Below are 47,995 nucleotides of genomic sequence, written 5' to 3' on the forward strand. Positions count from 1 at the left end.
GGTGCGAGGGGGTAGATGTCGGCGATGTTCGCCGCGCCACCGGGGAAGACGGCCGTGATCTGGTCGATCTGCTCGGGTGTGAGCTCGACCAGGGGCAGCATGTCCGGGGTGATCTCGCGCGCGTCGGACGGGATCCGGTTGGGCGGAACGACGACCTCGCCGCGTCCGGCGCCCTCGGCCAGACCCGCCACGGTGGGGGCGGCGAACAGGGCGCGGACGTTGACCTGGACGCCGCGCCCGCGCAGCCGCTCCACCAGCGTCACCGCGAGCAGCGAGTGCCCGCCCAGCTCGAAGAAGTTGTCATCCACGCCGACCCGGGCCACGCCCAGGACCTCGGCGAAGACCTCACACAGGACCTCCTCACGCGCCGTCGCGGGCGCCCGATACGTAGCAGCGGCCGTGAAGTCCGGCGCGGGCAGAGCCCGCCGGTCCAGCTTCCCGTTGACGGTCAACGGCAACGCGTCGAGAACCACCACCGCGGCCGGCACCATGTACTCCGGCAACGAGGCCGCCACGTGCGCCCGCACCTCGCTCGGATCGGCCGCCGAGACCACATAGCCCACCAGACGCTTGTCGCCCGCTACGTCCTCGCGGACGATCGCCACGGCCTGCGCGACATCCGGGTGCGAGGCCAGTGCGGCTTCGATCTCGCCGAGTTCGATCCGGAAGCCACGGATCTTCACCTGGTCATCGGCACGGCCCAGGTACTCCAGGTTCCCGTCCGCCCGCCACCGCGCCACATCACCGGTCCGGTACATCCGGCTGCCTGCGGCGGTCGCGAACGGGTCCGCGACGAACCGCTCCGATGTCAGGGCCGAACGGCCCAGGTAGCCGCGCGCCAACTGCACACCAGTGATGTACAGCTCACCCGCCACCCCCGCAGGCACCGGACGCAGGCCCGCGTCCAGCACGTACGCCCGCGTGTTCCACATCGGACGCCCGATCGGCACGATCGCACCCGGCTCCTCGTCCGCGTCGAGCAGGTAGTCCGTGCAGCCGACGGTCGCCTCGGTCGGACCGTAGTGGTTCACCACCGCCACACCCGGATGACGCCCACGCCAGGACTCGATCAACGCACCCGGCACCGCCTCACCACCGACCATCATCCGACCCGACGGCACACACACCGCCGCATCAGCCAACGCCTCCAGATACGACACATGACTCGGCGTCGCCTTCAGGAACGACAACCGCTCCCCCGCCAGCACCGACGGCAGACCCTCATCCACCGCCGCCACCCGCACCCGACCACCACACGTCAACGCGCCATACAACGCCGTCACACCCGCATCGAACGAAATCGACGCATGCAACAACGTCCCGCCACCAAGCTCCGGATACACCACCCAGCAACGCGCCAGATAATTCACCAGACCCTCGTGTGCGACCACCACACCCTTCGGCCGACCCGTCGAACCCGACGTGTAGATCACATACGCAGGATGCTGCGGCCGCAGCGGCACGACACGATCAGCGTCCGTGAGATCAGCAGCGTCGTAGCCCGAGAGCTCCGTCTCGTCGAGCAGCAGCAACTCCACGCCCGGGACCTGTCCCGCGCTCTCCACGCACTGCCGCGAGGTCAGCAGCACCGAGGGCTGAGCATCGCCGAGCATGTAGGCGATCCGGTCGGCCGGATACTCCGGGTCGATCGGCACATACGCACCGCCCGACTTCAACACCGCCAGCAGCGCGACGACCAGATCCGCCGAACGCTCCAAGAGCACCGCAACCAGCGACTCCGGCCCCACACCCCGCCCGGCCAGCAGACGAGCAAGACGGTTCGCCCGAGCGTTCAACTCGGCGTAGTCCAACTCGGTGCTCTCATGTGCAAGCGCGACCGCATCGGGAGTCCGAGCGACCTGCGCCTCGAACAGCCCCGGCAACGTGGCGGCCGGCACCTCGCGCGCGGTGTCGTTCCACTCCACGAGCAGCTGCCGACGTTCCGCCTGATCCAGCACCTCGACCCGGTCAACCGACTGCCCAGGCTCAGCCACCACAGCCGCCAGCACCCGCACGAAACGCTCGACGATCCGCTCCGCGTCCGCAGCATCGAACAGGTCACGCGCGAACGCGAGCGTCCCGGTCAGGCCCGCCGGTTCACCGGCGACGCCGAAGGCCTCGCCCAGGGTGAAAGCCAGGTCGAACCTCGCGGCCGGCTCTCGCGCCGGGAGGAAGGCGGTCTGCAGGCCGGGCAGGTCGAGCACCGCCTGCGCGTTGTTCTGCAAGGTCAGCATCACCTGGAAGAGCGGGTGACGCGCCATCGAGCGCACCGGCGCCAGCTCCTCGACCAGCCGCTCGAACGGCACATCCTGATGCGCGAACGCACCCAGACCCACCTCACGCACCCGACCCAACAGCTCCGCGAACGTCGGATCCCCGGACAGATCAGTCCGCATCACCAGCGTGTTCACGAAGAACCCGACCAGATCATCAAGCGCCTCATCCGTGCGACCCGCCACCGGCGTCCCGATCGGAATATCCGTCCCCGCACCCAGGCGCGACAACAGCACGGCCAACGCCGCCTGAAGCACCATGAACACCGTCACACCCTCAGCCCGCGCCAACTCCGCGACACGAGCGTGCAGATCAGCACCCACGAACAGCTCAGCAGTACCGCCCTCGTGACTCGCCACCGCCGGACGGGCCCGAACCACCGGCAACGCCAACTCCTCCGGCAGACCAGCCAGAGCAGCCCGCCAGTACCCCAGCTGCTGCGCCAGCACACTCCCAGCGTCCTCCGGCGAACCCAGCAACTCCCGCTGCCACACCGCATAATCCGCATACTGCACCGGCAACGGCTCCCAGCTCGGAGCCTCGCTCGTCAGCCGCGCCTGATACGCCACCGACACATCCCGCGCCAGCGGACCCATCGACCAACCATCACCGGCGATGTGATGCACCACCAACAGCAGCACATGCTCCTTCGGCTCCGCCGCGAACAACCAAGCCCGCAACGGAACATCCGATGCCAGGTCGAACGCGTGCCCGGCCGCGCCGGCCACTGCCGCAGCGAGCGCCGGCTCGTCCAGGCCATCGGCATCCACGACCGTCAGCAGCGAGCCGAGGGCATCGGGCGCCAGGATCTGCTGGCTCGGCTGGCCGTCCACGGTCCGGAACACCGTCCGCAGTACCTCGTGCCGACCGGCGACATCCCGCAGCGCGGCCTCCAGCGCCTCGGCATCCAGCAGGCCCGAAAGCCGAAGCGCCATCGGGATGTTGTAGGTCGCACTCGGCCCCTCCAACTCCCCCAGGAACCAGAGCCGCTGCTGCGCGAACGACACCGGCACCACCTCCGGACGCGCACCCGCGACAAGGGCGGGACGCGCCGCGGCCGCCTGGGTCAGGCGGGCCGCGAGTCCGGCGACCGTCGGCGTCTCGAAGAGCGCCCGGATCGGCAGCTCCACCGCGAACACCGAGCGGATTCGGCTGACCAGGCGGGTCGCCAGCAGCGAATGCCCGCCCAGCTCGAAGAAGTCGGAGTCAACGCCGACCTGCGGCAGCTCCAGCCCCAGCACCTGAGCGAACAGCTCGCACAGCAGCTCCTCGCGGGGCGTCGACGGAGCCAGGTACGGCGTCGTGGCGGCGAAGTCGGGTGCCGGCAGCGCGCGCCGGTCCGGCTTGCCGTTGACGGTCAGCGGCAGCGCGTCCAGCACGACGAGCGCGGCCGGGACCATGTACTCCGGCAGCGAGGCCGCGAGCCGCGCCCGCACGGCGGCCAGGTCGAGCCCGGCGGCGTCGCCGTCTGCCGGGACGACGTAGCCGATCAGCCTCTTGTCACCCGGTGCGTCCTCCCGCACGGACGCCATCGCGTACGCGACGCCATCGTGGCCGGTCAGCGCTGCCTCGATCTCGCCCAACTCGATCCGGAACCCGCGCAGTTTGACCTGCTGGTCGGCCCGGCCGGCGAACTCCAGCTCGCCGTGCCGGTTCCACCGGGCCAGGTCACCGGTGCGGTACATCCGGGTTCCCGCAGGCCCGAAGGGATCCGCGACGAACCGTTCCACCGTCAGGCCCGGCCGACCCAGGTAGCCGCGAGCGACGCCCGTCCCTCCGATGTAGAGCTCGCCCACACTGCCGACCGGCACCGGACGCAACCCGCGATCCAGCACGTACGCCCGGGTGTTGTCGAGCGGACGGCCGATCGGCAGCAGACCGCGCACGTCGGTCACGGTGTGGCTGACGGCGAACGTGGTCGTCTCGGTGGGGCCGTAGACGTTGATCACCGCCGTGCCGGGGCATGCCTCCAGCACCCGGGCCACCAGCGCCGGGGAGACCACGTCACCGCCCGTCCAGACCTCGCGGACTCCCGCAAAGCAGCCGGGATCCTCCTCCGCCACCAGCCCGAAGAGGCCGATGGTGATGAACAGGCCCGTGACGCCGTGACCGCTGACCAGACGGCCCAGTGCGGCCGCCGTGAGGTCTCCCGCAGGCGCCACCACGACTCGGCCGCCCCTCAGCAGCGGCGTCCACAGCTCGAAGGTCGAGGCGTCGAAGGAGTGCGGCGAGTGCAGCAGCACCCGGTCGAAAGCGCCGCCCGCGAATCGGCGGTCCATCGCGAGCGCGATCACGTCCCGCTGGGTGGCCGCCACGCCCTTCGGCTGGCCCGTCGAACCGGAGGTGTACATCACATACGCCAACTGGTCTGCGCTGCACGGAACATCGACCGCCACCGGCGACTCGCCGGCATCCTCGCCGACAACCAGCACGGTGATGCCCAGCTCGCCGGCCTGCGCAACGGATGCGGCGTCGGTGAGGACCACGCTCGCACCGGTCTCGCCCACGATCAGCATGCGGTGCGCCTGCGGGTAGCGCGCGTCCAGCGGAACGTAGAACCCGCCCGCCTTCACCACCGCCAGCAGCGCCACCACCAGATCGGCGGAACGCTCCATCAACACTGCCACGCCGCGCTCGGCACCCACACCGCAGGCGACCAGCCGAGCCGCCAGACGGCCGGCCCGCGCATCCAACTCCGCGTAGCTGAGCTCCACGCCCTCGTGCACCAACGCCACCGCACCAGGAGTCCGCGCCACCTGCGCCGCGAACAGCTCCGCCAGCGACCCGCCCGGGAACTCCGCCGCCGTGTCGTTCCACTCGGTCAGCAGCGACCGGCGCTCTGCCTCGTCCAGCACCTCGACGGACTCGACCGGCCGCTGCGGCTCGGCCACCAAGCCCGCCAGCACCCGCACGAAACGCTCGGCGATCCGCTGCGCGGCCTCGGTGTCGAACAGGTCGAGCGCGAAGGTGAGACCGCCACGCAGCCCGGCCGGTCCGCCGTCGGGCTCGAAGGCCTCGCCCAGCGCGAACTCCAGGTCGAACTTGGCCGGGGCCTGAGCCGGCGGCAGCGCAGCCGCCGTGAGGCCGGGGACGTCCAGCACGGCGCGCGCGTTGTTCTGCAGCGAGAGCATCACCTGAAAGAGCGGGTGGCGGGCCATCGACCGCGCCGGCGCCAGGTCCTCGACCAGCCGCTCGAAGGGTATGTCCTGGTGCGCGAACGCCCCCAGGCCCGTCTCGCGCACCCGGCCCAGCAGCTGGGCGAACGTCGGGTCACCGGAGAGATCGGTGCGCATCACCAGCGTGTTCACGAAGAACCCGACCAGATCATCGAGCGCGTCATCGGTGCGGCCCGCCACCGGCGTACCGATCGGGATATCCGTACCCGCCCCCAGGCGCGACAGCAGTACGGCCAGCGCCGCCTGGAGCACCATGAAGACGGTCACGCCTTCGGACCGCGCCAACTGGACCAGCTGCTCGTGCAGTTCGGCTGATATCGCGAGCTCGACGGTCTCGCCCCGGTGGCTCGCCACCGCCGGGCGCGGCCGCACGGCCGGCAGGGCCGACTCCTCCGGCAGGTCAGCCAGAGCAGTTCGCCAGTAGGCCAGTTGCTCGGAGAGCACGCTACCCGGGGCGTCCTCCTCGCCCAGCAGCTCGCGCTGCCAGAGGGCGTAGTCCGCGTACTGCACGGCCGGCGGCTCCCAGCTCGGAGCGTCGCCCGTCAGTCGCGCCTGGTAGGCGGCCGAGACGTCGCGCGCGAGCGGGCCCATCGACCAGCCGTCACCCGCGATGTGGTGCACCACCAGCAGCAGCACGTGCTCGTCCGGCGCGAGCGTGAACAGCCAAGCCCGCAGGGGTACTTCGGCCGACAGGTCGAAGGCGTGGCCCGATGCCTCGGCCACCGCCGCAGCCAGCGCCTGCTCATCGAGCGCAGCGGCGTCCACGGCCGTCAGCAACGAACCGAGTGCCTCGGGCGCCAGAATCTGCTGGTGCGGCTGCCCGTCGATGGCGGGGAAGACGGTGCGCAGCACTTCGTGCCGACCCGCGACATCGCACAGCGCGGCCGCCAGGGCGTCGGCATCCAGCCGGCCCGTGAGTCGCAGGCCCAGCGGGATGTTGTAGGTCGCGCTCGGCCCGTCCAACTCGCCCAGGAACCAGAGCCGCTGCTGCGCGAACGACACCGGCACCACCTCCGGGCGCAGCCCGGCCGTCAGCGCCGGACGGCCCTGGGCGGCAGCACCGAGGCGCTCGGCGAGCGCGGCGACCGTCGGCGCCTCGAACAACGCGCGGATCGACAGCTCGACGCCGAGGACGGAACGGATCCGGCTCACCAGGCGGGTGGCCAGCAGCGAGTGGCCGCCGAGCTCGAAGAAGCTGTCATCGATGCCGACGGCCCGGTCCACCCCGAGGATCTCGCCGAACAGCGCGGCCAGCACCTCCTCCTGCGGCGTGCGCGGAGCTCGCTCCGAACCTGGCGACAGGCCGGGGGCGGGAAGGGCGCGGCGGTCGAGCTTGCCGTTGACGGTCAGCGGCAGCGCGTCGAGGACGACGAGCGCGGCGGGGACCATGTACTCCGGCAGCTGGGCGGCCAGGTGGGCACGGACGGCAGCGAGGTCAACGTCCTCGGCCGGGACGAGGTAGCCGACCAGGCGCTTGTCACCGGGAACGTCCTCGCGGACGAGCACGGTCGCCTGAACGACGCCCGGATGGGCGGCCAGCGCGGCCTCGATCTCACCAAGCTCGATACGGAAGCCGCGAAGCTTCACCTGGTCGTCGGTCCGACCCAGGTACTCGAGCAGCCCGTCGGAGCCCCAGCGGGCGAGGTCACCGGTGCGGTACATCCGGCTCCCGGCAACGCTGAACGGGTTCGCGACGAAGCGCTCGGCGGTGAGCGCCGCACGGTTGACGTAGCCGCGCGCCAGCTGGATGCCCGCAAGGTACAGCTCGCCCTCGCAACCCACCGGCACAGGCTGAAGGTTGGCGTCCAGGACGTAGACCTGGGTGTTCCACACCGGCCGCCCGATCGGCATGGTGCTGGTGTCGGCTTCGCAGGTCCAGGCGGTGACATCGACCGATGCCTCCGTCGGGCCGTAGAGGTTGTGCAGCGGCAGGCCGAGTACCTCGTCGAACCTGTCACGCAGCTCGGCGGGCAACGCCTCGCCACTGCACATCACAGCGCGCAGCCCGGTACACGCGGCAGCAGCCGGCTCCTGAAGGAACACCTGAAGCATCGACGGCACAAAGTGCGTGACCGTGACCCCCTGCTCCTGAATCAGCTCCGCCAGGTACGCCGGATCACGGTGACCTCCGGGACGCGCGACAACCAGCGCAGCGCCTTCCAGCAGCGGCCAGAAGAACTCCCACACGGAAACGTCGAACCCGAACGGCGTCTTCTGCAAGACGCGATCCGCAGTCGAGAGCCCGTACTCATGCTGCATCCAGGCCAGGCGGTTGGCGATGCCCTCATGCGGCACCGCAACGCCCTTGGGACGGCCCGTCGAGCCCGACGTGTAAATCACGTACGCCGGGTGGGCCGCAGCGACCGCCACGCCCAGGTTCTCGCTGGACTCGTCGGCGATGACAGCCTCATCCAAGACCAGGTGTGGCACGCCCTCGCCCACGGCCACACCGGGCGTCGTCAGCACCAGAACCGGCGCCGCGTCTGCCAGCACATACGCGATCCGGTCAGCCGGATACTCCGGATCCACCGGTACGTACGCGCCGCCCGCCTTCAGCACCGCGAGCAGCGCGACCACCAGGTCGGCGGAGCGCTCCATCGCCACCGCGACGAGCGACTCCGGCCCCACACCCCGCCCGACCAGCACCCGGGCAAGACGATTCGCCCGAGCATTCAACTCGCCATAGCTGAGCTGAACGCCCTCGAACACCAACGCCGTCGCATCCGGGGTCCGCGCCACCTGCGCCTCGAACAACCCCGGCAACGCCCCCACCGGCACACCAGCAGCAGTGTCGTTCCACTCCACCAGCACACGCTGACGCTCAGCCTCGCCCAACACCTCCACCCGACCAACCGACAGCTGCGGCTCGGCAACGACCGCACGCAGCACCCGGACCAACCGCTCGGCAATCCGCTCAGCAGCCGCCACATCGAACAGGTCGAGCGCGAACGTCAGGTTCCCGCTCAGCCCAGCCGGGGAGCCATCAGCAGCGAAGGACTCGCCGAGGGTGAAGGCCAGGTCGAACTTGGCCGGGGCCTGTCCGGCCGGCAGCAGACTCGCGTCGAGTCCGGGCAGGTCGAGCACCGCCTCGGTGGTGTTCTGCAAAGTCAGCATCACCTGGAAGAGCGGGTGACGCGCCATCGACCGCACCGGCGCCAGCTCCTCGACCAGCCGCTCGAACGGCACATCCTGATGCGCGAACGCACCCAGACCCACCTCACGCACCCGACCCAGCACCTGCGCGAACGTCGGGTCACCGGACAGGTCGGTCCGCATCACCAGCGTGTTCACGAAGAACCCGACCAGATCATCGAGCGCCTCATCCGTCCGACCCGCCACCGGCGTACCGATCGGGATATCCGTACCCGCACCCAGGCGCGACAGCAGCACGGCCAACGCCGCCTGAAGCACCATGAACACGGTCACACCCTCGGCCCGCGCCAACTCGGCCACAGCACGGTGCAGATCAGCGTCGATCGACAGCTCAGCGGTCCCACCCTCATGACTCGCCACCGCCGGACGGGCCCGGAGCACCGGCAACGCCAGCTCCTCCGGCAGGTCGGCCAACGCGCCATGCCAGTAGGCCAACTGCTGCGCCAGCACACTCCCAGCGTCCTCCGGCGCACCGAGCAACTCCCGCTGCCACACCGCATAGTCCGCGTACTGCACCGGCAGCGGCTCCCAGCTCGGAGCGTCGCCCGTCAGCCGCGCCTGGTAGGCGGCCGACACATCCCTCGCCAGCGGACCCATCGACCAGCCATCACCGGCGATGTGATGCACCACCAGCAGCAGCACATGCTCATCCGGCGCCACAGTGAAGAGCGTTGCGCGCAGCGGCAGTTCGGCCGAAAGGTCGAAGCCGTACTCAGCTGCCGCAGCGAACTGCTTCGCATCGAGCCCGGCGGCCTCCACGACCGTCAGCAACGATCCGACCGAGTCCGGGTGCTGAATGTGCTGGTGCGGCTGGCCATCGACGGCCGGGAAGACCGTGCGCAGCACCTCGTGCCGAGCAACGACATCTCGCAGCGCGGCCTCCAGGGCCGCCACGTCCAGGGCACCGGTCAGGCGCAGAGCCAACGGAATGTTGTAGGTCGCGCTCGGTCCCTCCAGCTCGCCCAGGAACCAGAGCCGCTGCTGCGCGAACGACACCGGCACGACCTCCGGACGCGCACCGGCGACAAGCGCCGGACGCGCCTGAGCCGCACCACCGAGACGCCCGGCGAGCGCGGCGACCGTCGGTGCCTCGAACAGCGCCCGGATCGACAGCTCGACGCCCAACACCGAACGGATCCGGCTCACCAGGCGGGTGGCCAGCAGCGAATGCCCGCCCAGATCAAAGAAGTTGTCGTCCACCCCGACCTGCGCCAGACCCAGCACCTGCGCGAAGACCTCGCACAGGATCTCCTCCTGCGGCGTCGAGGGAAGTCGATGCGCCACTGCCACCGTGAAGTCCGGAGCCGGCAGGGCGCGGCGGTCGAGCTTGCCGTTGACGGTCAGCGGCAGCGCGTCAAGGACGACGAGCGCGGCCGGGACCATGTACTCCGGCAGCTGAGCTGCCAGGTGGGCACGGACGGCAGCGAGGTCAACATCCTCGGCCGGGACGAGGTAGCCGACCAGGCGCGTGTCGCCGGGAACGTCCTCGCGGACCAGCACCGTCGCCTGAACGACGCCCGGGTGCCCGGCCAGTGCGGCCTCGATCTCACCGAGCTCGATGCGGAAGCCGCGAAGCTTCACCTGGTCATCGGTACGCCCCAGGTACTCGAGCAGCCCGTCAGCACTCCACCTGGCAAGGTCACCGGTGCGGTACATCCGGGCACCCGGAGCACCGAACGGGTTCGCGACGAACCGCTCGGCAGTCAGCGCGGCGCGATTCACGTAGCCGCGCGCCAGTTGGACGCCCGCCAGGTAAAGCTCACCCTCGGAACCGATCGGGACAGGCTGAAGGTTGGCGTCCAGGACGTAGACCTGGGTGTTCCACACCGGCCGCCCGATCGGCACGACACCACGATCGGCCTCGCAGGTCCAGGCGGTGACATCGACCGATGCCTCCGTCGGACCGTACAGGTTGTGCAGCGGCAGGCCGAGCACCTCATCGAACCTGTCACGCAACTCGGCGGGCAGCGCCTCGCCACTGCACATGACGGCCCGCAGCGCGGTGCACGCGGCAGCGGCCGGCTCCTGAAGGAAGACCTGAAGCATCGACGGCACGAAGTGCGTGACCGTGATCCCCTGCTCCTGAATCAGCTCCGCCAGGTACGCCGGATCACGGTGACCACCCGGACGCGCGACAACCAGAGTCGCGCCCTCCAGCAACGGCCAGAAGAACTCCCACACCGAGACATCGAACCCGAACGGCGTCTTCTGCAAGACGCGATCCGCAGCCGAGAGCCCATACTCGTGCTGCATCCAGGCCAGGCGGTTGACGATGCCCTCATGCGGCACCGCAACACCCTTGGGACGACCCGTCGAGCCCGACGTGTAAATCACGTACGCCGGATGCTCGGCACCCACCGCCACATGCAGGTTCTCACCAGACTGGCCAGCGAAAACGGCCTCGTCGAACACCAGGTGCGGCACGCCCTCGCCCACGGCCACACCGGCCGTCGTCAGCACCAGAACCGGCGCCGCATCCTGCAGCACGTAGGCGATGCGGTCAGCCGGGTACTCCGGGTCGATCGGCACATACGCGCCACCCGCCTTCAGCACCGCCAGCAGCGCCACCACCAGCTCAACCGAACGCTCCATCGCCACCGCAACCAGCGACTCCGGCCCCACACCCCGCCCCACCAACACCCGGGCAAGACGATTCGCCCGAGCGTTCAACTCGGCGTAGTCCAACTCGGTGCTCTCATAGGCAAGCGCGACCGCATCGGGAGTCCGAGCGACCTGCGCCTCGAACAACCCCGGCAACGTCCCCACCGGCACACCAGCAGCAGTGTCATTCCACTCCACCAGCACACGCTGACGCTCAGCCTCGCCCAACACCTCCACCCGACCAACCGACACCTGCGGCTCAGCCACAACCGCGCGCAGCACCCGAACCAACCGCTCGGCAATCCGCTCAGCAGCCGCCACATCGAACAGGTCGCATGCAAACGTCAGGCTGCCACGCAGTCCGTCCGGCGCCCCACTGTCCGCAGCAAGGACCTCGTCCAGCGTGAAGGCCAGGTCGAACCTCGCCGCCGACTCCCCCGTCGGCAGCAGCCGGACGTCCAGCTCGGGCAGGTCGAGCACCGCCTGGCGGTTGTTCTGGAGCGTCAGCATCACCTGGAAGAGCGGGTGACGCGCCATCGACCGCACCGGCGCCAGCTCCTCGACCAGCCGCTCGAACGGCACATCCTGATGCGCGAACGCACCCAGACCCACCTCACGCACCCGGCCCAGCACCTGCGCGAACGTCGGGTCACCGGAGAGATCCGTGCGCATCACCAGCGTGTTCACGAAGAACCCGACCAGATCATCGAGCGCCTCATCGGTGCGGCCCGCCACCGGCGTCCCGATCGGGATGTCCGTCCCGGCGCCCAGGCGCGACAGCAGCACGGCCAGCGCCGCCTGAAGCACCATGAACACCGTCACACCCTCGGCGCGCGCCAAATCAACCAGACCACGGTGCAGTTCGGCCGGAACGGCGAACTCGACGGTCCCACCCTCGTGGCTCGCCACCGCCGGACGGGCCCGCAGCACCGGCAGCGCCAGCTCCTCCGGCAGGTCGGCCAACGCGCCACGCCAGTAGGCCAGCTGCTGCGCCAGCACGCTGTCCGGATCGTTCTCATCGCCCAACAGCTCGCGCTGCCAGGCCGCATAGTCCGCGTACTGGACCGGCAACGCCGTCCAGTACGCGCTCTGCCCGGATCGCCGAGCCTCATAGGCGACCGACACGTCCCTCGCCAGCGGGCCCATCGACCAGCCGTCACCGGCGATGTGATGCACCACCAGAAGCAGCACATGCTCGTCCGGCGCCACCGCGAACAGCCAAGCCCGCAGCGGAAGATCAGCTGACAGGTCGAACAGGTGACCCGATGCCCCGGCCACCGCCTCCGCCAGCGCCTGCTCACCGAGGCCGGCGGCATCCACGACCGTCAGCAGCGAACCCAGCGCCTCGCAGTCCAGCACCTGCTGGCGCGGCAGCCCGTCCACGGCCGGGAAGACGGTGCGCAGCACCTCGTGCCGACCTGCGACATCGCGCAGCGCGGCCTCCAGCGCGTCGACATCGAGCCGACCGGAGAGACGCAGCGCCATCGGCATGTTGTAGGTCGCGCTCGGTCCCTCCAACTCGCCCAGGAACCAAAGCCGCTGCTGCGCGAACGACACCGGCACGACCTCCGGACGCGCACCCGCGACAAGCGCCGGACGCGCCGCCCGCGCACCATCCAGGCGCCCGGCGAGCGCGGCGACCGTCGGCGCCTCGAACAGCACGCGAATCGACAGCTCCACACCCAGCACCGAACGGATCCGGCTCAGCAGACGCGTCGCCAGCAGCGAATGCCCGCCCAGATCAAAGAAGTTGTCGTCCACCCCGACCTGCGCCAGGCCCAGCACCTCGGCGACCAGGCCACACAGGATCTCCTCCTGCACCGTGGCCGGTGCGCGACCGGTCGTCACGGACGCAGCGAAGTCCGGGGCGGGCAGGGCGCGGCGGTCGAGCTTGCCGTTGACGGTCAACGGCAGCGCGTCCAGGACCACGAGCGCGGCGGGGACCATGTACTCCGGCAGCAGCGCCGAGACGTGCGCACGCACCGCGGCGAGATCGACGTCGCCCACCGGAACGAGGTACCCGACCAGGCGCTTGTCACCCGGAACGTCCTCGCGAACCAGCACCGTCGCCTGCACGACGCCCGGGTGCCCGGCCAGCGCGGCCTCGATCTCACCGAGCTCGATGCGGAAGCCACGAAGCTTCACCTGGTCATCGGTACGCCCCAGGTACTCAAGCAGCCCGTCAGCACTCCACCGGGCAAGGTCACCGGTGCGGTACATCCGGCTCCCGCCGGTACCGAACGGGTTCGCAACGAACCGCTCAGCAGTCAGCCCCGCACGATTCACATAGCCGCGCGCCAGCTGGATGCCCGCAAGGTACAGCTCGCCCTCGCAACCCACCGGAACAGGCCGGAGGTTGGCGTCCAAGACGTAGACCTGGGTGTTCCACACCGGCCGCCCGATCGGCACGACACCACGGCCGGCCTCGCAGGTCCAAGCGGTGACATCGACCGAAGCCTCCGTCGGACCGTACAGGTTGTGCAACGGGACATCCATCAACTGCCGGAACCGGTCCGCCAGTTCAACGGGCAGCGCCTCGCCACTGCACATCACAGCGCGCAGCCCGGTGCACGCGCCAGCAGCCGGCTCCTGAAGGAACACCTGCAGCATCGACGGCACAAAGTGCGTGACCGTGACCCCTTGCTCCTGAATCAGCTCCGCCAAGTACGCCGGATCACGGTGACCACCGGGACGCGCCACAACCAACGCAGCACCCTCCAGCAACGGCCAGAAGAACTCCCACACCGACACGTCGAACCCGAACGGCGTCTTCTGCAAGACGCGATCCGCAGTCGAAAGCCCGTACTCATGCTGCATCCAGGCCAAGCGGTTCACGATGCCCTCATGCGGCACCGCCACACCCTTGGGACGCCCCGTCGACCCCGACGTGTAGATCACGTACGCCGGGTGGCCCGTAGCGACCGCCACACCCAAGTTCTCACCAGACTGACCAGCGACAACAGCCTCATCGACAACCAGGCACGGCACCCCGTCCCCCACCGCCACGCCGGCCGTCGTCAGCACCAGAACCGGCGCCGCATCCGCCAGCACATACGCAATCCGGTCAGCCGGATACTCCGGATCCACCGGCACATACGCGCCGCCCGCCTTCAGCACCGCCAGCAGCGCCACCACCAGCTCAACCGAACGCTCCATCGCCACCGCGACCAGCGACTCCGGCCCCACACCCCGCCCGACCAACACCCGAGCAAGACGATTCGCCCGAGCATTCAACTCCCCATAGCTGAGCTCAACGCCCTCGAACACCAACGCCAGCGCATCCGGCGTCCGCGCCACCCGCTCCTCGAACAACCCCGGCAACGTCCCCACCGGCACACCAGCAGCAGTGTCGTTCCACTCCACCAGCAGAGTGCGGCGCCGCTCGTCGGAGAGGACCTCGATGCCGGCCAGGGGCGCACCGGGTGCGGTCTCCAGCGCGGCGACCACGTTCGCGGCGGTCGTGTGCACCAGCTCGCACACCAGCTCCGGATCGACCGGCGCGGCCGACTGGACGGTCAGCACGAAGCCCGCGCCGGTGTCGTCCACCGAGACCGTGAGGGGGTAGTACGTGCGCTCCTCGGCGTGCAGCACCTCGGCGCCCTCGATGCCGACGTCCGGGGTCACGCCGCCGCCGGGCGTGTGGCGGTAGTTGAGCAGCGAGGTGAACAGCGGCGTCTGCGCTGCCACGCCGCTCGCCCGCTGGGCCAGCGCGAGCGGTGCGTGCTCGTGCCTCAGCAGGTCGACGAGCTGGCCCTGCATCGCGCGGACGGCGTCCAGCACGCCCACGTCCGTGCCGGCGACGCGCACCGGGAGGGTGTTGATGAAGAGGCCGAGGGCCCGGGCGGCCTGGGCGCCGGCCTGCATCCGGCCGAACAGGACGGTGCCGAAGACCACGTCGTCGCGGCCCGAGGCCGAGGCGACGATCCGCGCCCAGGCGGTGTGGAAGAGGGTGGCCGCGCTGACGCCGTGCCGCCGGGCCTGCGCCCGCAGCCGCTCCGCGAGCTCGGCGGCGACCGGCAGCTTGCGCTCGGTGACCCGGGCGCCCTCGCCGTGGATGTCGAGCAGGCCGAACGGGGCGGTCGGCTCGCTGACGTCGGCCAGCAGCCCGGCGAAGAAGCGCTCGTGCTCCTCGCGCGAGACCTGTCCCCGGGCCTGCGCGACGAAGGTGCGGAACGGCAGCGGGGCGGGCAGCTCGGCGCCGCGCCCGGCCATCAGTGCGCGGATCTCGTCGAGCACGACCTCCATCGTCGTGTGGTCGCGGACCAGGTCGTGCAGCTGGAGCAGCAGCAGGCCACGGCCGGTGCCCGGCTCGGTGGCGGTGAAGGCGCGCACCAGCGGCGCGCGCCCGATGTCCAACGGCACGGCGCCGCGCGCCAGCAGCGCGGTGACCGCGGCCGGGCCGGTCGCCCCGGCGTCGAGCACGACCTCCTCGACGGCTATCGCGGCCTCGCGCAGCACCACCTGGACGGGCTCGCGCAGCCCCTCCCACATGACGGCGGTGCGCAGCACGTCGTGGCGGTCCACCACCTGCTGGAGGGCGGCCAGGAAGCCGTGCAGGCGGTCACGGCCGTCGAAGCCGATCACCGCCGGGACCACGTACGCGTCGCCGCCGCCCGCGAGGCGCATCAGGTGGTGGAAGAAGATGCCCTCCTGGAGCGGCGCCAGGGGGTAGATGTCGGCGACGTTGGCCGCGCCGCCGGGGACGGCCGCGACGATCCGGTCGATCTCCTCGCTGGACAGCCGCACCAGCGGCAGCAGCTCGGGGGTGATCGCCTGCGCGCCGGCCGGGATCAGGTTCGGCGGTACGACGACGCCACCGCCGATCCGAGTGCCCTCATCGACGCCCACAACACCCACGACACCCGCGACACCCGCGAGCCCGCCGGCCGTCGGCGTCGCGAACAGCGTCCGCACGTCGATCGCCACGCCCCGCTCGCGCAGCCGCTCCACCAGCGTCATCGCCAGCAGCGAGTGCCCGCCCAGCTCGAAGAACGAGTCGTCGACGCCGACCCGCGACACGCCGAGCACCTGCGCGAACACCTCGCACAGCAGCTCCTCGCACGGCGTCGAGGGGGCCCGGTACGTCGTCGCGGCGGCGAAGTCGGGCGCGGGCAGGGCGCGGCGGTCGAGCTTGCCGTTGACGGTCAGCGGCAGCGCATCCAGCACCACCACCGCCGCCGGGACCATGTACTCCGGCAGCGACGCAGCGAGCTGGGCGCGGACGGCGGAGGGGTCCAGGGCAGCTGCGTCAGCGGGGACCACGTACCCCACCAACCGCTGGTCACCCGGCTGGTCCTCCCGGACGACCACGACCGCGTGCGCGACGTCCGGGTGCGAGGCCAGCGCCGCCTCCACCTCGCCGAGCTCGATCCGGAAGCCACGGATCTTCACCTGGTCGTCGGCACGACCCAGGTACTCCAGGTTCCCGTCCGCCCGCCACCGCGCCACATCACCCGTGCGGTACATCCGCGCACCAGCGACAACAGCGAACGGGTCCGCGACGAAGCGCTCCGCCGTCAGACCGGCACGGCCCAGGTAGCCGCGCGCCAACTGCACGCCAGCGATGTACAGTTCGCCGGCCACACCCGCAGGCACCGGACGCAGACCGGCGTCCAGCACATACGCCCGCGTGTTCCACATCGGGCGCCCGATCGGCACCACCGCGCCCGGCTCCTCAGCCGCGTCGAGCACGTAGTCCGTGCAGCCGACCGTCGCCTCGGTCGGACCGTAGTGGTTCACCACCGCCACACCCGGGTGCCGCTCACGCCACTGCACCATCAGCGGGCCGGGCATCGCCTCGCCGCCGAGCATGAGCCGCCCGTTCGGGGCGTAGCCGTCGGCGTCGGAGTGCCCCTCCAGGTACGCCAGGTGGCTCGACGTCGCCTTCAGGAACGACAGCCGCTCACCGCCCAGTTCCGCGGGCAACTGCCCGTCCAGCGCCGCCAGTCGCACCCGGCCGCCGGAGGTCAGCGCGCCGTACAGCGCCGTGACACCGGCGTCGAACGAGATCGAGGCGTGCGCCAGCGTGTCGCCGCTGACCTCGGGGTAGGCCACGGCGGCCCGGGTCAGGTAGTTCACCAGCCCCTCGTGCGCGACCACCACGCCCTTCGGCCGGCCCGTCGAGCCCGACGTGTAGATCACGTACGCAGGATGCTGCGGCCGCAGCGGCGCGAGGCGATCAGCATCGGTCAAGTCCACCGCGTCGTAACCGGAGAGGACCGTCTCGTCGAGCAGCAGCCGCTGCACGCCCGGGAGTTCACCGGCCTGGCCGGCGCACTGCCGCTCGGTCAGCAGCACCGAGGGCCGCGCGTCGGCGAGCATGTAGGCGAGCCGCTCGGCCGGGTACGCGGGGTCCAGCGGCACGTACCCACCGCCCGCCTTCAGCACCGCGAGCAGTGCGACCAGCAGATCGGGCGAGCGCTCCAGCAGCACGCCGACCAGCGACTCCGGCCCCACCCCGCGCTCGACCAGCAGCCGGGCAAGACGGTTGGCCCGCGCGTTCAACTCGGCGTAGTCCAACTCGGTGCTCTGCTCGGCGCTGCCCTGCACGAGCGCGATCGCGTCCGGCGTCCGGGCGACCTGCGCCTCGAACAGCCCCGGCAGCGTGCCGGTCGGCACCTCGACCGCCGTGTCGTTCCACTCGGTCAGGATCCGGTGCCGCTCCTGCTCGGTGAGCAGCTCGACGGCCGCGAGCGGGCGCTGCGGGTCCTCGACGGCCGCGAGCAGCTCCAGCAGCCGGGCGAACCGCTCGGCGTGCCCGGCCGCGTCAACGGCCTGGTACAGCGCCGGGTTCGCGTCGACGACCAGCCGCAGGCCCGCGCCGGCCTGCCGGTCGTACAGCACGAACGACAGGTCCTCGACCGAACCGTTGGAGAAGTTGTGCGGGGTGCTGGGCAGGCCGGCGAAGCGCAGGTCGTAGTCGAAGGCCATCACGTTGACGGTCGTGCCGAACAGCCGGGCGCCGCTGCCGACCAGGCCCAGCTCGCGCAGCAGCTCCTCGGAGCGGTAGCGCTGGTGGCGCAGCCCCTCGCGGATGGCGGTGACGGCCTGCCGGGTCAGCTCGGCGAGGCCGGTCTGCGGGCGCAGCGTCAGCCGGATCGGCAGCACGTTGGCGAGCATGCCGGGGGTGGTGCGCTGGAGCCGGTTGGTCCGGCCGGTCACCGGCAGGCCCAGGACGACGTCCTCGGCGCCGGTCAGGCGGTGGTCGTAGAGCGCGGCTGCCGCCGTGACGAGGACGGGCAGGCTGGTGCGCAGGGCGCGGGCGGCGGCGCGCAGCCGGTCCGCCGTCTCGGGGTCGAGGTCCACGTGGTGCCGGACGGCGTCGTGCAAGGCGGGCGCGAAGCGGCCGGCCAGGCCGACCGGCTCGGGGCGGTCGGCGAAGCGGTCCGTCCAGTAGCGGCGGTCCTCGGCGAGCTGCTCGCCGGCGCGGTACGCGGCGTCCTGCGCCAGCAGCTCGCGGAACGGCGCGAACGGGGTGCCGGTGGGCCGTCCCTCGACCAGGGCGGTGTAGATCTCGGCGACCCGGTTGGCGACGAGCGCGCCGCTGTAGCCGTCGGCGACGATGTGGTGGGCGCGCTGGTACCAGAAGAACCGGTCCGGGCCCGCCGGGAACATCACCATCGCGAAGGCCGGGCCGTTCTCCAGGTCGACCGGACGCGCCAGGTCGGCCCGGATCCACTCCTGCACGGCGCCCCACGGGTCGGCCTCGGCGCTCACGTCGTACCGCTGGACGGGCGCCTGCGCCGCCGGCGAGACGCTCTGGCGCACCTGGTCGCCGACCCGGGTGAAGCGCAGCCGGAGCATCTCGGCCTCGCCGACCATCTGCCGCAGCGCGGTCTCGAACAGCTCCGCGTCCACCGAGCCGTGGATCTCCAGGCATTCGGCGATCTGATAGGCCGGATTCGACGGGTCCAAATGCTGCGCGAACCACATTCCGGACTGTCCGGCCGTGAGCGGCAAGGTGGCAGCCTGAGTGTCCGACATCTTCGTGCTCCGGTTCGTCTACCAGCGGCCCGCTGCGAAATGGCGTCTGCTGCCGATGCCGGTGGTGCCGACCCGGCCTCGCCCGCTCACGATCCGTGGGTGTCCTGGGGGGGGATATTGCCGTACTGATGGGTAGGACAGTGCGCCGGCGAATGGTCCGGCAAACTGTTTGATCATGCTTGGCGTCACGCTGCCTGAAGCAGTGTCACTTCCCCTGCCAGCAGGATGAACGCAGGTCAAACTCTGGAACAACTCGGTGACATGGGACGGGCGGGGCGCCGGCGACCACCGCCCGCACCCCGCCCGCTACATATCCCTATCCCGCTGCGTGCCTCTCCCGCCGGCAGGCCGGTGTCAGCGGCCCTTCCACTGCGGGGTCCGCTTCTCGACGAACGCGAGCGGACCCTCCTCGGCGTCCTCGCTGTACATCCGGCGCTCCTCCCACGGGTAGCGGGTGCGGAACGCCTGTTGCAGCGGCATGGTCGCCGCGGTCGCCGCCGCCTCCTTGATCGCCCGGACGGCGAGCGGCGCGCAGCGCAGGATGTCCGCCACCCAGCCCGCCACGCAGTCGTCCAGCTCGGCGGCGGTGACGACCTCGTTGACCAGGCCGAGCTCGTACGCGCGGGCCGCCGTCAGCGGGCGGCCGGTGATCAGGTGGCCGAGCGCGATCCGGTGCGGGGCCTGCCGGGTCAGCCGGAAGACCCCGCCCGCGCCGGCGATCAGTCCCAGCTTCGCCTCGGGCAGCGCGAAGGTGGCCGTGTCGGCGGCCACGATGACGTCGCAGGCCAGCGCCAACTCGAAGCCGCCCCCGAAGGCGTGGCCGTTGACCCGGGCGATCACCGGCTTGGTGAGTGCGAAGCGCTCGGTGAGCCGGGGCCAGCCGGGCTTGCCGCTGCTGCCGAACGTCGAGGGGGCCGCGGTGCCCGCCTCGATCCGCCCGGCGAGCTCCTTGAGGTCCTGCCCGGCCGAGAAGGCGCGCTCGCCCGCGCCGGTGAGGACGGCCAGCCAGAGCTCGTCATCGGCCTCGAAATCGTCCCAGACGAGCGCGAGTTCCTCGTGCATGCGCAGGTCCATCGCATTGGCCGCGGCGGGACGGTCGAGCGTCACATAGGCGACGCGGTCGCGCTTTTCGTAGCGGACCCGGGTCAGTTCCTCTGCCAACTCCGTCGGCCTTCCGTCGTACTGGTGATTTCCCTGGATTCCGGTGCCATTCACGAATGAACCTCCGCGGTGCTCGCGTACGTATGTGCCGCGGCTTCCGAAGCGGCGGAGAAACGGCCGACCTTTCCGATCACGTCCTGGCTGTAGAGGCGCAGCGCCTGCTGCATGGCGAACTCGGCCAGGTACTGCCGGTACAGCTCCGGCGGCTCCTCGGCCAGGTTGAGCATCCGCCGGTTGGTCACCACCGCGGGGCTGTCGAGCCGTTCGAGCGACTCGTCCACCGCCCGGTCCAGCCGGTCGGGTTCGACGACCTCGTCGAGCAGGTAGCGCGCGTCGGGTTCGGTCGCGTGGATCCGCCGTCCCCAGAGCACCACCTGGCGGGAGACCCGGCCGCCGGCCAGCCGGCCCAGGCGCAGGTTGCCGGCGCCGGGCACGATGCCCTCCTGCGCGGCGGGCAGGCTGACGTACGAGTCGGACGCGGCGAGCACCCGGTCGAAGACCATCAGCAGCTGCGCGCCACCGCCGATCGCGAAGGTGTCCACCGCCGCGACCCAGGGCTTCTCGATCACCGGGGTGTGCCAGGAGCCGGCGTGCTCGACCCGGATGCCGCGCAGCAGCTTGTTGATGTAGCCGAGCTCGCGCCGCAGCAGGAAGTCCACCAGCGAGATCTGGCCCGCGTGCAGGCTCTTGAGGTTGATGCCCGCGCTGAACACCCGCCGGCCGCGGTAGCGCGGGTGGGTCATCTCGCCGCCGCGCAGCAGGCCGACCCGGACGCCCGGGTCGAGCAGCGCCAGGTCGACGGCGGTCTCCATGTCGTCCACCTGCCGGTTGTCCTCGGCGTTGAGGCAGTCCACCCGGCACATGGTCAGGTGGGCGGCCGTGCCGCGCCGTTCCAGCCGCACCGAGCCCAGGTCCAGCTCGCCGGTGCGCAGGAACTCCGGCAGCAGCCGCAGCGCGCGGGCCGTCGGCAGCGCCATCGCGTCGATCAGGTGGGTGCCCGCGGTCGGTGAGCGCAGCACCTCGCGCAGGAAGATGCCCTGGTCGATCTCCAGGCCCTCCTTCGCCGCCTGCGGCCGTGCCTGCTCGGCGGCCATCCGGTCGGCGGCCGGGACCAGCCCGGGGTAGCCGGCGGCCGCGCCCGCGACCAGCTCGGGCAGCCGCAGGTGCAGCGTGCGCCCGGCGGTGAGCTCGTCGTAGACCGCCTCACCGTGCACCCGCAGGAAGCGGCTGCGCAGCGAGCGGGCGACGTTCTTGGCGTCGGTGGCGAGGGTCTGCTGGGCCGGCGAGCGCTCGGCCGGCTCCGGCAGCGTGGCGAGCAGCTCTTCGACCCGCTCGGTGGTGTCGGCGAGCGTGCGGCGAGCGGTGGCGAGGTCGGCGGCCACCGCGGGAGCGGCGCCGGCAGCCCCGGCGGGAGTGACGCCGGCCGTCACCGTGCCGCCTCGGCGGCCGCCCGGCGGAGCACCCGGTCGCAGGCGGCGAGGTGGCGGCCCAGGGCCTCCTCGAAGCTGGTCGTGGTCGCGTCCAGCAGCAGCTGGCGGCGGACGGCGAGCCCGGCTCCGGCCCCGGCCGCCAGCGTCTCGGCGATGCCCGGCAGCGCGGCGGCCGGGTCGGCCTCGACCGTGTCCACCAGGTGCTGCGCGAGGGCCTGGCCAGCCTCGACCGTGGCGCCGAAGAGGACCATCCGGCGGGTCGCGGCGGCACCGATCTGGTTCGCCAGCCGGTAGAGGACCATGCCCGGCCAGACGCCGTCCGGACCGGCCGACAGCACCAGGCGGGTCGCCGGCCCGGCGATCCGGTAGTCGGTGGCCAGCAGCGCCTCCAGCGCGAGACCGCCGCAGTCGCCGGTGACGACGGCGACGGTGGGCAGGTCGAGGCGCTCCAGGCGGCGCAGCGCGCGCTCCCACTTGTTCACCAGGCCGAGCGGCGGCGCGGCGGCCACGGCCGGCGCGCCGGTGAGGTGCAGGACCAGCACGGCGGACTCGCGGGCGCCGGCGGCAGCGCCCGTGCCCGTGCCGGCGTCCTCGGCACGGTCGCAGAGCGCGTTGACGGTCTCGATCGCCTCGATCGACAGCGGCCGGCCGCCGTCGAGCTCAATCGCGAACCGGCTGGGCGTGGTGGCGGAGTGGTTCATGGTCGTGTCGTCTTCCTGTTCGTGCACGGCTCGGGCGGTCATCGGGGCGGTCACCAGCGCGGTCATCAGCGCGGAATCCGGCGCCGTCACCAGCGGGCCAGCGCGGTCTCGATGGTGGAGCCCGGGCCCATCGTCATCAGCACGCAGTAGTCGCCCGGCTCGGCCACCCGTTCCTCCAGCAGCCGCTCGTACGAGAAGAGGAACGAGCCGCTGGAGAGGTTGCCGTAGTCGCGCAGCACGCTCGTGGTGTGGCGGACGTCGTGCCGGGTCAGGCCGAGGTTGACGCCGACCGCGTCGATGACCTTCTTGCCGCCGGAGTGCACCAGCCACTGCGCGATGTCGCTGCGGCGCAGACCGGTGCCGGCCAGCAGGCGATCGACGACGAGCTCGGCGTGCGCGCCCACCACGTACGGCACGTGCGGGTCGAGGAAGAAGCTGAACCGGCTCTGCTCGTCGTCCCAGTCGTAGCGCATCGCGTCGATCGCGTCGGTGATGATGTAGCTGGCGAACTTGAGGATCCGCGGGCCGCGGGCCTGCGGCAGCGGCAGTGCGGGCTCGCCGGCCAGCAGCGCGACGGCGGCGGCGCCGTCACCGAAGAGGCTGTTGACGACGGAGGTCCGCATCGTGCCGTCGAAGACGTAGGCGGCCGAGCACGCCTCGGCGCAGACCATCACCGCGAGCTCGCCCGGATGCGCCCTGGCCCAGCCGTTGACGGCGTTCAGCGCGTTGAGTCCGGCGTTGCAGCCCATCCCGACGACGTCCAGGCGGCTGGTGTGCGGGTCGATGCCGAGCTCACGGATGATCCGGGCGCTCAGGCCGGGCGTCAGGAAGCCGGTCGTGGTGACGCAGCAGAGGTAGCGGATGTCGGCCAGGTCCGCACCGGCGTTCTTCAGGCACTCCTCGACGGCGCGCACGCCCATGTCGACGGCCTGCGCCTTGTGCTTGGCGAGCAGTGCGCCCTGTTCCTCCATCACGCGGCTGCCGTCCGCCGCCTGCGGCGGCAGCGTGAGGAATCGCCGGTCGATCGCGCTGTTGAGGAAGACGGACCGGACCCGCGGGTCCTGGATCCCGAATATGTCGAGCAGTTCCTGCTGGGAATACGAGTGGGCGGGAACCGCGGTGCCCACGGCGACGATCCGCGCGAGTTCGGACGTCTGTGCTGCACCGTGCGATGTGCCGGTGCCGGATATCCCGGCGGTCGGATTGTTCCGGGTCGTGATGGTCGTCATCGGTACGTCCAGCCCCAGCTTCTCGGCTTGCTCCGGAGGAGCGGCGTGTAATCGTCCATCGAGCTCTCGGCCGTCCTTTTCTGACAGGTGACGGATATGTGACGGACAGTCAGTTCAGTGATGAGGTCGGCGATCAGGTCGGCGATCAGTTCGCCGACTGCTCGCGGACGAAGTCGGCGAGCCGGTCCAGGCCGGCTTCGATCTCGTCCGGCAGCAGGTGGCTGAAGGAAAGCCGCATCACGTTGCGCGGCTGCGAGTCGGCGTAGAAGTGGTGCACCGGCGTGAAGAGCACCCGGTGGTCCGCCGCGCAGCGCTCCAGCAGCTCGTCACCGACCGGGAACGGGACGGTCAGCAGCAGGAAGAAGCCGCCGGTCGGGGTGTTCCAGCTGACGCCGGGGACGGCGCCGGGCGCGCCGGCGCCGAAGCGCTTCGCCAGCCCGGCCAGCACCTGGTCCAGGTTGGCGCGGTAGGTCGCGATCTCGCGCACGTTGGCGGCGCGCAGGCTGCAGCCGTGCTCCAGCAGCTTGCCGCCGATGACGGCCTGCGCGATCGGCGAGGTGTTCACCGTCAGCATGCTCTTGATCTTCGCGAGCTGATCGGCCAGCAGACCGCCCGGAGCATCAGCATCGCCCGGGGCGCCGAGCACGCGCTGGTCCGCGAGCACGTAGCCGACCCGGGCGCCGGGCAGGCCGGTCTTGGCGAACGAGCCCAGGTAGACGACCTGTCCGCGCCCGTCGAGGGACTTCATCGTCGGCGGCCCGGCCGGATCGCCGAAGAGCCCGTACGGATTGTCCTCCAGGATCAGGAAGTCCTCGTCGGCGGCGATCCGCAGCAGCCGCTCCCGGATCTCGCGGCTGAGCCGGATGCCACTCGGGTTCGCGAAGTCGGGGATCAGGTAGCAGGCGCGCGGGCGCTGCCCGGCCGCCTTCGCCCGGCGGACGACCGCGAGCAGGTCGTCCAGGTCGATCCCCTCGGGCGACTCCGCGACCGGCAGCAGCGGCATGTCCACCAGCCGGGCGGCGCCGTGCGCGCCGACGTAGCTCGGCGTCACGGCGAGCAGCACGTCCCGCTCGCTGCGGCGCAGCGCCCGCAGCGTCAGGTAGAGCGCCTCCTGGCAGCCGACCGTGACGACGATCGCCTCCGGATCCGCCACGATGCCCTCGTCCACCCGCAGGTGTTCGGCGATCAGCTGGTGGATGATCCCCTTGGTGCGCCCGTACTGCAGGATGGTCCGGCGCACCGAGGCCTCGTCACCGGCCGGGCCGGCCGCCAGGTGGCGGCGGTAGGTCTCCAGGTACCGGTGGACGTCGGCCAGGTCGAAGAAGCCCTCGAACGGGCGCCCGGCGGCCAGTGAAATAGCGTCGGGAAAGCGGTGCGCGACCTCGTTGAGGAAATTCATCGATTCGCTCACTGGCGCGGTCAGCGAATCGTGAAGTCCTGTCAGTTCGAGTTCCATGACCATGCGTTCCGCGACTCGGTCGTCCACCACACTCGTCCTTCTCGGCTGTTCGGGGGCTGACCGGCACGCCGACATGTCGAATTAGCCCCCCGCTCGGCCGCACGTCCGGTCCATCGCCGTGAGCAGGCTAGCAGCACATTTCTTCACCCAGTAGCTCCGACTTCGGTTGCCACCGAAGGGAGTTCGAATGCACCACGACTATGAATGGCGAATTCATCTTGAGTTCGTCTACTCGCGATCTTCCGTTTCGCACTGCCGACCAGCCTCGACCCGGGCGAGTGCCGCCCCGGATACCTGAAAGCCTGTCATCGAGCAGGCGCCCACGTCGAAATCGCCTCTGTGAGCGGTGATGTGACGTGACATCAGCTTCTTTGCGCACGACAACTGACTGCTGTTCGGAGAGGACACGTCAATGAAGAAGCCGTTCGACGATGCGCAGTGCGCCTTCCTGGTCCTGGTGAACGACGAGGGTCAGTACTCGCTCTGGCCCACCGGCCGCCGGGTGCCCACGGGCTGGACCGTCACGCACGGCCCGGACAGCCGCGAGGACTGCCTGGACCACGTGGTCGCCGCCTGGACGGCGGACCTGCGTCCCGCCGGCCTCGCGGCCGCCTGACCCCCCTCTCCGTCCCCCCGACGCTCAGAACACCGGAGCTCGACGCACCGACGCTCGACGCACCGACGACCACACCGAGAGTGAACCGGCCCCATGCTCGCTGATTCCACCGACGTGTCCCACTACCACCTGGTCTGCTCCGTCTGCGGGCACCGGCGGCCCGACGACGGGCTGACGCTCGGCTGCACCGAGCCGCACACCCCCGGGCTGTGGCGGACCGACTACCGGTCCGACGCGTTCACGCCGGACCGCACCGAGACCGGTGTCTTCCGCTACCGCGACTGGCTGCCGGTGCGCCGCACGCTCCCCGACACCGGCCGCTCGACCGTCTACCGCAGCGAGCGCCTCGCCGCGGAGCTCGGCCTGGCCGAGCTGTGGATCGCCTTCAACGGCTACTGGCCGGAGCGCGGCGGCGAGTTGATGACGGGCACGTTCAAGGAGCTGGAGGCCGCCACGGTCCTCGGCCGGATCCCGCAGGACGCCGGCACGCTCGTGGTGACCTCGGCGGGCAACACCGCGACCGCCTTCGCCGAGCTCTGCGCGCGGCACCGGGTCCCGGTCGTCATCATCGTCCCGGCCGCCGCACTGCCGCGGCTGCGCACCCGCACCGCCGCCTCGGACTCGGTGCGGATCATCGCGGTCGAGGGCGCCGACTACGCGGACGCCATCGCGCTCGGCGACGCGCTCGCCCAGCAGCCCGGCTTCACCTCGGAGGGCGGCACGAAGAACGTCGGCCGTCGCGACGGCCTCGCGACGGTGCTGCTCGCCGCGGTCGAGGCGATGGGCGGCCTGCCCGAGTACTACGTCCAGGCGATCGGCAGCGGCGCGGGCGCGATCGCGGCGCACGAGGCCGCGGTCCGGCTCCGATGTCGCCCCGGCCAGTCGGAGCCGAGCGCGCTGCCGCGCCTGATCCTGGCTCAGAACGCCGCGTACGCACCCGTGTACCAGGCCTGGCGCACCGGGCGCCGGCTCTGGGTGACCGGCTCCGAGCGGGAGCAGCGGATCGCCGCCGAACGGGCGTTCGCGCCGGAGCTGACCAACCGCCGCCCGCCCTACGACGTCCGCGGCGGCCTGCACCAGGCGCTGACCGAGAGCAAGGGCCAGGTCTTCGCCGCCGACGCCCGGTCGGCCCGCGCGGCGATGGACGTCTTCCGCGAGCTGGAGGGGATCGACATCGAGCCCGCTGCCGGCGTCGCGCTGGCCGCGCTGCGGGAGGCGGTGCACGAGGGCCGGATCGACGTCCGGGCCCGGGTGCTGCTCAACATCACCGGCGGCGGCCGGGCCCGGCTCGCCGAGGACCACGCGCTCACCGGTCACCAGCCCGACCTGGTGGTGCCCTACGACGCGGCGCAGCGCGCCTGCGAGGTCGCCGAGATCGCCTCCCGGGTCGCCGGGCGCGGCCTGCAGCCGGTGGGGATCTGAGTCATGTCCGTGCACCACCCCGAGCCCGGCCCGCTCGCCGGCCCCGCATCCGAGCGCCCCGACGGTATCGACGGCCGTGGCACCGTGCTGACCGCCCCGTCGCGGCTCGACGAGCTGGTGGCAGCCGTCCGAACCGAGCTGCGCACCCGCGAGACGGATCCCGCCGAGCAGCTCGCGCGGCGGGTCGCCGACGCGCTCGCGCGGTTCTTGCAGCTGCCCGGCCTGCTGACCCCCGCCCAGCTGGAGCCCGATCCGGCGGGCTACCGCCAGCACCTGCTGCACGCCGAGCCGGACGGCTCGTTCTCGGTGGTCGCACTGGTCTGGCTGCCCGGCCAGGCGACCAGGATCCACGACCACACCTCCTGGTGCGTGGTCGGCACCCACCTCGGCGAGGAGCAGGAGACCAGCTACCGCCTCGCCGACGAAGCGGGTCGCAGCGTCCTGGTCCCGGTCGCCACCACGGTGTACCCGGCCGGGAGCGTCACCTACCTGACCCCACCGGGCGACATCCACCTGGTCCGCAACGCGACCGGGGGCAAGGTCGTCTCGCTGCACGTCTACGGCACTGACGTGAGCACGTGCGGCACCAGCATCCGGCGCTGCTACGACCTCCCGGTCCGCGAAGCGGCGCCGCCGGCCTGACCCCGGCCACCGGCCACCCCGCCCACCCGGCCGCTCCGAGTCACACCGTCACCCCGCCACCCCGCCACTCCGGCCACCCCGGCAGCTCAGTTGACGCACGGGATGCCGCCCATGGTGACCGGCGGCCCCTGCATGTCCAGGCCCGCCGCCGGATCGGACGCGCCGGCCGCCGAAGGGCTGCCGCTCGCCACGGTGGCCCCCGCCCCCGCACCGGACGGCCCCGCCACCGCCGCGAGCGAGGCGGCGGCCGTCGGCGCGGCCGGGGCGGCGGATGCGGTCGGGGCAGCGGATGCGGTCGGGGCGGGCCCGGGGTCGTGGCCGGTCAGCTGCTGCACCTCCCGCTTGATCAGCACCGGGTCCACGGTGTTCACGTCCTCGCCGCCGATCGTCGCGAAGCCGGAGATCGGCAGCGTGTTGAACTCCGCGTTCCCACCGGTCAGGTCGGGCGCCTGCTGGGCGAAGTCGAGGATGTTCCACTGCTCGTCGATGACGACGTCCTTCTGCACCACGCCGAACAGCGCCGCCATCTTGCCGAGGTCGTCGAAGAGGCCCTCGTTCTTCAGCTTGTACTCGACCGAGGCGATGAAGGCCTGCTGACGGTGCGTGCGGTCGAGATCGCCGTTCGGGAGGTTGTGCCGCTGGCGGACGAACGCGAGCGACTGCGTCGCGTCGAGCGTGTTGAGCCCGGCATGGCCGCTGAAGCCCGAGCCCTGGCCCTCCTCGTTCGGGTCGCTGGTGGCGCGGTTCAGACAGACCTGGACCGGCCCGACGGCCTGCGCGATGTCGTAGAAGCCGAGCAGGTTGACCTCGGCGAAGTGGTCGATCGGGATCCCGAGGAAGTTCTGCACGGTCTGCAGCGTCGCCGAGCGGCCGGCGTCTCGGCTCTGCTGCTCCAGCTGGGCGCCGGTGAGCCCCTGTGCGGCGAGCTTCGGCTCGGCGATGGCCTTGGCGATGCCGTACGCCTCCTTGATCTTGTGCATCGCGCCGTCCGCGCCGTACGTCTGCACGTAGTCGTCGCGCGGGACGGAGAAGGCGGTGACCTTCCCGTCGTCGGCCGGGATGTGCAGCACGATCAGCGTGTTGGTGTTGTAGCCACCGACGGCGCTGCTGTCACCGGCCTGCAGGTCGTTCTCGACGAACTGCGGTGGCAGGTCGTTGCCGTTCATGTCCTTGCGGCTGTCCAGACCGATCAGCAGCACGTTGATCGACTTGTCGAGACGGGCCGGCGCGTTCCGCCGGGCCGCGGCCAGCGCGTTCGACCTGGTGAGGCCCTCGGCGAGGCGCTGGTAGGAGTACCAGACGAAGCCGGTGCCGCCGAGCACCGCCAGGCAGACCCCGCACGCGACCGTGCGGCCGGCCACCAGCCACGGGGAGACCGACCGCCTCGCACCGCCCGCGCGACCGGACTCGGCGGTCGGATCGTCAGCAGGACGCTCAGCCACGGCGGCCCCTTCGGTCGAGCACGGTTCGGATGACGATCACCATCAGCGCGGCGCCCACCGAGCCCGCGATGACCGGGAAGCCGTCGACGGCCCAGCGCAGCGCGCCAGTGTCCAGCGCCCGGCCCCGGTACTTCCCGCCGTGCACGAGCAGTTCGCCACCCCCGATGAGCAACGGCACCACGACCGACGGCGCGGTGGCGACCCACCACCAGCCCGCCCGGCTGCTGAGCAGCGCCGCCAGCAGCGTGCCGAGCACCGCGCAGAGGGCGAACGCCGTGCCGATACCGGCCCTGGTCAGCTCGTCCGCCCCGGCCCCCAGCACCGGCAGCCCGACCGCGAGCAGCGCGACACCCACGCCGCCCACCCGCGGCACCCGGCCGCCACCACCGCGGTCACCGCGGTCACCGCTGCCACCGCCCTCATCAGCACCGACCGGCGTGGCGCCGGCCGCACTGTGCCCCGCCATGCGCACCTCTTGTCCCTGGTTCCGAAGGGACCATTTTGTACGCTTTGCCCGGTACGAGCCCCCAGGGGCGCGCCCGGCGCCCTACGCCATCCGGTTCACGCGACCACGGCGACGACCACCGGACCGGCCGCGGGCCTTCCACTGCGCATTGACCCCGGGAGCGGCGGGACTATACCTTCCCTCTCATTGGTCTATGCCAATGCGACTTCGTGCCTCCCTGCACCTCCCGCGTCCCCCACCGCCGCCTCCACCCGCGGCGCCCGCCGAGGAGAGTCCATGCCAGCGATCCACCGCACCGCCGTCCGCAGAGTCGCCGTCCGCAGAGCCGCCGTCACCGCCGCCGCCGCGACCTGCGCGTTCGCCCTGCTGGGCGCCGCCCCCGCGAGCGCCGCACCGGCCCACGGCGGCGGTGGCCCGGGCGGCCACGGCAGCCAGAAGGAGCTGACCGGCTATTTCACCCAGTGGGGCATCTACTCCGGCTTCATGGAGAAGAACCTGATCACCACCGGCGAGATCAACCATCTCACCGAGCTGGACTACGGGTTCAGCGACATCTCGGCGGCCGGCCTGTGCAGCAGCGGCGACAGCTGGGCCGACTACCAGCGGCCGTTCTCCGCCACCGAGTCGGTCAACGGGCAGGCGGACCAGGCCGGTCAGGCGCTGCTGGGCAACTTCAACCAGCTGCGCGAGCTCAAGGCGAAGTACCCGAAGCTGAAGATCGTGATGTCGATCGGCGGCTGGTCCTGGTCCGGCCAGTTCTCCCAGCTCGCCTCGACCGCCGCCGGCCGCCAGCAGTTCGTCTCCTCCTGCGTGGACCAGTACCTCACGGGCAACCTCCCGGGTCTGCCCGCGGGCGCCGCCGCCGGGATCTTCGACGGCTTCGCGGTCGACTGGGAGTACCCGGGCGAGCCGGGCAACGGCAACCCGAACGGCCCGCAGGACACCCCGGACTACACCGCGCTGATGCAGGAGTTCCGCCGCCAGGAGACCCAGGCCGGCCAGGCCACCGGCACGCACTACCTGCTCACCGCGAACACCTCGGCGAACCCGGCCTACGCCGCGAAGCTGGAGCTGCCGAAGGTCGCCAAGGTGGTGGACTGGTTCAACGTCATGACCTTCGACTACCACGGCGCCTGGGAGAACACCGGGCCGACCGACTTCTCCTCGGCGCTCTTCCAGGACCCGCGCGACCCGCACCCCGCGAACGACCAGTACAGCGTGGACCAGGCGGTGCAGTACTACGAGGACCACGGCGTGCGCCCCGAGCAGATCGGCCTCGCGATCCCCTACTACGCGCACGAGTGGACCGGCGTGACCCCCGGCCCGAACGGCGACGGCCTCTTCCAGCCCGCGACCGCGGGCGTGGCCGGCACGCCGAACTACAACCAGGTGGTCACCGCCCCCGGCAAGGCGTACTGGGACCCGCTGGCGGCCGAGCCGTACAAGTACGACCCGGCCAGCGGCACCTTCTCCAGCTACGACGACCCGGCCTCGGTCTGGATCAAGGGCCAGTACATCCGCAACAACAACCTGCGCGGCACCTTCGTCTGGTCGATGGACGGCGACACGAGTGACGGCAGCCTGACCGCCGCCCTCGGCGAGAGCCTCAACGGGCGCTGACGCTCCACCAGACAGCACCGAGCACCACGCACCACACCGAGAGCCGCCGCCGGGCCACCCGCCCGCGGCGGCTCTCTGCTGCCCGGGGCGCCCGCCCGGACAGCGCGCCCACCGCGCCCGCCGCGAGCGCCCCCTCAGCTCACCCAACTTCTGCTTATGTACGGATCTCGCCGAGGCCGTCACGCCCGGTGACCACGTGCCGGTTCCCCGCTCCTAGGGCCACCACGGCACCGATCCATAAGCCCTGCTTGGCAAAAGGCCCATGAATCCTCGTTGGACACCAGAGCACGGCCGGGCCGATGTTGGCAGTACCCGCTTCCGGCGGACAACCGCCTGGAAAGGACACCCTCCTCGTGAACCCCAGCAGCACCGCCCGTGACATCGCCGTGGTGGGCGCCGGAGCCGCCGGCACCCTGACGGCGATGCGGCTGCTCCACAACGCGGCCACCGCAGCCGCAGCCGCCGGTGACGCGGCCATCGGCCGGCCCGGACCGTGCCGGGTCTGGCTCATCGACCCGGCCGCGGCCGGCCGCGGCCTGGCCTTCGGCACCACCGCGCCGAGCCACCTGCTGAACGTGCCGGCCGGGCGGATGAGCGCGCACCGGGACGACCCGGGCCACTTCGTCCGCTGGCTGGGCGAGCGCGGCGGCGCCCACGACTTCATCCCGCGCGGCCTGTTCGGCCAGTACCTCTCCGACAGCCTGGACGCGGCGAGCAACCGGGGCGGCCCGGCCGACCTGGTCCGGGTGTCCGACCGGGTGGTCGGCATCACCCACCGACCACAGCGCGACGGCTCCCCGCTGCGCCTGGAGCTGAGCGGCGGTCAGTCGCTCGACGTCGACGCTGCGGTGCTGGCCATGGGCAACTTCGCACCCGGCCTGACCTGGGCCCCGCCGGCGCTGCGCGGCTCGGCCCGGTTCCTGGCCGACCCGTGGGCGCCCGGCGCGCTGGCGAGCATCCCCGAGGACCAGGACGTGCTGCTCGTCGGCACCGGCCTGACCATGGTGGACATGGCGCTCAGCCTGCACCGCCCCGGCCGCGTCGTGCACGCGCTGTCGCGGCACGGCCTGGTCCCGCAGCCGCACGCCGCCACCCCGACGGTCACCGTGGCCGCCCCGGCGATCGACGCCCGCGCCGGGCTCGACGCGCTGCGCCGGGCGGTGCTGCACCAGGTGGCCCGCTGCCGCCGGCTGCACGGCGACTGGCGGGTCGGGGTGGACAGCATGCGCCCCGTCACCAGCGCGCTGTGGCAGCAGCTCTCCCCCGCCGACCAGGCCCGCCTGCTGGCCCATGACCTCCGGACCTGGGAGACCCACCGGCACCGGATCCCGCCGGTCAGCGCCAGGGCCCTGCACGACGCGGTGACCGGCGGCCGGGTCGGGATCGGCCGGGGCACCGTGGCCGGCGTCGAGGGCGAGGGCCCGGAGGGCATCGACGTACGACTGGACGACGGCCGCGTGCTGCGGGTGGGCGCGGTGCTGAACTGCACCGGCTCGGAGGCCGAGCTCAGCCGGATCGACGACCCGCTCGTCAGCAGCCTGCTCGGCAGCGGGCTCGGCTCGCTCGCTCCCGTCGGCGGCGGCTTCGACACCACCGCGACCGGGCAGCTGTGCCCCGCCACCGGCCGGGCGGCCGCACCGCTCTGGACGCTCGGCTCGCTGCGCCGCGGCAACCTGCTGGAGACCACCGCGATCCCGGAGATCCGCTGCCAGGCCGACGACCTCGCGGTGCTGCTGCTGGACCGCAGCGAGGTCGGCACGCCCGGCCCGGTGGCACCGGCCGTCTGAGCTGCGGCACCCGGCGGCCGTCACCCGGCGGCCGCCGTCGTCGAGGTGGCAGCTGGCGGCCCGCGCCACCCGCCACAGGGCGACTGTCACCGGGATCCTGGTGTGTCGCCTTGCGTGCGGGTGGCCGGCGCGATGTGGTGCGTGCATGACCAGCCCCAGCCTCCTGACCGAGGAGACCCCGTCCGATCCGGCAGGGCACCGGCCGCCACCGTCAAGGGGCCTCCTGCGGCCCTGGTGGGCGTTCGCCCCGGTTGCCGGGCTGGCCATAGCGGCACTGATGGCCGTCCGGCTGTTCCTGCCGGGCCCGATCGGGATGGCCGACAACGGCGACGGCCCGATCCGGATGTGCGCGCTGGGCGTCACGGTGAAGGTGGATCCGGGCTCGCTGCCCTGGCTGAAGTTCGCCAACTTCGGCTATGACCGCGCCCAACCGGGCATCTGCCAGCCCGGGTTGACGTATCCGGGCAGCGAGAACCTGCTGCTCCGGATCGCCCGGCCGATCAGCCACTGGCTGGGGTTCGCGACGGCCTTCGACCTGCGGGCACTCGCCGTGCTCTGCTGCGCCCTGGTCGGTCTGGCCGGCGCCGTCTTCGCCGCCGCGCTGCGCGGCGGTCTGCTCGCCCGCACGCTGATCTGCCTGGCGCTGTTCCTGGTGGTGGCGGACAGCACCTTCGCGGGCTACGCCGCCGCGCCGTACAGCGAGCTGGCCGGGCTGATCGGCCTGCTGACCGCGAGCGCCGGCGCGGCCCACCTCGGTGGCTCGACCCGCGCGCGGGTCGCCGGCCTGCTGGTCTTCACCGTCGGCGCGGTGCTGGCAGTGGCCTCCAAGGCCCAGTCGGTGACGATGGCGCTGCCGTTCATCGCCCTGCTGCTCGTCACCCGCGTCCCGATCGGCCGTCTCCCGATCGGCCGCCTCTCCATCACCCGCCTCTCGACTACCCAGCTGCCGCTCGGCCGGCTGTCCGGTCTGCTGGCGCACCGGGCACTGCCGCTGCTCGCGGCGGCCGTGATCGCGGCGACCGGTGTGCTGACGCTCCAGGCGCAGGTCGAGCAGCCCGCGGAGATCAACCCGACCGAGGTGGTCTTCGTGGACCTGCTCGGCCGCAGCCCCGACCCGGCCGGAATCGCCGCCGAGCTCGGCCTGCCGAGGGACTTCGCGCAGTACGCCGGGCGGACCTGGTGGGTGCCCGACCCGCCGGAGAACGATCCGCGCTGGCCACAGGTCCGCGGCCGGATGACGTACCGCAACATCGCCGGGGTGCTGCTCCGCAACCCCGGCCTGGCGACCACGATCACCCTGCACGCGGTGGACGGCTTCGACCTGGTGCGGCCCGACTACCTCGGCTCGTATCCCGCGAGCGCCGGTCTGGCCCCTGGGGCGCAGGAGTCGCGGGTGGTCGTGTTCGGCTCCCTGCTGCGTGCCCTGGGTGGCACCGCACTGCCCCTCACCCTGATCGCCGGCGGGATCGGGGCCTGCTACCTGCGCGTCCGGCGGACCGATCCGCGCCGGCGGGCCTTCGTCGCCATGATGGTCTGTCTGGTCGGCGTCACCGTGGTGCAGTTCCTCACCGCCGCCTTCGGCGAGGCGATCGAGAACACCAAGCACCTGGTCTTCGCCGTCCTGGCCACCGGACTGGCCTTCGTCCTCGCCATCGCCTCGTTCTCCGCCGCGCCGCCCGAGCAACCGGCTGACGAATCCATGGTTGACGAGGGCTCACTGCCGTCGCCCCGCGACGCGGCACAGCTGCCGGCCGACGGCTGAGCCCGGACGCCCGGGACACGGGGGCTGATCAGCGGATCAGCCCCCGATGGCACCCCCCGCGCCCACCCGTGCCGTCCGTTACCAAGAGTGCGGCCGACTGTTCCAAAGCTGTGCCGAAGCTGTGTCATCCACCGCCCAAGCAGGGGCGATCATGGCATCCATAATGTGCTACTAATACGAATGATCGCCCTTCTCAAGTGGGAAGGGGCCCGAACCGGACCGGACCGTGGCGACTGCGCCGCCGCCCGACCGGCCCGCCGGGTCTTGCGCACGAGGGGACTGCCACCCATGATCCAGCCTGTCCGGTTCTTCCTGCTGGGCACCATGCGGGCGCAGCACGCGGACGAGGCAGTGCCGGTCGGATCCCCGCTGCAGCAGGCGATGCTCACCACGCTGCTGCTGCGGGAGGGCCGGGCCACCAGCGCGAGCGAGTTGATCGAGGCGGTCTGGGGTCCGGCGGCCCCCGCCAGCGCCTCGGCCATGCTGCGCACCTACGCCTGGCGCTGGCGCAAGGCACTCGAGCGTGACCAGAGCGCGCCCGGAATCCTGGCCTCGGTCGGCGACGGCTACCGGATCGTGCTGCCGCCCGAATCCGTGGACGCCCTGCGGGCCGAGAAGCTGGCCGGCGCGGCGCTGACCGCCACCAGGACCGGCCAGGACCCCGAGCGGGCACGGCAGTTGCTCGCCGAGGCGCTCGGCCTCTGGTACGGCGAGCCGCTGGCGGGCGTGCCCGGGCCGTTCGCCGAGCAGCAGCGCGCCCGGCTGGCCGACCTGCGGGTCAGCCTGCTGGAGGAGAAGTGCGGCCTGGACCTGGACGCCGGCGACCAGCGGCTCGCCGTGCCGGTGCTGCGCGAGCTGACCGCCGAACACCCGCTGCGCGAACGCCCGTACGTGCTGCTGATGCGGGCGCTGTACCAGGGCGGCCGACAGGCCGACGCGCTCGCCGTCTTCGACCAGGTCCGCCGGCTGCTCGCCGCGGAGCTGGGCATCGACCCGGGGCCGGAGCTGCGCGACATGCACCAGCGGATCCTGCAGGGTGACCCGGCGCTGCTCGCCGCGGGCCCCGAAGCGGGCGCCCCGGCAGGCGTCGGCGCCGAACCCCGCGGCCCCGAGGCGGCTGCCCCGGCCGCCATACCGGCACCCGCACCCGCACCGGCGCCGGCCCTGGTGCCTGCTCTGGTGCCCGCCCAACTGCCCGCCGACATCGCCGACTTCACCGGCCGCCAGGCCGATCTGGACGCGCTGCACACGGTGCTCGGCGAGGCCGTGCACGGCGTCGCCGAGGACGCGGTGCTGCCGATCGCGGCGATCTCCGGCATGGGCGGGGTCGGCAAGACGGCCGTCGCCGTCCGGGTCGCCCACCGCCTGCGCGGCGGCTTCCCCGACGGCCAGCTCTACGCCGACCTGCGCGGTGACCAGTCCGAACCGGCCCGCCCGAGCGTGCTGCTGGCCAGCTTCCTCACCGCACTGGGCGTCGCCCCGAGCGCCGTCCCCGAGACGCTGGAGGACCGCTCGCGGCTGTTCCGCTCGCTGCTGGACGTGCGCCGGGTGCTGATCCTGCTGGACAACGCCCGGGACGCCGCCCAGGTCCGCCCGCTGCTGCCCGGCTCGCCGCGCTGCGCCGTCCTGGTGACCAGCCGGGCCCGGCTGTTCGGCCTGGCCACCGCCGCCCAGATCGACCTGGACGTGTTCAGCGTCGGCGAGGCGACCGAGATGCTGGCCCGGGCCGCCGGTGCCGAGCGGATCAGCGCGGACCCCTTCGCAGCCGGTGAGTTGATCCGCCACTGCGGCCATCTCCCGTTGGCCGTGCGGATCGTGGCGTCCCGCTTGGCCTCCCGCCCGGCCTGGACGGTGGCCCGGCTGGCCGACCGGCTGGCCGCCGAGCAGGACCGGATGGCCGAACTGCAGCTCGGTGACCTCGCGGTGGCCAGCGCCTTCGACTGGGGATACCGGCAACTGACGCTGGAGCAGGCCAACACGTTCCGGGTGATCGCCGCGGTGAGCCGGCCCGACATCGGCGTACCGGCCGCCGCGGCCGTGCTGGGCTGCGACGAGCGCCGGGCCGAGGCACTGCTCGAGTCCCTGGTCGACGCGGGCATGGTGACCGCCCCGCGCCCCGGCCGCTACCGCTACCACGACCTGCTGCGGGTGTTCGCGCTCCAGGTCGCCGGCCCCGGCCGCCAGGTCGAGACCAGTGCGGCACTGCGCCGGCAGCTGGAGTTCCTGCTGGCCAGCGCGGCGGCGGCGTTCCAGCGGGTGGTGCCGGGCGACCCGATCGGCACCGCACTGCGCGCGACCCAGGTGCCCGGCCTGCGCTTCGACAGCACCCGGGCGGCGGCGGACTGGGTGGCGGAGGAGTTCGACGCGGCGATCACCGCGGTGCTCGCCATGGTCGGCTCGCAGGCCTCGGCCGAGGACGTCCGGACGGCCGCCGACCTGCTGATCGCGCTCTGCCCGTTCGACGCCGACCCGCGCTACGAGCGGCTGGCGGTGGCCGCCGCCGCGGTCTCCGCAGCGGCGGTCCAGCACGGCGACCAGCACTCACTGGGCCGGTCCGAGTTCATCCGCGGCAACCTGGCCGTGCAGGCCGCCCGGCTGACCGAGGCCGCCGAGCACAGCCGGCGCGCGGCCGACGCCTGCCGCGCGGTCGGTGACGTCGTCGTGCTGCAGCAGGCCCTCAACGACCTCGGCCTGCTCGCCCAGCTCCAGCACCGGTTCGACGAGGCGGTCCGGCTCTACGACGAGGCCAACACGCTGGCCCGGGCGCTCGGCCACCATGCCGGACAGACCGTCACCACGCTGAACGCCGCGCTCGCCCGGGTGCGCAGCGGCGCGCCCGCCGAGGCCGCGCGAGCCTGCCGCGAGCTGCTGCCGGCGCTGCGGGAGGCCGAGGACCGGCCGGGCCTGTCCTACGCGCTCTACGTCCTGGGCCTGGCCGCGCACGAGTCGGGCGAGTACGAGGAGGCCGCGGCCGCGTTCGGCGAGTGCCTGGAGATCTGCCGGACCAGCGGGCTCCCGCTGCGCCAGGCGCACGCCCGCTACCGCCTCGCCGACACGCTGCGCAACCTCGGTCGCGGCCCGCAGGCACTGACCGCGGCCCGGCAGGCGCTGGCCGAGTGCGAGGAACTGGCGGCCGAACGGGACCAGGGCCACGCGCTGCTGGTGCTCGCCAGGATCCTGGCCGAACTCGGTTACACCGGTGAGGCCCGGACCCGGCTCCAGCGGGCCGAGGCGCTGTTCACCCGGCTCGCACTGCCCGAGCGCGAGCACGTCCGCGAGTTGCTCTGCCGCCTCGACGCCCTGCCGGCGGCCGCATCCGCACCGGCCGCGTCTGCGGCGAGCACGACGGCCTGCTCGGCGGCCCGCGCCACGGCTGCGGGGTAGCCGCAGCCGCAGCACCGGTCAGCCCCAGCACCGGGCCGGCTCAGGAGCCGGTGTTGTTCCAGACGACCGTGCCCTGCTGGCAGTTCCCGAAGACCTGGTAGCCCATGGCCCGGGTGGCCGCGCACGGGTCGTAGGTGCTCGCACCATCGGCCGCAGGCGCGGCAGCCGTCGAGCCGGAACCGATGACGGTCGACGCCCGGCCCTCCCCGGGCTGAACCTCCAGACCGGCCTGGCCGCCCGACACCTGGTGCACGACCCGGACGGGGGCGGTCGCCGCAACGGCCGGTGCCGCTCCCGCGGCCACGACCGCGCCCAGCACGGTCAGCGCGACGGCGCCCCAGCGGGCGGCGGATCGGCTACGGGAAGTCATCATCGGGCCAGTACCTCCGGGATCGGTGTCGCTGCGCCCCCAGAATGGCAGCCCTCGATATCCGCCCGATATTCGCGGATCTCCGCCGTACCCGTCCCGTCCGCGCGTCGGACCCATGGCGGGCGGCCGCACGGGGTATCACCGAGGGCGTCAGCGCTGCCATCGCTCACCCCGCACCCTGGAGCCCGCCATGCACGACGACCGCAAGCTGATCGAGTCCCGCCTGCGGCGCGTGCTCGACGAGCGCATCCGACCCGCCGTGTACCCGCAGACGGTGCCGCTGCGGGCCGGCTGCTGGACCGCCCAAGGCGAACCGGTCCCGGTCGCCGAGGGACTGGTCGCCAAGGGACTGGCCGCGCCGCGCACCCCGATCGCGGTCGGCGACCGGTGGGGCGCGCCGTGGGGCACCAGCTGGCTGACCGTCTCCGGCACGGTGCCCGCCGGCTGGGCCGGCCGGACCGTCGAGGCGCTGATCGACCTCGGCTTCGAGCGCGACATGCCCGGCTTCCAGTGCGAGGGGCTGGTCTACCGCCCGGACGGCACCCCGGTGAAGGGCCTGCACCCGCGCAACCAGTGGGTGCGGATCGCCTCCCCCGCGATCGGCGGCGAGCCGGTGCTGCTGCACGTGGAGGCCGCCTCGAACCCGATGGTGATGGAGCACCACCCGTTCCTGCCGACCGGGTTGGGCGACCCGGCGACGGCCGGCGACCAGCCGCTGTACCGGATCGGCCGGCTCGATCTGGCGGTCTTCGACGAGACCGTCTGGCAGCTGGTGATGGATCTGGAGGTGCTCGGCGAGCTGGCGGCCGAGCTCCCGGCGGACGGCGCCCGCCGCTGGGAGATCCTGCGGGCGATCGAACGCGCGCTGGACGCCGTCGACCTCCAGGACGTCAACGGCACCGCGGCCACCGCCCGTGGCGAACTCGCCGCGGTGCTGGCCGCGCCCGCCGCGGCGTCCGCGCACCGGATCAGCGCGGTCGGCCACGCGCACATCGACACCGCCTGGCTCTGGCCGCTGCGCGAGACGGTCCGCAAGGTGGCCAGGACCACCGCCAACATGACCGCGCTGCTCGCGGCGGAGCCGGACTTCGTCTACACCATGTCCCAGGCACAGCAGTACGCCTGGCTCAAGGAGCACCGGCCCGAGGTATACGCGAAGGTCAGGCAGGCGGTCGCCGAGGGGCGGTTCGTGCCGGCCGGCGGCATGTGGGTGGAGTCGGACACCAACATGCCCGGCTCGGAGGCGATGGCCCGCCAGTTCGTCCACGGAAAGCGGTTCTTCCTGGCCGAGTTCGGCATCGAGAACGAGGAGGTCTGGCTGCCGGACACGTTCGGCTTCGCCGGTGGGCTGCCGCAGATCATCAGGGCGGCCGGTTCGAAGTGGCTGCTGACCCAGAAGATCTCCTGGAGCCAGGTCAACTCCTTTCCCCACCACACCTTCTGCTGGGAGGGCATCGACGGGAGCCGGGTCTTCACCCACTTCCCGCCGATCGACACCTACAACTGCTCGATGCACGGCCGTGAAATCGCCCACGCCGCCCGCAACTTCAGGGAGAAGGGCCGGGCCTCGCACTCGCTGGCGCCGAGCGGCTGGGGTGACGGCGGCGGCGGGACGACCCGGGAGATGATTGCCAAGGCGGCCCGGCTGCGCGATCTGGAGGGCTCCGCCACCGTCCGCTGGGAGAAGCCCGCCGACTTCTTCGCCAAGGCCCAGGCCGAGTATCCCGAACCACCGGTCTGGGTCGGCGAGTTGTACCTTGAGCTGCACCGCGCCACGCTGACCAGCCAGGCGCGCACCAAGCAGGGCAACCGGGCGAGCGAGAACCTGCTGCGCGAGGCCGAGCTCTGGTCGGCCACCGCCGCCGTGCAGGCCGGACTCCACTACCCCTATCAGGATTTGGACCGGCTCTGGCAGACCGTGCTGCTGCACCAGTTCCACGACATCCTGCCCGGCTCCTCGATCGCCTGGGTCCACCGCGAGGCCGAGCAGACGTACGCCGCCGTCGCGGCGGAGCTGACCGGGATCATCGCCACCGCCCAGCGGGCGCTCGCCGGTGACGGCGCATCGGGCGGTGAGGTCGTCTTCAACGCGGCCCCGCACGAGCGCGCGGGCATCGCCGCCGGCGCCGGTGCCCTGCGGCCGCCGGGCGCACCGGGCGTGGCAGCCGGGGCGGCCGGCGGCTGCTCACTGCGGCCGCGCGCCGAGGGCGGGTTCGTGCTGGAGAACGGCCTGCTGCGGGTCGAGGTGGACGGGCGCGGCCTGATCGTCTCGGTCTACCACCACGCCCGGCAGCGCGAGACGATCGCCCCCGGCGCGGCCGCCAACCTGCTCCAGCTCCACCCGGACTTCCCGAACATGTGGGACGCCTGGGACGTCGACCGGTTCTACCGCAACACCGTCACCGACCTCACCGCGCTCGACGAACTCGCCGTCGCCGACGACCGGCCGGCGGCCGTCGCGGTGCGGGTGGTCCGCTCCTTCGGCGCCTCGCGGGCGGTGCAGACGATCACGCTGAGCGCCGCGGCCGCGCGGGTCGACCTGGAGACGGCGGTGGACTGGCACGAGAGCGAGAAGTTCCTCAAGGCCGCGTTCCCGCTCGACCTGCACACCGAACGCTACGCCGCCGAAACGCAGTTCGGCCACCAGTACCGCGCCACCCACACCAACACCAGCTGGGAGGTGGCCAAGTTCGAGGCGTGCAACCACCGCTTCGTGCACTTCGCCGAGCCCGGCTGGGGCGTCGCGCTGGTCACCGCCTCCACCTACGGCCACGACGTGACCCGCACCGTGCGCGCCGGGGACCACGGCACCACCACCACGGTGCGCGCCTCGCTGCTGCGCGCCCCGCGCTTCCCCGACCCGCACACCGACCAGGGCGAGCACCGGTTCCGGCACGCGTTGGTCCCCGGCGCGGCGATCGGCGACGCGGTCCGCGAGGGCTACCTGATCAACCTGCCCGAGCGGCGGGTGCCGGGCGACGCCGAGGTCGCCCCGCTGGTGACGGTGGACGACGACGCGGTCGTGGTCAGCGCCGTCAAGCTCGCCGACGACCGCAGCGGCGACGTCGTGGTGCGCCTCTACGAGTCGCGCGGCGGCCGGGCCCGGGCCGAGCTGCGCGCGTCCTTCCCGTTCACCGGCGTGCTCAGCTGCGACCTGCTGGAACGCCCGCTCGGCGCCGGCTCGCAGCTGCGCGGCGACGCGGTGGAGTTGCGCGCGGGCCTGATCGTGCTACGGCTGCGCCCGTTCGAGCTGGTCACCCTCCGGCTGTCACGGCACCTGCGGCAGGACGGAGTTGGGGCTGACTAGAAGGTCCGGCGGACAGCGCGCACGATGGGGGGTGAGGTGATGTCCATGAAGGCTGCGCCCGTTCGGCCGCCGGCAGGGTACCGGTCCTCGCGGTTCTTCGCGACGGCGCTGAGGCGAGCACCGGCGCGCGCACCGGCGGGGGCGCTGGTCGCGCTCGCCACCGGCACCGCGCTGCTGCTGTCGGGGTGCGGCGGCAGCTCCCGGGCCCCCACCAAGCCCTCGCCCTCCCCCTCGGCGTCCGCACCGTCCTCCGCCGCCGAGTCACCGACGACCACCGCCCCGTCGAACGTCTCGCCGCTCACCGGACTGCCCGGCGCTGCGGGCCGGATCCTCGCCGTCAAGGTGGACAACATAGTCAACGCGCGACCGCAGACCGGCCTCGGCGCCGCCGACGTGGTGTACGCGATCGAGGTGGAGGGCGGCCTGTCGAGGTTCCTGGCGATCTACGACTCGAACCACCTGCCGAGCGGCGACAAGGTGGGCCCGGTGCGCAGCGCGCGCGAGAGCGACCTGCCGATCCTCCAGCAGTACGGCAAGGTCGCGTTCGCGTACTCGGGCGCGCTCAGCAAGTTCCTGCCGATCCTCCAGCAGGCCGACGTCTTCAACGCCTCACCCGACCAGCAGCCCACCGCCTACGCGCGCGACTCGTCCCGGCCGGCCCCGTTCAACCTGTACGTGAAGCCGTCCACCGTGCTGAACAACATCCCCGACTCCGCGCAGGCCAAGGACATCGGCTTCCGGTTCGGCCCGGCGCCGGACGGCGGCGTGCCGACCGGCTCGCTCACGGTGCGGATGCCGGCCGCCTCGTTCGTCTTCAGCTGGTCCGCCGACCAGCAGAAGTACCTGGTCGCGATGGACGGCCAGCCGGCCCAGAGCACCGACTCCGGGCAGCTCGGGGCGCCGACCATCGTCGTGCAGCACGTGGCCGAGACCACCTCGCCGCGCGGCTTCATGGACTCGCCCGGCGTGCTCTCGCCGTACGCGCCGACGGTCGGCAGCGGCAACACGACGATCCTGCGCGACGGCAAGGCCTACAACGGCACCTGGTCGCGCACCGATCCGAACGGCGGCACGACCTTCAGCTACAACGGGCAGCCGATGAACTTCGCCCCCGGCCAGGTGTGGGTGGTGCTCGACCCCCAGTAGGCCATGCGCAGGCGGGGAGTCACCCGGGGGTCGCCGTCGTGGTGCCGCCGCCGGAGCAGCCCGGCTTGTTTCACTGGTTGCTCCACCGGCAGCGAAGGGCTCCGCATGACCCACCGCACCCGCTCGGCCACGGTCGGTGCCGTCCTGCTCGGCACTCTCCTGCTGGCGGCCATGACGACGGCAGCCGCGCCGGACACCGCTCCGGGCACCACCGCCCCACCAACCATCATCACCGTCTCCAACCCGCACCCCGAGCTGGTCAGCGGCGGCGAGGTGCTGCTGCGGATCACCGCGCCCGGCGGCGCCCCGGTGCGGGTGACCGCGAACGGACGCGCTCTGGACGGCTTCGTCCGCCGCCCCGACGGCTCGCTGCTCGGGCTCGCCACCGGCCTGAATCCGGGCGCCAACCGCATCACGGCCCGCTCCGGCGCCCGGACCGCCGAGCTGACCGTGGTCGACCACCCGACCGCAGGCCCGGTCTTCTCCGGCCCGCAGCAGCTCCCGTTCTACTGTGAGACGGCCGCCTTCGGCCTCGCCCCGGCCGAGCAGCCGCAGTGCGCCGCACCGACCGTGGTCCGCTACCGGTACCGCACCACCGGCGGCGTGTTCGAGCCGCTCGCCGACCCGGCCGCCCGCCCCGCCGACCTCGCCACGGCGACGGTCGGCGGGCGTTCGGTGCCGTACGTCGTCCGGGTCGAGACCGGCACGCTCGACCGCGCCGTCTACGAGATCGCCGCGCTCTATGACGGGACCGACCCGTCGCCGCTGCGTCCCGACACGAGCTGGAACGACCGGCTGATCGCCACCTTCGGCGGCGGCTGCGACGGCGGCCACCACCAGGGCCGCAGCACCGGCGGGGTGCTCGACGACCTGTTCCTCTCCCAGGGCTACGCGGTCGCGTCCTCCAGCCTCGACGTGCTCGACAACAACTGCGGCACGGTCATCTCGGCGGAGGCGGCGATGATGGTCAAGGAGCACTTCATCGACACCTACGGCCCGGTGGCGCACACCATCGGCTGGGGAGTCTCCGGCGGCGCGATCCAGCAGTACGACCTCGCCGACGCCTACCCGGGCATCCTGGACGGCATCGTGCCCGGGGCCGCGTTCCCCGATCCGTTCACCACGATGGCCGTCGCGGCCGACTGCCGGCTGCTCGACCGGTTCTTCGCCGGGCCCGGCGCCTCGTTCGACGCCGCCGAGCGGCAGGCGGTGGCGGGCTTTCGCGACTACGACAGCTGCCTCTCCTGGGACGGCTCCTTCGCCGACCGGATCACCCCCGCAGACAGCTGCGGGAAGCAGCTCCTCGCGAACGACGACGTGATCCCGGCCGCGGCGATCTGGAACCCGGTGACCAATCCGACCGGCGTGAAGTGCAGCGCCGCCGAGCAGTACGCCAACGAGTTCGGCCGCGACCCGGCGACCGGCTTCGTGCGCGGCACACTCGACAACACCGGCGTGCAGTACGGCCTCGGCGCGCTGGAGCACGGCCGGCTCAGCGCGGCGCGGTTCGTCGCGCTGAACACCGGGATCGGCGGCTTCGACACCGCCGGCACGCCGGTCGCGCGGCGCGGCCGGGCGGACCCACAGGCGGTGCGGGCCGCCTACCGCGACGACATCGTCATCAGCGGCGGCCAGGGGCTGCGCGACACGCCGATCATCGACCAGCGCGACGACCTGGACACCGCCGGCCCGCTCCAGGACATCCACACCACCCAGTGGTCCTTCGTGCTGCGGGCCCGGCTGCTCCGGGCCAACGGCACCGCCGCCAACCAGGTGATCATCGAGAACCACAACACCCCCGCCGAGACGGCCGCCGCCGGCACGTACGAGCTGGCCGCGATGGACCGGTGGCTGACCGCCATCGAGGCCGACCACTCCCCCCGCAGCCGAGCGGCCAAGGTGCTCGCCGACAAGCCGGCCGGCCTCGCCGACGGCTGCTACCTCTCCGCCGACCACCGCATCCGGGAGCCGCTGACCGACCCGGCGAGCGGCCGCTGCGCCGCCGACTACCCGCTCGGCTCGGACCCCCGCCTGCAGGCCGGCGCCCCGCCGACCGAGGACGTCCTCGCCTGCGCCCTGCGCCCGCTCGACTTCGCCGCCTACCCCGTCCCCTTCACCCCCGCCGAGCAGACCGCGCTGCGCGAGGCATTCCCGACCGGCGTCTGCGACTACACCCGCCCCGGCCCGGACCAGCAGCCCCCGACCGCCGAGTGGCTCGACTACGGCGAGTGAACCATCTCCTCCCTCCCGGAGGGGTCAGCTCATCTCCGTGCCGCTGATGTAGTAGACCTCCATGGTCGCCGTCCCGTGCAGGAACTGCTCGACCACCGCGCCGTTCTTGTCGCCCCGCGCCCACGCGGCCTGCGCCTTCGGGCTCAACTCCCGCAGGCCGAGCCCGGTGCTGTTCGGGCGGACGAGCTGCTCGGCCCAGCCGGCCACACGCAGGTACGCCTCCAGTGTGGCGCCGACGCTCGCCTTGCACTCCAGGTACCGGTGCGGCGGCAGCCCGTCGCGGTTGCCGATCGGCTGGCCGCCGAGCGCCTTGGTCAGCACCGCGCGCGAGGCGGTGTTCCAGCCGATGTTCCCGTGCTGCAGGGCGGACCAGCTCGCGCCCTTCTGCTGAGCAATCGTCAGATCGCTGGTGGTGATGCTGCGGAGGATGAAGTGGCCGGCCATGTCACTGCCTTTCGTTGACGGTTGTCCGGGTGTGCGAGGGCATGCGCCTACTGACTACCAGGGCACCTGGCCCAGGTACTCCAACTCGCCGTCCCCGAAGGAGCACCAGCTCATGGTGGCGATTTCGTTGCCCCACGGGTACGCGAGGTAATGCAGGCACTCGCCTCGCTGGAGCGGAACGGAGAGGGTGACCGGCTTGTCGGCGGCGACGTTGTCCGCCTCGAAGGTGTCGAGCAGATCGTTGTAGTCGCTGCCCTCCGCCCGAATCCTGAGCTGGACCTGCCCCGCACCGCCCCCTGTCGCTGTCGGCTGGTAGGTCACCACCGCAACCCCGTCAGTGGTCGCCCGCCAGTCGCCACTGGGCGGCATCGCGATCCGGGGGTGACGGCGCAGGATCCGGGTCTTCCCCAGGACGTCGAGGTCGCCGACTTTGAGGTCGGGGAGCTCGACCATGACGGCGGTGGTGAGGGTGTGGACGAGCGTGTTGTCCTGGGCGGCCGTGGCCTGAACCATGAAACCGGTGACGTTGTGCAGCGGCTCCGAGGTCCACGGGCTGGTCACGCCCTGCTTGGAGTCGTTGTCCCAGAAGACCTCGCAGGTCGCACCCTGCACGTCCCAACTGAGAGTGATGCGCTCGCCGTTCTGGACCATGATCTTGTTGGGCCGCAGGTTCCGGAACACGAACCCCGCCGGGAACTTCACCACCGGCAGCTCGATGTCCTTCGAGGTGTACCCGCTGGTCGTCGGGGAGGTCTCCTCGACGACCACGACATCGACGGTGCCGGGGGTGTTGTTGATCTCGATCTGGGAGATGGTCAGGGTCAGTGCCCAGCTCCCGTCGAACTTTGCCGCGCGTCCGGGTGCGGGCTTGAAGGGGAAAACCCGGAACTTGCCGTCAGGCGTGGTGGTCGGCGTCCCCGGCGTCCAGCCACCCCCCTGACCGGGCTCCTCGCCACCCGTGACACCGACGCGGATCGCGTCCGGCTTGGTGGTGAGCTGCTCCTTGCCCGTACCCAGCGGGATCTTGACGGTGAGCTGCTGGCAGTAGGCGGTGGTGGTCATGTTGCGGCCGATGGTGAGGTCGAGCCGACCGGTGGACGGATCCTTGTCGGTACTGACGGTGAGCGGGTCGGGAGTCGGCTTCAGGGGCGCGTAGTTGAGCAGCACATCGCCGACGGCACGGGGGTGGATGGGCATGGTCGACTAGGCCCCCAGCTCCAGGTAAAAGTAAGTGAGGTACGTTTTTCCACTGACGGATCCGGTCGGCATAAACGTCAGCGTGGTCCCCTTCCGCACGGGGATGGTGAACGGCACTCCTTTGGGGGCAGTGACGACAGGCCGCGAGGTCCCGATCTCGACAGTGATTCGCAGGTCCCACTCGAACCCGCCGCAGACGAAAATCCCATCGTGCTCGTACGTCTGGGACACGCCGGCTTGTGCGATCTGAAAGCCCCCAACGAGAAATCCGCCGCCGAAGATCTGGGCGGTGAGCTTGCCGTTGACCGTGAGGTTGCCGACATCGAGGTCGGGCCTGGCGACGGTCACAGCGGTGGTGAGGGTGTGCACGAGCGTGTTGTCCTGAGCGGCCGTGGCCTGGACCATGAAGCCGGTGACGTTGTGCAGCGGCTCCGAGGTCCACGGGCTGGTCGCGTTCGGCTCGGAGTCGTTGTCCCAGAAGACCTCACAGACCGCGCCCTGCACGTCCCAGCTGAGGACGACGCTCTCGCCGTTCTCGACCATGATCTTGTTGGGCCGCAGGTTCCGGAACACGAACCCCGCCGGGAACTTCGTGACCGGGAGAGCCACCGTCTTCGCCGTGTAACCACTCGTGGTGGCCGAGGTCTCCTCGACGACCTCGATATCCACGCCGCCCGGCACCAGGTTGATCGGCAGCTGCGAGATCGTCAACGTCAACGCCCAGGTGCCATCGAACTTCGCCGGACGCCCGGGCGCCGGAGTGAACGTGATGACGCAGAACTTCCGGTCCGGCGTCAGCGCCGGCTCGCTCTTGCTCCAACCACCACCCTGCCCCGGCTCCTCACCACCCTCCACACCCGCCCGGTACTACAGCCTCAGATCTTGAAGTTGTGATCGAGTCGGTTCGTTTCGTCGCCAGGCGCGGAGTCTTGCGGGGAGTGGGTCGTCGCGTCGGTCGTAGTGGCTGACAGTGGCTCTGGTCTGGTGTTCG

Annotated in this window: 22 protein-coding genes; 10 read left to right on the forward strand and 12 right to left on the reverse strand. The window is 71.9% G+C overall.

The genetic code is table 11. From position 1 onward, the window contains the following. From AC060L_RS34780 to AC060L_RS34805, 6 genes are all read right to left on the reverse strand, one after another. Window positions 1-19,187, reverse strand: a 19,187-nt coding sequence (locus AC060L_RS34780; RefSeq protein ID WP_483802973.1) for a non-ribosomal peptide synthase/polyketide synthase, incomplete at its 3' end; no start/stop codon positions are given. Between the two features lie 354 nt (window positions 19,188-19,541). Next, complete coding sequence (gene dpgD, locus AC060L_RS34785; RefSeq protein ID WP_483802974.1) at window positions 19,542-20,348, reverse strand: enoyl-CoA-hydratase DpgD; 807 nt, start codon at window positions 20,346-20,348, stop codon at window positions 19,542-19,544. Between the two features lie 50 nt (window positions 20,349-20,398). Then, the gene (gene dpgC / locus AC060L_RS34790; protein WP_483802975.1) at window positions 20,399-21,778 is read right to left on the reverse strand and encodes a (3,5-dihydroxyphenyl)acetyl-CoA 1,2-dioxygenase DpgC; all 1,380 of its coding nucleotides are present in this window, start codon (window positions 21,776-21,778) and stop codon (window positions 20,399-20,401) included. Beyond that, entirely contained in the window at window positions 21,775-22,545 is a 771-nt protein-coding gene (gene dpgB, locus AC060L_RS34795; protein ID WP_483802976.1) for an enoyl-CoA-hydratase DpgB, read from the reverse strand. Before dpgB ends, dpgC begins: the two co-directional genes overlap by 4 nt. 20 nt (window positions 22,546-22,565) lie before the next feature. Then, a complete protein-coding gene (gene dpgA, locus AC060L_RS34800; protein ID WP_483802977.1) occupies window positions 22,566-23,708 on the reverse strand; it encodes a 3,5-dihydroxyphenylacetyl-CoA synthase DpgA in 1,143 nt (380 codons plus the stop codon). A gap of 145 nt (window positions 23,709-23,853) precedes the next feature. Continuing rightward, window positions 23,854-25,107 carry an aminotransferase-like domain-containing protein gene (locus AC060L_RS34805; RefSeq protein ID WP_483802978.1) on the reverse strand — a complete coding sequence of 418 codons (1,254 nt, stop codon included), beginning with the start codon at window positions 25,105-25,107 and terminating at the stop codon, window positions 23,854-23,856. 472 nt (window positions 25,108-25,579) lie between these two features. On the opposite strand from AC060L_RS34805, the gene AC060L_RS34810 reads away from it, so the two are divergent. From AC060L_RS34810 to AC060L_RS34820, 3 genes are all read left to right on the forward strand, one after another. Further along, window positions 25,580-25,783: an MbtH family protein gene (locus AC060L_RS34810; protein WP_483802979.1), complete on the forward strand. Its 204-nt coding sequence runs from the start codon at window positions 25,580-25,582 to the stop codon at window positions 25,781-25,783. Window positions 25,784-25,876: 93 nt separating this feature from the next. Then, window positions 25,877-27,205, forward strand: coding sequence for a cysteate synthase (locus AC060L_RS34815; protein ID WP_483802980.1), 1,329 nt, complete (start codon window positions 25,877-25,879; stop codon window positions 27,203-27,205). Window positions 27,206-27,208: 3 nt separating this feature from the next. Next, window positions 27,209-27,847, forward strand: a complete 639-nt coding sequence (locus tag AC060L_RS34820; protein WP_483802981.1) for a cysteine dioxygenase family protein — start codon at window positions 27,209-27,211, stop codon at window positions 27,845-27,847. An 86-nt stretch (window positions 27,848-27,933) separates the two neighbouring features. On the opposite strand, the gene AC060L_RS34825 is transcribed toward AC060L_RS34820, so the two are convergent. Further along, the gene (locus AC060L_RS34825) at window positions 27,934-29,289 is read right to left on the reverse strand and encodes an LCP family protein (RefSeq protein ID WP_483802982.1); all 1,356 of its coding nucleotides are present in this window, start codon (window positions 29,287-29,289) and stop codon (window positions 27,934-27,936) included. Continuing rightward, entirely contained in the window at window positions 29,282-29,755 is a 474-nt protein-coding gene (locus AC060L_RS34830) for a DUF6542 domain-containing protein (RefSeq protein WP_483802983.1), read from the reverse strand. Before AC060L_RS34830 ends, AC060L_RS34825 begins: the two co-directional genes overlap by 8 nt. Before the next feature lie 276 nt (window positions 29,756-30,031). On the opposite strand from AC060L_RS34830, the gene AC060L_RS34835 reads away from it, so the two are divergent. The 4 genes from AC060L_RS34835 to AC060L_RS34850 all read left to right on the forward strand — a co-directional run bounded on the left by AC060L_RS34835 (window position 30,032) and on the right by AC060L_RS34850 (window position 38,308). Beyond that, the gene (locus tag AC060L_RS34835) at window positions 30,032-31,375 is read left to right on the forward strand and encodes a glycoside hydrolase family 18 protein (RefSeq protein ID WP_483802984.1); all 1,344 of its coding nucleotides are present in this window, start codon (window positions 30,032-30,034) and stop codon (window positions 31,373-31,375) included. A 353-nt stretch (window positions 31,376-31,728) separates the two neighbouring features. Further along, complete coding sequence (locus tag AC060L_RS34840) at window positions 31,729-33,162, forward strand: FAD/NAD(P)-binding protein (RefSeq protein WP_483802985.1); 1,434 nt, start codon at window positions 31,729-31,731, stop codon at window positions 33,160-33,162. Between the two features lie 145 nt (window positions 33,163-33,307). After that, the gene (wsfD, locus tag AC060L_RS34845; RefSeq protein WP_483802986.1) at window positions 33,308-34,924 is read left to right on the forward strand and encodes a glycan biosynthesis hexose transferase WsfD; all 1,617 of its coding nucleotides are present in this window, start codon (window positions 33,308-33,310) and stop codon (window positions 34,922-34,924) included. A gap of 288 nt (window positions 34,925-35,212) precedes the next feature. Beyond that, window positions 35,213-38,308, forward strand: coding sequence for an AfsR/SARP family transcriptional regulator (locus AC060L_RS34850; protein WP_483802987.1), 3,096 nt, complete (start codon window positions 35,213-35,215; stop codon window positions 38,306-38,308). A 40-nt stretch (window positions 38,309-38,348) separates the two neighbouring features. Here AC060L_RS34850 and AC060L_RS34855 read toward each other — a convergent pair whose 3' ends face one another. Next, entirely contained in the window at window positions 38,349-38,681 is a 333-nt protein-coding gene (locus tag AC060L_RS34855) for a hypothetical protein (RefSeq protein WP_483802988.1), read from the reverse strand. 187 nt (window positions 38,682-38,868) lie between these two features. On the opposite strand from AC060L_RS34855, the gene AC060L_RS34860 reads away from it, so the two are divergent. The 3 genes from AC060L_RS34860 (at window position 38,869) to AC060L_RS34870 (ending at window position 45,363) form a co-directional block, all read left to right on the forward strand. Beyond that, a complete protein-coding gene (locus AC060L_RS34860) occupies window positions 38,869-41,985 on the forward strand; it encodes an alpha-mannosidase (RefSeq protein WP_483802989.1) in 3,117 nt (1,038 codons plus the stop codon). Window positions 41,986-42,030: 45 nt separating this feature from the next. Beyond that, window positions 42,031-43,131 (forward strand): DUF3048 domain-containing protein, encoded by a 1,101-nt coding sequence (locus AC060L_RS34865; protein WP_483802990.1) that lies wholly within the window; start codon window positions 42,031-42,033, stop codon window positions 43,129-43,131. Between the two features lie 105 nt (window positions 43,132-43,236). Beyond that, window positions 43,237-45,363, forward strand: coding sequence for a DUF6351 family protein (locus AC060L_RS34870; RefSeq protein ID WP_483802991.1), 2,127 nt, complete (start codon window positions 43,237-43,239; stop codon window positions 45,361-45,363). 24 nt (window positions 45,364-45,387) lie between these two features. Here the strand turns inward: AC060L_RS34870 and AC060L_RS34875 are convergent, their stop codons facing one another. The 3 genes from AC060L_RS34875 to AC060L_RS34885 are packed head-to-tail and all read right to left on the reverse strand — an operon-like array spanning window position 45,388 to window position 47,715. Continuing rightward, window positions 45,388-45,807 (reverse strand): hypothetical protein, encoded by a 420-nt coding sequence (locus AC060L_RS34875; protein ID WP_483802992.1) that lies wholly within the window; start codon window positions 45,805-45,807, stop codon window positions 45,388-45,390. A 54-nt stretch (window positions 45,808-45,861) separates the two neighbouring features. Then, window positions 45,862-47,004: a hypothetical protein gene (locus tag AC060L_RS34880; protein WP_483802993.1), complete on the reverse strand. Its 1,143-nt coding sequence runs from the start codon at window positions 47,002-47,004 to the stop codon at window positions 45,862-45,864. A gap of 6 nt (window positions 47,005-47,010) precedes the next feature. Beyond that, the gene (locus AC060L_RS34885; protein ID WP_483802994.1) at window positions 47,011-47,715 is read right to left on the reverse strand and encodes a hypothetical protein; all 705 of its coding nucleotides are present in this window, start codon (window positions 47,713-47,715) and stop codon (window positions 47,011-47,013) included. Window positions 47,716-47,995 lie beyond the last annotated feature (280 nt).

It is taken from the genome of Kitasatospora sp. NEAU-69 (genome assembly GCF_057158765.1).

What these genes read in the sequence shown, in the direction of transcription:
- AC060L_RS34810 (WP_483802979.1), top strand. Translation starts at nt 25,580, where the DNA reads ATGAAGAAGCCGTTCGACGATGCGCAGTGCGCCTTCCTGGTCCTGGTG.
- AC060L_RS34815 (WP_483802980.1), top strand. Translation starts at nt 25,877, where the DNA reads ATGCTCGCTGATTCCACCGACGTGTCCCACTACCACCTGGTCTGCTCC.
- AC060L_RS34875 (WP_483802992.1), bottom strand. Translation starts at nt 45,807, where the DNA reads ATGGCCGGCCACTTCATCCTCCGCAGCATCACCACCAGCGATCTGACG.
- AC060L_RS34820 (WP_483802981.1), top strand. Translation starts at nt 27,209, where the DNA reads ATGTCCGTGCACCACCCCGAGCCCGGCCCGCTCGCCGGCCCCGCATCC.
- dpgB (WP_483802976.1), bottom strand. Translation starts at nt 22,545, where the DNA reads ATGACCGCGCTGGTGACCGCCCCGATGACCGCCCGAGCCGTGCACGAA.
- dpgA (WP_483802977.1), bottom strand. Translation starts at nt 23,708, where the DNA reads ATGACGACCATCACGACCCGGAACAATCCGACCGCCGGGATATCCGGC.
- AC060L_RS34855 (WP_483802988.1), bottom strand. Translation starts at nt 38,681, where the DNA reads ATGATGACTTCCCGTAGCCGATCCGCCGCCCGCTGGGGCGCCGTCGCG.
- AC060L_RS34870 (WP_483802991.1), top strand. Translation starts at nt 43,237, where the DNA reads ATGACCCACCGCACCCGCTCGGCCACGGTCGGTGCCGTCCTGCTCGGC.
- AC060L_RS34830 (WP_483802983.1), bottom strand. Translation starts at nt 29,755, where the DNA reads ATGGCGGGGCACAGTGCGGCCGGCGCCACGCCGGTCGGTGCTGATGAG.
- AC060L_RS34850 (WP_483802987.1), top strand. Translation starts at nt 35,213, where the DNA reads ATGATCCAGCCTGTCCGGTTCTTCCTGCTGGGCACCATGCGGGCGCAG.
- wsfD (WP_483802986.1), top strand. Translation starts at nt 33,308, where the DNA reads ATGACCAGCCCCAGCCTCCTGACCGAGGAGACCCCGTCCGATCCGGCA.
- AC060L_RS34880 (WP_483802993.1), bottom strand. Translation starts at nt 47,004, where the DNA reads ATGCCCATCCACCCCCGTGCCGTCGGCGATGTGCTGCTCAACTACGCG.
- AC060L_RS34805 (WP_483802978.1), bottom strand. Translation starts at nt 25,107, where the DNA reads ATGAATTTCCTCAACGAGGTCGCGCACCGCTTTCCCGACGCTATTTCA.
- AC060L_RS34865 (WP_483802990.1), top strand. Translation starts at nt 42,031, where the DNA reads ATGAAGGCTGCGCCCGTTCGGCCGCCGGCAGGGTACCGGTCCTCGCGG.
- AC060L_RS34860 (WP_483802989.1), top strand. Translation starts at nt 38,869, where the DNA reads ATGCACGACGACCGCAAGCTGATCGAGTCCCGCCTGCGGCGCGTGCTC.
- AC060L_RS34835 (WP_483802984.1), top strand. Translation starts at nt 30,032, where the DNA reads ATGCCAGCGATCCACCGCACCGCCGTCCGCAGAGTCGCCGTCCGCAGA.